At 53.3% G+C, this 57,671-nt stretch carries 44 protein-coding genes (2 of these 44 only partly in view); 19 read left to right on the forward strand and 25 right to left on the reverse strand.

The annotated features are described in order from the left end of the window. Positions 1 to 1,219: the 3' portion of an ATP-dependent protease ATPase subunit HslU gene (gene hslU / locus H8B15_RS07285; RefSeq protein ID WP_187319011.1), read on the forward strand. It extends 200 nt beyond the left edge of the window; the window shows 1,219 of its 1,419 coding nt (coding positions 201-1,419); its start codon lies beyond the left edge, outside the window; it ends in the stop codon at positions 1,217 to 1,219. A gap of 121 nt (positions 1,220 to 1,340) precedes the next feature. Further along, a complete protein-coding gene (locus H8B15_RS07290; protein ID WP_187319012.1) occupies positions 1,341 to 2,066 on the forward strand; it encodes an SDR family NAD(P)-dependent oxidoreductase in 726 nt (241 codons plus the stop codon). 70 nt (positions 2,067 to 2,136) lie between these two features. Here H8B15_RS07290 and H8B15_RS07295 read toward each other — a convergent pair whose 3' ends face one another. Beyond that, positions 2,137 to 3,468, reverse strand: coding sequence for a RagB/SusD family nutrient uptake outer membrane protein (locus H8B15_RS07295; RefSeq protein ID WP_187319013.1), 1,332 nt, complete (start codon positions 3,466 to 3,468; stop codon positions 2,137 to 2,139). A gap of 110 nt (positions 3,469 to 3,578) precedes the next feature. Further along, positions 3,579 to 6,692: a SusC/RagA family TonB-linked outer membrane protein gene (locus H8B15_RS07300; RefSeq protein ID WP_187319014.1), complete on the reverse strand. Its 3,114-nt coding sequence runs from the start codon at positions 6,690 to 6,692 to the stop codon at positions 3,579 to 3,581. A 1,632-nt stretch (positions 6,693 to 8,324) separates the two neighbouring features. Here H8B15_RS07300 and H8B15_RS07305 point away from each other — a divergent pair. Further along, complete coding sequence (locus H8B15_RS07305; protein WP_187319015.1) at positions 8,325 to 11,501, forward strand: SusC/RagA family TonB-linked outer membrane protein; 3,177 nt, start codon at positions 8,325 to 8,327, stop codon at positions 11,499 to 11,501. A gap of 24 nt (positions 11,502 to 11,525) precedes the next feature. Further along, complete coding sequence (locus H8B15_RS07310; protein WP_216859096.1) at positions 11,526 to 13,007, forward strand: SusD/RagB family nutrient-binding outer membrane lipoprotein; 1,482 nt, start codon at positions 11,526 to 11,528, stop codon at positions 13,005 to 13,007. 106 nt (positions 13,008 to 13,113) lie between these two features. Here H8B15_RS07310 and prfB read toward each other — a convergent pair. From prfB to H8B15_RS07350, 8 genes are all read right to left on the reverse strand, one after another. Next, a protein-coding gene (prfB, locus tag H8B15_RS07315) for a peptide chain release factor 2 (RefSeq protein ID WP_187319016.1) occupies positions 13,114 to 14,191 on the reverse strand; the annotation gives its coding sequence in 2 pieces (ribosomal slippage) (positions 13,114 to 14,139 and positions 14,141 to 14,191; 1,077 coding nt in all). A 183-nt stretch (positions 14,192 to 14,374) separates the two neighbouring features. Then, on the reverse strand, positions 14,375 to 15,439 hold the full coding sequence (locus H8B15_RS07320; RefSeq protein ID WP_187319017.1) for a branched-chain amino acid aminotransferase: 1,065 nt from the start codon (positions 15,437 to 15,439) through the stop codon (positions 14,375 to 14,377). 46 nt (positions 15,440 to 15,485) lie between these two features. Beyond that, positions 15,486 to 16,034: a cob(I)yrinic acid a,c-diamide adenosyltransferase gene (locus tag H8B15_RS07325; protein ID WP_187319018.1), complete on the reverse strand. Its 549-nt coding sequence runs from the start codon at positions 16,032 to 16,034 to the stop codon at positions 15,486 to 15,488. Positions 16,035 to 16,097: 63 nt separating this feature from the next. Continuing rightward, a complete protein-coding gene (locus H8B15_RS07330) occupies positions 16,098 to 16,814 on the reverse strand; it encodes an ABC transporter ATP-binding protein (RefSeq protein WP_216859097.1) in 717 nt (238 codons plus the stop codon). An 11-nt stretch (positions 16,815 to 16,825) separates the two neighbouring features. Then, entirely contained in the window at positions 16,826 to 19,861 is a 3,036-nt protein-coding gene (locus tag H8B15_RS07335) for a hypothetical protein (RefSeq protein WP_187319019.1), read from the reverse strand. A 13-nt stretch (positions 19,862 to 19,874) separates the two neighbouring features. Beyond that, entirely contained in the window at positions 19,875 to 20,162 is a 288-nt protein-coding gene (gatC, locus tag H8B15_RS07340) for an Asp-tRNA(Asn)/Glu-tRNA(Gln) amidotransferase subunit GatC (protein WP_187319020.1), read from the reverse strand. Between the two features lie 65 nt (positions 20,163 to 20,227). Continuing rightward, positions 20,228 to 21,085 (reverse strand): lysophospholipid acyltransferase family protein, encoded by an 858-nt coding sequence (locus H8B15_RS07345; protein WP_187319021.1) that lies wholly within the window; start codon positions 21,083 to 21,085, stop codon positions 20,228 to 20,230. Between the two features lie 92 nt (positions 21,086 to 21,177). Beyond that, positions 21,178 to 21,765, reverse strand: coding sequence for an NUDIX domain-containing protein (locus tag H8B15_RS07350; RefSeq protein WP_187319022.1), 588 nt, complete (start codon positions 21,763 to 21,765; stop codon positions 21,178 to 21,180). A 389-nt stretch (positions 21,766 to 22,154) separates the two neighbouring features. Here H8B15_RS07350 and H8B15_RS07355 point away from each other — a divergent pair, with 389 nt between their 5' ends. Beyond that, a complete protein-coding gene (locus H8B15_RS07355; RefSeq protein ID WP_185281042.1) occupies positions 22,155 to 22,418 on the forward strand; it encodes a hypothetical protein in 264 nt (87 codons plus the stop codon). Positions 22,419 to 22,520: 102 nt separating this feature from the next. Next, positions 22,521 to 23,096: a ribonuclease HII gene (locus H8B15_RS07360; protein WP_187319023.1), complete on the forward strand. Its 576-nt coding sequence runs from the start codon at positions 22,521 to 22,523 to the stop codon at positions 23,094 to 23,096. Between the two features lie 165 nt (positions 23,097 to 23,261). On the opposite strand, the gene H8B15_RS07365 is transcribed toward H8B15_RS07360, so the two are convergent. Together H8B15_RS07365 and H8B15_RS07370 are read right to left on the reverse strand one after the other, a co-directional pair. Beyond that, on the reverse strand, positions 23,262 to 23,705 hold the full coding sequence (locus H8B15_RS07365) for a response regulator (protein ID WP_187319024.1): 444 nt from the start codon (positions 23,703 to 23,705) through the stop codon (positions 23,262 to 23,264). A gap of 56 nt (positions 23,706 to 23,761) precedes the next feature. Continuing rightward, positions 23,762 to 25,300 (reverse strand): sensor histidine kinase, encoded by a 1,539-nt coding sequence (locus tag H8B15_RS07370; protein WP_246455344.1) that lies wholly within the window; start codon positions 25,298 to 25,300, stop codon positions 23,762 to 23,764. A 200-nt stretch (positions 25,301 to 25,500) separates the two neighbouring features. Here H8B15_RS07370 and gcvT point away from each other — a divergent pair, with 200 nt between their 5' ends. After that, positions 25,501 to 26,604 carry a glycine cleavage system aminomethyltransferase GcvT gene (gene gcvT / locus H8B15_RS07375; protein ID WP_187319025.1) on the forward strand — a complete coding sequence of 368 codons (1,104 nt, stop codon included), beginning with the start codon at positions 25,501 to 25,503 and terminating at the stop codon, positions 26,602 to 26,604. 129 nt (positions 26,605 to 26,733) lie between these two features. Continuing rightward, a complete protein-coding gene (locus H8B15_RS07380; RefSeq protein WP_187319026.1) occupies positions 26,734 to 27,447 on the forward strand; it encodes a 2-phosphosulfolactate phosphatase in 714 nt (237 codons plus the stop codon). Between the two features lie 178 nt (positions 27,448 to 27,625). Here the strand turns inward: H8B15_RS07380 and H8B15_RS07385 are convergent, their stop codons facing one another. Together H8B15_RS07385 and dtd are read right to left on the reverse strand one after the other, a co-directional pair. Then, positions 27,626 to 27,952 (reverse strand): nucleotide pyrophosphohydrolase, encoded by a 327-nt coding sequence (locus H8B15_RS07385; protein WP_187319027.1) that lies wholly within the window; start codon positions 27,950 to 27,952, stop codon positions 27,626 to 27,628. Between the two features lie 129 nt (positions 27,953 to 28,081). Continuing rightward, positions 28,082 to 28,522 (reverse strand): D-aminoacyl-tRNA deacylase, encoded by a 441-nt coding sequence (gene dtd / locus H8B15_RS07390; RefSeq protein WP_187319028.1) that lies wholly within the window; start codon positions 28,520 to 28,522, stop codon positions 28,082 to 28,084. A gap of 53 nt (positions 28,523 to 28,575) precedes the next feature. On the opposite strand from dtd, the gene H8B15_RS07395 reads away from it, so the two are divergent. Continuing rightward, positions 28,576 to 30,111 carry a hypothetical protein gene (locus H8B15_RS07395; RefSeq protein WP_187319029.1) on the forward strand — a complete coding sequence of 512 codons (1,536 nt, stop codon included), beginning with the start codon at positions 28,576 to 28,578 and terminating at the stop codon, positions 30,109 to 30,111. 176 nt (positions 30,112 to 30,287) lie between these two features. On the opposite strand, the gene mltG is transcribed toward H8B15_RS07395, so the two are convergent. Together mltG and H8B15_RS07405 are read right to left on the reverse strand one after the other, a co-directional pair. Beyond that, positions 30,288 to 31,352, reverse strand: coding sequence for an endolytic transglycosylase MltG (mltG, locus tag H8B15_RS07400; RefSeq protein ID WP_187319030.1), 1,065 nt, complete (start codon positions 31,350 to 31,352; stop codon positions 30,288 to 30,290). A 92-nt stretch (positions 31,353 to 31,444) separates the two neighbouring features. Further along, the gene (locus H8B15_RS07405; protein WP_187319031.1) at positions 31,445 to 32,617 is read right to left on the reverse strand and encodes a ribonuclease D; all 1,173 of its coding nucleotides are present in this window, start codon (positions 32,615 to 32,617) and stop codon (positions 31,445 to 31,447) included. Positions 32,618 to 33,165: 548 nt separating this feature from the next. Here H8B15_RS07405 and H8B15_RS07410 point away from each other — a divergent pair. Both H8B15_RS07410 and H8B15_RS07415 read left to right on the forward strand, forming a co-directional pair. Beyond that, complete coding sequence (locus tag H8B15_RS07410) at positions 33,166 to 36,141, forward strand: SusC/RagA family TonB-linked outer membrane protein (RefSeq protein WP_187319032.1); 2,976 nt, start codon at positions 33,166 to 33,168, stop codon at positions 36,139 to 36,141. 20 nt (positions 36,142 to 36,161) lie between these two features. Further along, positions 36,162 to 37,595: a RagB/SusD family nutrient uptake outer membrane protein gene (locus H8B15_RS07415; RefSeq protein ID WP_187319033.1), complete on the forward strand. Its 1,434-nt coding sequence runs from the start codon at positions 36,162 to 36,164 to the stop codon at positions 37,593 to 37,595. An 80-nt stretch (positions 37,596 to 37,675) separates the two neighbouring features. Here the strand turns inward: H8B15_RS07415 and H8B15_RS07420 are convergent, their stop codons facing one another. Continuing rightward, positions 37,676 to 38,158, reverse strand: a complete 483-nt coding sequence (locus H8B15_RS07420; RefSeq protein WP_187319034.1) for a hypothetical protein — start codon at positions 38,156 to 38,158, stop codon at positions 37,676 to 37,678. Positions 38,159 to 38,331: 173 nt separating this feature from the next. Between H8B15_RS07420 and H8B15_RS07425 the strand changes: the two genes are divergently transcribed. After that, entirely contained in the window at positions 38,332 to 38,607 is a 276-nt protein-coding gene (locus tag H8B15_RS07425) for a hypothetical protein (protein ID WP_187319035.1), read from the forward strand. A gap of 185 nt (positions 38,608 to 38,792) precedes the next feature. Further along, the gene (locus H8B15_RS07430; RefSeq protein ID WP_187319036.1) at positions 38,793 to 41,387 is read left to right on the forward strand and encodes a M14 family metallopeptidase; all 2,595 of its coding nucleotides are present in this window, start codon (positions 38,793 to 38,795) and stop codon (positions 41,385 to 41,387) included. 93 nt (positions 41,388 to 41,480) lie between these two features. Here H8B15_RS07430 and H8B15_RS07435 read toward each other — a convergent pair whose 3' ends face one another. The 3 genes from H8B15_RS07435 to H8B15_RS07445 form a co-directional block, all read right to left on the reverse strand. Beyond that, entirely contained in the window at positions 41,481 to 41,867 is a 387-nt protein-coding gene (locus H8B15_RS07435; RefSeq protein WP_187319037.1) for a hypothetical protein, read from the reverse strand. A 93-nt stretch (positions 41,868 to 41,960) separates the two neighbouring features. Continuing rightward, the gene (locus tag H8B15_RS07440; RefSeq protein WP_187319038.1) at positions 41,961 to 43,205 is read right to left on the reverse strand and encodes an S-adenosylmethionine:tRNA ribosyltransferase-isomerase; all 1,245 of its coding nucleotides are present in this window, start codon (positions 43,203 to 43,205) and stop codon (positions 41,961 to 41,963) included. 88 nt (positions 43,206 to 43,293) lie between these two features. After that, positions 43,294 to 44,082 carry a class I SAM-dependent methyltransferase gene (locus tag H8B15_RS07445; protein WP_187319039.1) on the reverse strand — a complete coding sequence of 263 codons (789 nt, stop codon included), beginning with the start codon at positions 44,080 to 44,082 and terminating at the stop codon, positions 43,294 to 43,296. Positions 44,083 to 44,447: 365 nt separating this feature from the next. Between H8B15_RS07445 and H8B15_RS07450 the strand changes: the two genes are divergently transcribed. Then, positions 44,448 to 45,008, forward strand: a complete 561-nt coding sequence (locus H8B15_RS07450; protein WP_187319040.1) for a hypothetical protein — start codon at positions 44,448 to 44,450, stop codon at positions 45,006 to 45,008. A 123-nt stretch (positions 45,009 to 45,131) separates the two neighbouring features. Continuing rightward, positions 45,132 to 45,731: a hypothetical protein gene (locus H8B15_RS07455; protein ID WP_187319041.1), complete on the forward strand. Its 600-nt coding sequence runs from the start codon at positions 45,132 to 45,134 to the stop codon at positions 45,729 to 45,731. 7 nt (positions 45,732 to 45,738) lie between these two features. On the opposite strand, the gene priA is transcribed toward H8B15_RS07455, so the two are convergent. Continuing rightward, positions 45,739 to 48,279, reverse strand: coding sequence for a replication restart helicase PriA (priA, locus tag H8B15_RS07460; RefSeq protein ID WP_187319042.1), 2,541 nt, complete (start codon positions 48,277 to 48,279; stop codon positions 45,739 to 45,741). A gap of 360 nt (positions 48,280 to 48,639) precedes the next feature. Here priA and H8B15_RS07465 point away from each other — a divergent pair, with 360 nt between their 5' ends. Both H8B15_RS07465 and H8B15_RS07470 read left to right on the forward strand, forming a co-directional pair. Beyond that, positions 48,640 to 49,401, forward strand: coding sequence for a ferritin-like domain-containing protein (locus tag H8B15_RS07465; protein WP_246455345.1), 762 nt, complete (start codon positions 48,640 to 48,642; stop codon positions 49,399 to 49,401). A 48-nt stretch (positions 49,402 to 49,449) separates the two neighbouring features. Then, positions 49,450 to 50,328, forward strand: coding sequence for a ferritin-like domain-containing protein (locus H8B15_RS07470; protein WP_187319043.1), 879 nt, complete (start codon positions 49,450 to 49,452; stop codon positions 50,326 to 50,328). 65 nt (positions 50,329 to 50,393) lie between these two features. Here H8B15_RS07470 and H8B15_RS07475 read toward each other — a convergent pair whose 3' ends face one another. The 4 genes from H8B15_RS07475 to rpsF all read right to left on the reverse strand — a co-directional run bounded on the left by H8B15_RS07475 (position 50,394) and on the right by rpsF (position 53,986). Further along, the gene (locus H8B15_RS07475) at positions 50,394 to 52,559 is read right to left on the reverse strand and encodes a GSCFA domain-containing protein (RefSeq protein ID WP_187319044.1); all 2,166 of its coding nucleotides are present in this window, start codon (positions 52,557 to 52,559) and stop codon (positions 50,394 to 50,396) included. A 241-nt stretch (positions 52,560 to 52,800) separates the two neighbouring features. Continuing rightward, positions 52,801 to 53,244, reverse strand: coding sequence for a 50S ribosomal protein L9 (rplI, locus tag H8B15_RS07480; protein WP_187319045.1), 444 nt, complete (start codon positions 53,242 to 53,244; stop codon positions 52,801 to 52,803). 111 nt (positions 53,245 to 53,355) lie between these two features. Next, on the reverse strand, positions 53,356 to 53,607 hold the full coding sequence (gene rpsR / locus H8B15_RS07485) for a 30S ribosomal protein S18 (protein ID WP_185281021.1): 252 nt from the start codon (positions 53,605 to 53,607) through the stop codon (positions 53,356 to 53,358). A 4-nt stretch (positions 53,608 to 53,611) separates the two neighbouring features. After that, positions 53,612 to 53,986 carry a 30S ribosomal protein S6 gene (gene rpsF / locus H8B15_RS07490; RefSeq protein WP_185281020.1) on the reverse strand — a complete coding sequence of 125 codons (375 nt, stop codon included), beginning with the start codon at positions 53,984 to 53,986 and terminating at the stop codon, positions 53,612 to 53,614. A gap of 384 nt (positions 53,987 to 54,370) precedes the next feature. Between rpsF and H8B15_RS07495 the strand changes: the two genes are divergently transcribed. Then, positions 54,371 to 55,723 carry a cytochrome c3 family protein gene (locus tag H8B15_RS07495; protein WP_187319046.1) on the forward strand — a complete coding sequence of 451 codons (1,353 nt, stop codon included), beginning with the start codon at positions 54,371 to 54,373 and terminating at the stop codon, positions 55,721 to 55,723. A 143-nt stretch (positions 55,724 to 55,866) separates the two neighbouring features. Next, positions 55,867 to 57,671 carry the 5' portion of a TAT-variant-translocated molybdopterin oxidoreductase gene (locus H8B15_RS07500; RefSeq protein ID WP_187319047.1) on the forward strand. It continues 1,231 nt past the right edge of the window, so only the first 1,805 of its 3,036 coding nucleotides appear in the window; its start codon is at positions 55,867 to 55,869; the stop codon falls past the right edge of the window.

Raw genomic sequence — 57,671 nt, forward strand, 5'->3', positions numbered from 1 at the left:
AACCGAAATTGCCCGCCGCCTCGCCAGCATCGCCGATGCGCCCTTCACGAAAGTGGAAGCTTCCAAGTTCACGGAGGTAGGCTACGTAGGCCGTGATGTAGAAAGCATGGTACGCGACTTGGCTGAGCAGTCGGTGAACATGGTGAAGCTGCGCCGCAAAGAAGCCGTGAAAACCCAGGCTGCACAGGTGGTGGAGGACATTATCCTGGATGCTTTAATCCCGCCGGTGTCTGGTACTGCTACCCCTGCCACGCGCCAAGGGGTAGGCTTTGGCACTGCTGCCGATGGTAACCAAATGCCTACCTCAGACCAAGAGCTAAACGAGCGCACCCGCGACAAATTCCGTGAGAAAATCCGGAGCGGTGAGTTGGACGAGCGTAAGATTGAGATTAAGGTGGAGCAAAGTAGTACCTCCGGCATTGGCATCCTGGGCGGCCAAACGGGCATGGACGAGGCTTCATTGTCGGGCTTGCAGGATATGCTGGGCAACATGCTGCCCAAGAAAACCCGCAAGCGTCGCGTGACCATTGCCGAAGCCCGTCGCATCCTGTTAGACGAGGAAGCGGCCAAGCTCATCGATATGGAGGAGGTGAAGGAAGAAGCCCTACGCCACGCCGAAAACTCCGGCATTATCTTCATCGACGAAATTGACAAGGTAGCCAGCCGCAGTGGCAAAGGCGGCGGCGGACCCGACGTGAGCCGTGAGGGCGTGCAGCGCGACCTCCTACCCATTGTAGAAGGCTCGGCGGTGAGCACTAAGTACGGCATCCTTAACACCGACCACATTCTATTTATTGCCGCCGGCGCCTTCCACGTCGCCAAACCCTCCGACCTGATTCCGGAGCTGCAAGGTCGTTTCCCCATTCGAGTAGAATTGCAAAGCCTGTCAAAAGACGATTTCTACCGCATTCTCAAAGATCCTAAGAATGCTCTCACCAAGCAGTACGAGGCATTGCTGCAAGCTGAGGAGGTAGAGCTAACCTTTGACGACGCCGCGTTGGAACGTTTGGCCGAAATTGCGTTTGAGGTGAACAGCGAAGTCGAAAATATTGGAGCTCGTCGCCTGCACACCGTTATGAGCCGCCTGCTCAACGACATTTTGTTCGATGTTCCGGATAAGATTGGCGCCAACGCTCGCATTCAAATCACGCGCGAGCTGGTTGATGAACGCTTGAGAGACATGGTGCGCAACCGCGACCTGACGCAGTACATTCTGTGAGGTAAAAGCAAGCTGAAAAACGTGTGGGCCGATCAACGGCGCACTGCTCTTCCGCGTAGTATCGCAGAGGCAGGGCGGCGCTGGTTGGCCCGCACGTTTTTCAGATTTACCCACTTACCCTATGCATTACTACATCATCACCGGCGCCAGCCGTGGCTTAGGCAAAGCGCTGGCAGAAGCTGTTCTTTCCTATCCCGACACCAGAGTACTTGGCGTATCGCGCCACGCCACCATTGAGCACGACCGGTACCAGCATCAGCCCCTGGACCTTTCAGATATGGAAGCGCTTCAAAACAACATCACAAAAATATTCCCGCTTTGGTTAGATGCCGACAGCATCACACTGATTAATAATGCTGGGGTACTAGGTGAAATCGCCTATGTAGGCGAACAGACCAACGAACACTACAATTTCGTGTTTGATGTGAACCTGGTAGCGCCCGCCATGCTAATGAATACCTTCCTAAGCGCATATTCTGGCCTGCATGTACCCCGTACTATTCTCAATATCAGCAGCGGCGCCGCCCAGCGCCCCGTTGATGGCTGGGGTGCCTACTGTGCCTCCAAAGCAGCGCTAGAAATGTTAAGCCAAGTTGCACAGAAGGAACAGGACCTCCGCGGCTCTGGCGTCCGCATCCGCGCCCTAGCCCCAGGGGTAGTGGATACGGGGATGCAAGAGCAGATTCGTGGGGCGGATGGAAAACAGTTTAGTGAAGTAGAGCGGTTTCAAGGATTATACGAAAATGATAAGTTGGCTGCGTCAGAAGAGGTAGCTAATAAAATTGTGAAGTGGATAAAGCGTGGTGATTTAAGTCAAGAAGTTGTGCTACGTATAGATACTATCTAGTAGAAGAATGGTATGAATAAAAAAGGCTTCGTCATACGACGAAGCCTTTTTAGTGAGGAGATAACTCCGATTAATAACCTGGGTTTTGCACTAGGTTGGGGTTACGCAAAACATCGGCATTGGGGATAGGGAATATCAACCGGTTGTCACCGTACGGAATAGCTGGTACGATACCGTGGGCTGGTACACCTTGCTTATAACGGAGCAAATCGTAGAGTCGGAAGCCTTCGAAGGCTAACTCAACACGACGCTCATTGCGAATAGCAGTGAGTAAATCTGCTGCTGTTGCGAACGAGCCTACTGTATATGAAGCAGTACCAGCAGCTTTAGAACGGTCACGAACAAGGTTTAGATCTGCTACAGCCGCTGGTGTCACCGAGTTATTCTGTAAAGTCAGCGCTTCAGCATGTGTGAGCAATACCTCAGGGTAGCGTATCATTGGTACCCAAGTATCAACGGTAGTAAACTTACTCGTGAAGGGAATATTGCTATCCGTAAGCTCCACCATGGTACGACGCTTATCGCCAGCTGGGAAGATAGAAGTTGGAAGAGCCAGATATGCAGAAATTGGAATATCCGCTCTTCTATCACGGCCATAGTGCTGCCCAATAGCATTGTTAGTATTCGGGTTGTCCTGAATATTCATTGCTACCGAGAAAATGGACTCCTTTGTCGTATAAGTGTCAAAGGGTGTCTGAGGGTCAGCATCTAAGCTGTAGAGGCCAGAACTAATAACTGCTTGAGCAGCTGTACCAGCTTTTTCATAGTCTCCCTTAAACAGGTACACACGGGCAAGCAATGCCTGGGCAGCACCACGTGTCATGCGTGCAACCCGAGCAAAGTCGTCTGAGTTAGTAGTAGGCAGTGCTGGAATAGACTCAGTCAGATCCTTGATAATTTGATCATAAACCTCGTTTACAGTAGCACGAGCTGGTAACGATTCAAATGCTTCAGTAGCGCCAGTAGCAGCAGTTAGCTGTAGTGGTACACCTAAATGCGAACCGTTAGCAGTGAAGCTGTAAGGTTGTGCAAATAGGTTCACTAAGTGAAAGTAAGTGAGGGCACGAACCGCACGAGCTTCCGCAGTATACTGTGCAGCTTGCGCAGGTGTTACTTTAGAAGCATTTGCAGCGAGGTTTTGGATAAAGGAGTTTGCTGCAAAAACAGTCTGATAACCCCCGGTCCAGGCTCCTGAGGCATAAGCATCAGTGGAAAGCATTTGGAAGAGTGGTACGTTCCCAAAATATTGGGTTGGTACGTCTGTATCACCACCCCGAATATCGGAATAGATCAATGCCCTGCCACCAAGAAACTCTGCGTTTTGCAGCCCATCATACACGCCATACAGCGAGCTTTGAATACGAGTTGCATCGGCGAAAGTATCATCGATGGTAAAATTCATGGGCGGATCCTGGTTGAGCACGTCGCAACTTGCTAGCATTGTCGTAAAGACAAGGCCTAGTGCTAAACGTCGAAAAGGAAGACGCAACATATTGGTAGGTAGTTAAATTTTTACAGAGTGAAGTTGATACCGAGCGTATAAGCACGCGTTTGAGGAACCGAACGGTTATCAATACCATAAGCAATATTGCTGCTGTTTCGGTTCGAGTTTACTTCCGGATCACCAACTTTATATTTCGTGATAACAAAAGCGTTTTGTACTTGCCCGTAAATACGAGCACGAGCTACACCAATGCGCTGTGAGAGATTCTCAGGCAAATTATAACCTAAGTTGATCTGACGAGCGCGAAGGAAATCACCTTTTTCCAGCCAGCGAGTCGAAGCTTGTGTCGAAACAGCATCTAAGTATACCAACTTAGGAATATCCGTTTGCTGACCAGGTTGGGTCCAACGGTCCTTCACTTCAGCTAAATTGTTGCTGAATGAGTTGGTTAATAAACCAGCACGGGTAGCATTGTAGATTTCGTTACCACCACTGTATTGTAAGAAGATGCCTAACTCAATGCCTTTGAATGAGAATAGGTTATCAAAACCACCATAGTAAGTAGGATAGCCACTCTTGTTTGTATACACTGCATCAGCTTGGGTAATAGCAGTCGTAGTTTCACCAGTAGCAGTCAACCAACGCTGTGCAGCTGCATCATACTGCTTCACATTACCATTAGCGTCCAAGAACTGAGCATTACCATTTTCAGGGTTCACACCAGCCCAACGAACTAATTGGTATACACCCAGGCGACGACCAATGCTAGCACGGTTGTTTCCTGAAACTAAGTCTGTTGGTGTTACCAACTCTTGGACTTTGTTTTTGAGGGTAGTGAAGTTCAAAGTAGAAGTCCAACGGAAACCGCTCTCTGTAGTGATATTCGTTGTATTTACATTGAACTCGAAACCTTGGTTACGCATGCTACCTACGTTGCGTGCAATAATACCAGAAGGAATACCAGCTGTGCTAGGAGTAGGTGCGTTCAACAATAGACCATCGATATCATTACGGAAGTAATCAACAGTCAAATTGATACGCTCTTTCACTAGCGCAGCGTCTAAACCAACGTCCAACTTTTTAGAGGTTTCCCATTGTAGAGCGTCGTTGCCAATTTGAGTAATTGCAAAACCGTTAGCAGAAGCATATTGGCCGCCACCAGCCAATGTACGGGCAGCATAAGAACCAATACCATTAGAGTTGCCTACTCGGCCATAGCTTGCACGAAGCTTCAAATCAGATAGAACAGGACGAATGCTTTCCATGAAGCTTTCCTCCGAAATACGCCAGCCTACAGATCCTGCTGGGAAATAACCCGTTTGATTTTGTGCACCAAAACGAGAATCGGCATCAGCACGCACCGTACCAGTTACGTAGTACTTGTTACCATAAACATAGCTGGCAGTTCCGTAATACGAGCGGAAACCGTTACCCAGTTGCACACCACCTGCTAGAGCATCACCCGAGAACAAACCATCTAGTATAGCATTGAATTTGGGGTCAGCAATACCAGAAGCACCAGTGTAAAGCTCAGTACGATTTAGCTGCTGATATTCTAAACCAACTGTAGCATTGAGTTCGTGCTTTTCGCCAATAATAGTGCTATAGTTAGCGAAGTTCTGCCAGTTATACTGGAAAACATCTAAGCGGTTGTTCTGTACTAGACCATCAAAAGAGCGGCCTAGTCCAGAGATACGAGCATCGCTATACTGGTCTTCGAAGTTGTCCAGGTAGTCGAGACCTAATTTTGACGTGACACGTAAACCTTGCAATGGCTCAACAGTTACGTAGCCATTCGTCAATAAACGACGAGCTGTGTTAGCGTTACGCTGCAGATCAAGTACAGCAGTAGGATTCGAAATCGCGAAAACGTAGTTCGAAGTTGTGTTAGCACCTGTACCTAGATTACCTGCACCGTTGAGGTAGTAGAAGCCATCTGCACCATAAACAGGTACGTTTGGTGGAGCAGCATAGCCAGATACTGTAGCACCAGCTAGGTAACGGTCAGTTAAGACCCCTTGGTTTTCAGTTTGCGAGTAGTTTACGCTGATACCAGCTTTCAACCACTTTTTAGGCGTTAGGTCTAAGTTAAGCCGGGTAGAACCACGACGTAGGCGGTTTTGGTAGAGTATACCTTTTTGGTCTGAGTAATCAGCTGAACCGTAATAAGTCGCTTTGTCATTACCACCTGATAATGAAACTTGATAGTTTTGGGCAAAACCATCACGGAAAATCTCATCCATCCAATTTGTGCGATCAGGCTGACCATCACCATTCACGTCTACATTGCTAGCAATCGTTTTGTTCGTGATGCGAGGGTTATTCTGCGCCTTCTCATTCATGATGGTAATGAAGTCATCACCATTCAACAGCTTTGGTTTGCGAGTAGCTTGATAAACACCAACGAACGAGTTGATCGATAATTGGCTTTGACCTGAGCGTCCACGCTTCGTATTAATCAAAATAACGCCATTTGCAGCGCGTGAACCGTAGATAGCAGAGGCAGAAGCGTCCTTCAACACCTGTACCGACTCAATATCATTCGGGTTAATGGTAGCTAGCGGATTGAAACGCGTACCATCACCACCATTGAATACGTTGGCATTATCTACTGTGCTCAGCGGTACGCCGTCTACTACGTAAAGCGGCTGTGAGCTACCCGAGATAGAGTTAGCCCCCCGGATACGCACAGCGGCTTGGTCGCCTAGCGCACCACCAGAGTTAGTCACTTGCACACCTGACATGCGACCAGTAAGAGCTTGATCTACGCTTTGTACAGGTTGCGTAAGCAACGCACGCTCTTCTACTTGTGCCACCGAACCAGTCAGGTCCTTCACTTCCTGCCGTATACCGTAACCAGAAACTACTACCTCATTTAAGGTTTTTGTATCTGGTGACAGACCAATATTAATCTGTGCTTCATCGCCAACAGGTTTTTCTTGTGAAACATATCCAATTGAGCTGAATACCAATACGTTGCCAGAAGTCGCAGAGATAGTATAGTTACCATCCGAATTAGTAGATACCCCGTTAGTTGTTCCTTTGATTAGAACAGTCACGCCAGGTAGTCCAGTACCTGTTTGCCGATCGGTTACACGACCAGACAAACTCCGGGTTTGGGCCGATACCTGCTGAAGCAGAGTTATCATGAGCAATACGCTCATGAGTAAAATTTTTTTCATGCAGAAAAAGGTTTAATAAAAATGAAAAGCCTTGCAGTACGAATACTCCAAGGCTAAAAGTAAAGATAAATCTACTAATTCTACAGTTTTAGGAAGTTTTTTCTAGTGTTTATCAAAAGAGCCTAATGTTATTGTAATATTATTAAATAATTATGATTATATTGACTAATATACAATGCATACTGAATTTATATTGTCATTTTCTCATATTATTAGGTCAAGCTATGGTTAGATAGTCGAGCATTTGTTACGCTTTGAAAATAGGAGGCACATGTGCTAAAGTAGACTCAATTAGTCGAAGCTCAGATCATGCTTACGATGCGCTAAACGGACATCGGCGTAGATGTTATAAAGGTGCTCCAGAAAATCTGCATCAGCGAGGTGACATATCACAGTTGATAGAAGAAATACGGTGGGCTAGGCGTACTTGAGTTATGCTAACTGAAGCAATCAGAAAAAGGGAATCTGTACCTTAAGCAACTTGTCGACGACTTGAGTCTGGTCAAGAGGAAACTGCAGGATGTACTTGAGCCCATGAAGTGTCTCTATGCGGCTCAGCATTAAATCGATGCCTACCGCATTCCTGCTCGTCGTACTTGGGTAGTATTGCACTTTATGGTTGTTTCTGAAGCTCACCGCCGCGACGACACCATGCTGCGCCAGCGGTTACAGGAACTGTAAATGTGTAATTGCTACGGTTGTCAGCGCCTTTTTACACTGCTGCGGTGCGAAGGCCGGGTAGACAACCATAAGCGCGTCCATCTGCTTTATTATCCAGAACGCTCGAATTACCGTAGTAAATGGCCTAACTGTAATCGGGCCGCTGCTCACTGTTTACAGTAGGTCGCACTACAGCATCACATTAAAGTTGAACCATGAATTTTATGGTTGACAATTTGTTTGATGGGCGGAAAATTCGGCCTTTAACCATAGTTGATAATTTCAGCTGCCAATGCTTGGCCATTCATGTAGGGCAGTTACTGAAAGGTAGGATGTAGTGGCTGTGATAAGTCGCCTGCAGCAGACCTTGGACATGGTATTCAATCGCATCCAGGTCTACAACGGCAGCAAGTTCATTAGCAAAGCGCTGGCCGAGTGGGCGTATGAGTAGCAGGTCACCTTAGATTTCTCACGACCGAGTAAACTGGCTGATAATCCGTGTATTGAATTATTCGAATGTTAAATTTTGAGGCGAATGCTTGAATGTGCATTGGTTTCTGCCGTTGCCTGATGCTTAAGAGAAAATTTAGCAGTGGCACTAGGAATATAACGGCTTACGGCGGCATAGCTCACTACAGAATTTAACATCCCGTCAGATCATGGCGACCACCGTTACTATCTGGCTTCGAACAGCCTGATTCTCTACCTCAGGCCGGTCCAGTAATTGGGAGGAGGCCACTATTATATATTTATGTATATATAATAGTATTTTATTATTTAATTATTTGATAGATAAGCTTTTAGTGTATGATTGGAAATAGGATTAAATGTATTTATATAGAATCATGTAAGATCGTGAAATTAATATGAAATTAAAAAACTGCTAACCTCGGTGCTTTTTTTACCTATACTTGCTATGTTAAGTCAATCTGTTTACACCTCTTTTTCAATCCATTCACCAAATCTAACAACATGAAAAAAGGCTTACTTATAGTCTTGCTTCTGGTTACTTGCTTGTTGCAGCAAGCAGTAGCCCAGAACCGAGCTATTTCAGGACGTGTTACCGATGCCTCTAATAATCAGGGATTACCTGGCGTAACCGTGATAGTTAAGGGTACTACTATCGGCGCCTCAACAGGCGCTGATGGCGGATACACCTTGAATGTACCAAGCTCCGCTACTACACTTACATTCAGCTCTATTGGGTATGTAAGTATTGACCGCCCTATTAGTGGGAATACTATTGATGTCGCTCTATCAGCAGATACAAAGCAGTTAGGAGAAGTAGTAGTCACTGCCTTAGGACGCGAAGAAGAAAAACGCTCATTAGGGTATGCAGTACAGGATATAAAGGGCTCAGAGCTTACCCAAGCTCGTGAAACTAACGTGGTGAACTCTCTTGCTGGTAAAGTTGCTGGTGTACAGATCTCAAATAGCACGGGGGCAGTAGGAAGCTCGTCACGTATTATCATCAGAGGTACCAAGTCTATTGCAGGTAATAACCAACCCCTGTTTGTGATTGACGGTCAGCCTATTGATAACTCGAGCTTTTCGAACTCTGGTTCAGGGGGAGGTATTGATTATGGCAATGCTGCATCGGATATCAACCCAGATGATATTGAAAGCATGACCGTACTGAAAGGAGCTACTGCTTCAGCTCTATATGGTACCCGTGGCGCCAATGGTGTTGTTGTGATTACAACTAAATCGGGCCGTAAATCCCGTGGAATAGGTATCAGTGTAAACAGCACTACTTCCTTTGAGACACCATTGAAAGTGCCTGATATTCAGGACCAGTATGGCCAGGGTAGCGGAGGAAGATTCTCGTATGTTGATGGTGCTGGTGCTGGTATTGCTGATGGCGTTGACGAAAGCTGGGGCCCGCGGTTGGATGGTCGTCTTATCCCCCAGTATAACTCTCCAGTTGTAAATGGCGTGCGTGAAGCAACTCCCTGGGTAAGCCCCGGTAAAGACAATATAAAGAAACACTTCTTTGAAACGGGCCGCACTTTAACAAATAACGTTGCTCTGTCGGGTGGCAACGATAAGGCAGGTGTCCGGGTATCGTACACCAACCTTGATAATAAGGGTATTCTATACAATACTTTCCTGCGGCGCAATACTGTGAATGTCAACGGTGGTGTTGACATCACAAGCAAGTTTAAACTGAGCACAAACATCAACTACTCCGAAACTCGGGGGCGTCGTCCAGGTCAAGGTTACGATGAGTTGAACGTTATGCAGCAGATGTATAGCTGGTACGGCCGCCAAGTTGATGTTCGCGACTTGAAGTCTCTTTACGAGAGAACAGGCGGTAACGAAAACTGGAATAACAACTACCACAGTAATCCCTACTACATTCTAGGCCAAGCCACCAACGACGATCAACGAGACAGGGTAATTGGTAATCTGACTTTGACTTACGCGCTGACAAACTGGTTGAATCTTACTGCTCGGACGACTAACGATATTTACAATCAGTTCAACCAGCGTCGTGTGCCAGCTGATACGCGCAACAACGCAGAACAAGACGATTATACTGAAGAAAGAATTAGAGTATTGGAGCGCAATACCGAATTCTTAGCTACTGCTAACCGGAACTTGAATGAGGATTTTAATCTGGATGTGTTAGTTGGTGCTAACCGTCGGGATAACAAACTGAATAGAAGCCAAGTTGCTGCTCCTGACTTGGCTGTGCCTGGCCTTTTTACTCTTGGAAATGCAGCTGGAAGCTTAGTAACCGGCAACAACTTTGGCGTTGCAAACTCTAATAACAGCTCTATTCTGAACCCTATTCAAAATAGACGTATCAACAGCGTATATGGCTCAGCCAAAATAGGCTATAAGAACTTCGCTTTCTTGGGAGGTACTGTTCGCAACGACTGGTCTTCTACTCTCCCTGCCGCTAATCGTTCGTTCTTCTACCCCTCTATTGATGCTTCTGTAGTACTAACAGATGCCTTTAACGTAACAGACTCTTTCTTGTCTTTTGCTAAAATTCGGGGTGGATATGCCGAGGTAGGTAATGATACAGATCCGTATCGTTTGCAAGACATCTATACCGGTGCTACTGCTTTTGGCACCCGGCCTGTGCAGACCGTATACAACGTACGTTACAATCCTAATTTGAAGCCTGAGCGTACCCGCTCGTCGGAAATAGGTGCTGAAGTGCGTTTCCTTGAGAACCGTATTGGCCTTGACGTAACGGCATATCAAGCAACCAGCTCTGACCAGATTTTGACGGTATTAACTTCGGCTACTACCGGCTATACGGCTAGCGTATTGAATGCAGGTACGCTTACAAACCGAGGCATTGAAGCAATTCTGACGGTAGCTCCCCTATCTGCTAGCAATCCTTTTCAGTGGAATCTAACGGCTAATTTTGCTGCCAACCGCAACCGGGTAAAGGAATTTGATAAAGAAGGACAGATCAAAAACTATGTGATTGGTTCATCTGGGTTTGGCGTGAACGTAGAAGCTCGCGTAGGAGAGCGATATGGCGCTCTGTTTGGTGATGCTTTCTTGCGAGTTCCAGATGGAGAATATGCTGGGCAGATTGTAAATGGCGCTAACGGCCGGCCCCTAGTAGATCCTACCCGGCGTGTTCTTGGCTACTATACCCCTGATTGGATTGGAGGCATAACGAACCAGTTTAGCTTCAAAGGACTTAACCTAAGCTTCACTATAGACACCCGTCAGGGTGGATCATTGCAGAGTGAGACTTACATGTGGGGTACGTACTCTGGCGCACTCACGAATACATTAGTAGGACGTGAAGATGGTATCATTGGGCCAGGCGTGATACAGAACGCAGATGGTTCTTACCGTCCGAACGACGTTCGTAATACTGCCGAAAACTACTACCACGACTACTCTTATACAGCCCGTGAGAGCAGCGTATTTGATGCTTCTTTCGTCAAGCTGCGTGAGGTGCGATTGGGTTATCAGCTACCGAAATCTGTTATCGATGGAACATTCATCAAGGGAGTTGGCTTTTCATTCGTAGGTCGTAACCTGTGGTTGATTAGCTCAAAAGCTCCGGGCATTGATCCAGAAACGTCGTTCAATAACGGCAACGTTCAGGGGTTGGAGTCCACTCAGATACCTTCGGTTCGGAGCTACGGCTTCAATATCAACTTCACGCTGTAATTCCTACGTCGCTAGCTAAGCGGTGTGCTTACTTCTAATACAGGCAATATGCTTTCTAAATACCATAAACTTGCATTTGCACTACCTATCGCGTTGAGTCTTAGTGCTTGCGAAAAGGATTTCGATTCACTTAATACGAATCCTAACAATGCCACTGTAGGCAATCCGGCTTACATCCTCACAAACGCAGAGCAGTCTAATATCTACCGTCTTTTTGATGTTCCTGCAAACCAAGACGGAGGTCTGCTAGTCATTCAGCACTGGGCTAAAATTCAGTATACTGAAGAAGACCGTTATGCTTTCCGTCCAGGTTCTTATCAGAGTGTTTGGGATGGGTTTTATGCTAATGGCTTGCAAGATTTTGACGAGTTAATTAAGCAGGGTAAGGCAACTAATAATGAAAATCTTCAGGCCGTCGGTCTGATTATGCGTTCGTACTTCTTCTCCGTCTTGACGGATTTGTATGGCGACATTCCGTACTCACAGGCCTTACAGCTTTCTGAGAATATTCTGACACCTAAGTACGACGCTCAAAAAGACGTATATGCAGGCTTGCTAAACGACTTGAAAACTGCCAATGACTTAATAAAGGTTGGCGGTTCTGAGGTTGACGGTGATGTGATTTATGATGGGGATATGGCGAAATGGCAGAAGTTTGGCAATTCGCTACACCTCCGCCTCGCAATGCGAATCATCGATGCTGAACCGGAATTAGCGAAGACAGAAGTTGCCGCGCTTTTGAGTGGCAACACACCTCTGATAAGCTCTATTCAAGAGAATGCAGAATTCGATTTTCTGAGCGGAGCCTCCAATACCAATCCTATTTATTTTAATAGACTAACACGAGATGACCACCGGGTTAGTCGTTCGATAACTTCACGCCTAAGCCAATTGAACGACCCACGTTTGGGAGTGTATGCTAATCATCCTGAAACTGGTGATTCGACTGCCTTCTACCGTGGTGTTCCTAATGGTTTGACTAATGTAGAGGCGGCAGATCTTGGCCCACTGTCCTCTACCTCCAAAGTAGGATCTGCATTTACAGCTGCTACTGCCCCTGGAGTGCTAATGACGTATGCGGAAGTACTGTTCTTCAAAGCAGAAGCAATTGCACGGGGTATAATCGGAGGAGATGCGGCAGTTGAGTACAACAATGCTATTCGGGCTTCAATGGCACAGTACGGCTTCACTGGTACTGCGGTAGATACTTACCTAGCTCAACCCGCCGTGAAGTATGACGCAAGTAATTATAAGCAGAGTATTGGCGTCCAAAAATGGATTGCGTTATATGGCCAAGGTGTAGAAGCCTGGTCAGAATGGCGCCGTCTAGATTATCCAAAGCTGCCAGTTGCTAAAAATCCTGCGGCGGCTGCGATGGGAAAAATTCCTGTACGTTTCCGTTATCCAGCTAACGAGCAGACCACTAATGCTACCAGCAGAGCAGCAGCAGTAGAACGCCAGGGACCAGACCTAATTACCACTAAGCTGTGGTGGGATAAGTTTTAATTTATCTATTGCCACCTAACTATAAGGTCCGCTAGAGTATCATCTAGCGGACCTTTTTATTTGAATTATACCGAGATAGAAGGTAATATAGATTAGGGATACTGTTTTACCCTTGCATCAAATATGCCTTGATATACTCATCCAAATCCCCATCCAACACAGCTTGGACATCGGTGCGCTCCACGCTGGTGCGTAGGTCTTTGATGAGTTTATATGGGTGCAACACGTAATTGCGGATTTGAGAGCCAAAATCAATGCGTTTCTTGCCAGCTTCGATCTTGGCGCGTTCCTCGTTGCGCTTGTCTAACTCCTGCTGGTAGAGGCGGGATTTGAGCATACGTAACGCATGTTCCTTATTCATAAGCTGGCTGCGCTCAATCTGTACGGCGATGATGATACCGGAGGGGGCGTGTGTGAGGCGCACGGCGGTTTCTACTTTGTTCACGTTCTGCCCACCGGCGCCACCGGCCCGGAACGTGTCCCAGGTGATATCTGCCGGGTTGATCTGGATATCGATGGTATCATCTACCACTGGGTAAGCGTAGATGGAGGCAAACGACGTGTGGCGGCGGCCGCTGCTGTCGAATGGAGAAATGCGTACGAGGCGGTGCACACCACTTTCACCTTTTAGGTAGCCGTAGGCAAAGTCTCCGGTGATTTCCAGAGAAGCAGACTTGATGCCAGCACCTTCGCCGGGCTGGTAGCTGAGTTGCTTCACCGTGAAACCATGCTTTTCGCCCCACATGATGTACATGCGCATCAGCATCTCGGCCCAGTCCTGGCTTTCGGTGCCGCCGGCGCCGGGGTTGATTTCTACGATGGCCGAGAGTTGGTCTTCCTCTTCGGACAGCATGCGCTTGAACTCTAGGTCCTCTACAGCTTTTTGGGCCACTGCGAATTCCTGTTGTAGCTCGGCCTCAGTAGCTTCGCCTTCGCGGTAGAAATCAAACAGTACTTCTACATCGGCAATGCGTTGCTCTACGGTTTCGTAGTCGTCGGTCCAGAACTTCTGGCTCTTGATTTCCTTGAGCGTGAGCTCTGCCTGTTTGGAGTCGTCCCAAAAGTCGGGGGCGAGGGTGCGCTGTTCGGTTTCTTCTATCTGGGCTTTGCGGGCATCGTAGTCAAAGATACCTCCTCAGGGCCTCAGCGCGGCCCTTCAATTCCTTCACCTGATCTTGCGTCATTACGTGGGAATGTTAAATGATGAATACACAAAGGTCGGTAGGATTACCGACTGTTATGGGGTAGGAAACAGAATAAGCACAAATGCAAAGCTCGGCTTCGCAGAGAGCAGCGAAAGTCAGTAAGTGACTTAGCTGCTCTCTGCGAAGCCGAGCTTGCTGCTGATCTACTTATACGCTTACCATTTATACGCTTACCATCCAGCCATGCTCATCGGGGGCAGCTCCTACCCGAATATCGGTGAGAGCAGCGCTAACCCGACGAGCGAAGGAGGCATCGGTGAGTTCGGGCAGTTCGTAATCCTGACCGCGGTAGCCAATGACGGCAATGGGCGCAATGGTAACGGCCGTGCCTACCCCAAACGCCTCTTGAAGCGTGCCGTTGGCCTGCGCCTCTAGAATCTCTACAGAAGATACTTTGCGTTCCTCTACGGGCATCCCCCAGTCGCGGGCGAGCTGCAATACGCTTTTACGTGTGATGCCATCCAGAATAGACGAACTCACGGCAGGCGTAATCAGACGGCCATCGACCACAAACATCACGTTCATGGTGCCAGATTCTTCAATGAAACGGTGTTCCGAAGCATCGGTCCAGAGCAGCTGGTTGTAACCATCCTGTTGCGCTAGCTTAGTAGGGTACATAGCTGCGCCGTAGTTGCCGGCGTTTTTGGCGAAGCCTGCGCCGCCTTCGGCCGAGCGCACATATTTCTCTTCGAAGCGTACGCGCAGCGGCTTATTGAAGAAGGCTGCTACCGGGCAGGTGATGATAATGAATCGATAGGTGCTAGAAGGCCGAACGCCCAGCATACCATCGGTGGCAAACATGAAGGGGCGAATGTAGAGGGAGGTGCCAGGAGCGCTGGGTACCCACTCCCCGTCTAACCGAACCAACTGGAGCAGGCCCTGCATAAATAGCTCCTCGGGCACAGCCGGCATGCACATACGCTCGGCCGATAGGTTGAGGCGGCGCAGGTTATCGAGTGGGCGGAACAGCGTAATGTTGCCTTCAGTGTTTTTGTAGGCCTTCATCCCTTCAAAAATGGCCTGTCCGTAGTGTAGGGCCGAGTTGGCGGGGCTTACCTCAATGGGACCGTAGGGCATGATGCGTGGCTGCTGCCAGCTGCCGTCGCGGTAGTCTACCACCAGCATGTGGTCGGAAAAGGTCTGGCCGAATTCGAGGCGGCTCAGGTCTAATTGCGGGAGGGTAGAGGTCGTTGTACGTTGGGTGGGAATGTCGAGCGTGAGAGACATAAGCAAAACTAAAAAGGGGAAATAGAGGGTGGGTGGGAGAAGTGTGCTACAGGCGGGGTTTCCAGGTCACTTCCTCAGCACCGAGGTCGTGGGCCATCTGGCGGCCCAGTACAAACAGGTAGTCAGACAGACGGTTCAGATAGATGATGACCAACTCGGCCACAAAAGACTCCTCACGCAAATGAATAACCAAGCGCTCGGCGCGGCGGCACACGCAGCGCGCCACGTGCGCCACCGACACCGACGGGTGCCCGCCGGGTAGGATGAACTCGCGCAACTCGGGCAAATCGGCATTCATGCGGTCCATTTCCTGCTCCAGTAGTGCTACATCCTCGGCGTGTAGATCCGGAATTTTCATCTTTGATTTCTCGGGGTCAGAAGCAAGGGAAGAACCCATGGTGAACAGCCGATCCTGAATTTCCTTGAGCAAGCCGCGGCGGCTGCCGTTCACGTCCTGGTCGCGGAGCAGGCCGATGTAGGCGTTCAGCTCATCCACCGTCCCGTAGCAATCAATGCGAAGGCTGGACTTGGGTACGCGTGTACCGCCAATGAGAGAAGTCAGGCCCTGGTCGCCGGTTTTGGTGTATATTTTCATGAGGTAGGGGTGAATGGGTAAATGAGTGAATGAGGCGAAACAGCTACTCACTCATTTGCTTATTTACCCGTTCACTACGTGCGTCGTCACGTGCTCGTTGATAATGTCGGATTCAATCAGGCCGTCGCGGAGGCGGACTACACGGTGGGCATAGTTGGCAATGTCTTCCTCGTGGGTTACCATGATGATGGTATTGCCTTTCGCGTACAGCGCCTCAAACAAATCCATAATCTCGTGGCTGGTTTTGGAGTCGAGGGCACCGGTGGGTTCATCGGCCAGGATGATGCTGGGGTCGTTGACGAGGGCGCGGGCAATGGCCACGCGCTGGCGCTGGCCACCACTCAGCTCATTGGGGCGGTGCAGAGCGCGTTCGGCCAGGCCCACGCTGCGCAGCGCCTCGCGGGCACGCTCTTGCCGCTCACTCTTGCCATAGCCGGCGTAGATGAGGGGGAGGGCTACATTATCGAGGGCCGTGGCGCGGGGCAACAGGTTGAACGACTGGAAGACAAACCCGATTTCGCGGTTGCGTACATCAGCCAGCTGGTTGTCCGACATATGGCTGACATCGTGATTATTCAGCACGTACCGCCCGCCAGATGGGGTATCCAGGCAGCCCACAATGTTCATAAGGGTAGACTTGCCGGAGCCCGACGGTCCCATAAACGCCACATACTCGCCCCGGTTGATGCTGATGGATACAGACTGCAGCGCATGAATCTCCTCCATGCCCATGCGGTAGACTTTGGATATGTTGGTGGTTTCGATGATGGGCTGCTGCATGACCAGATAGGTTAGTTCCAGGATTCCGTGGCAGCGGTTAGCGCCGACCGGCGGGCTTCGTACTGCGCAAGAAAGGTAGCGTATTCGGGGGGGGAAAGCAACGCACGCAACTGGTTGAGCGGATCGGTAGCATAGGTGGTCAGCCCCACGGGAATAGTGGCCAATACATAGGCCCGCAGTAGTGGGGTTGAATTGGGAGCGTATTCCAGGCCGCGCACCAGCGCATCGTAGGCCTGCTGATACTGCTTCCGGTTGGTGTAGAAGTCGGCGGCGGCCAGGACTGCTTCCGGCTCAAACGGCGCTTCTCGCAGCAAGGCCGAGAATTGCTTGCCAGCAGTGGCCGGTTGCGTGTGCGCAGCTAGTAGCGCCTGATAGGTTAGGTACTTGGGCTGATCTGTTGCCGTGAAATAGCCGGTAGTTACCAACTTTTGCAAGTCGGACCACCGTTGCTCGGCCAGGCACAGCGCGCCACGTACCACGTTCCAGCGCGAAGCAATGCGGGTTTTGGTGGCAGAGGGTGGGGCAAACTGCTCCGTCACTTGTCGGGCTGCTGCCAGTTGTCGGGCCTCTATGGCGCGGGGCACCTGAGCGAGCAGGGCCTCTGGGCGCACGGAGGCAGGTAGGGCTACGGCAGCCGGCAGCCACTGATCAGGCGGCAGCGTATTGCCTTGTACGGCCAAGAACTGGGCTTTCACAGAATCGGGGGCGGTAGCGTAGCCGGTAGGGTAGGAGAGTGTGAGCACCTGGCGTAGCAGACGCCCAGCGTAGTCGATGCTGTCTGTTGGGGGGAGGGCGGTGCGAGCCCAATCGGATTCTCCATTCAGCACAAAAGCATAGGCGCGCCCTACCCGTGCATCGGGGTAGCCATTCACCAATGCAGATGTAAACAGCTGCTCGGCGCGGGTATATAACTGCTGCTGTAGCAGCCAGATACCCATCAGGTTTTGGTAGTAGGCGGCGCTGGCATTGGTGCCAAGTGTGAGTGGTTGCAGGGTAGTTTGTGCCGCGGCAAGTCGGCCACCGTAGTGCTGCGTCAGGGCCAACAGGAAAGTCAGCTGCTCGTGGTAGGCACTATCAATGGGCTGCTGGCGAAGCTGCCGCAGGGTAGGGAGCAAACTGGTGTCGCGGGCCGTAACGTGGGCCAGCGCCAGGTGGTAGAGCCGCGCAAATGTCGGTAGCGACAAGCCTCCGCCTGCCTCCGTTTGTGGTACAGCAGGCGCGGGCCTACCCACCAGCCGCGCCAGTAGCAGCTCATTGCTCTGTAAAGCAGGTTGTTCGTTGGTGGCTGCGTGGTCGGCAGACCACTGCTGGGCAGCATCCAGATCTTGCTGCTGAATCAGGAAGGCGAGACGGTTGGTGCGTATGGCCTCATTAGCGGGCGCATTTGCCTCTGCCCTATCCAAGTAGTAATCTACGGAGTCAGCAAGGGTAGAGCGGGAATAAAGCTGGGCCATATCACTGGCCAGGAGCGCATTGTTCGGCGTGGCATGCAACCCATCGCGCAGGACCTGTTGGCGGTCGAAGAAGTCGGCAGGCTCGTTGTAGAGTGCCGCCAGCCGCAACGACAGGCGTGGTGAGGGCGCCCGGCTCAGGGCACGCCGCAGAGCATTGATTTCGTTCTGACGCTGAAACCGGAAGCGGTAGAGTGCCGCCCGCCCCCAGCTGGCCTTGTGGTTGAAGCGGTCCAGCACGTCGCTCTCGGCGTAGTAGCGCTCGGCCAACAGGGCAATGGGCGTTACCTCGGGCTGCTGCTCGCTCTGGAGGCGGGTCACATCACCCAGGTTATTGTAGAAACCTGCTTCCACCTGATCCAGCACAAAGAAATGCGTGCGCAATCCGGTAATCAGCAGCAGGCCTAGGCCCATGATGTAGACCACGTAGAACGGCAGGCGGCGGGGCTGGTACACCACCCGGTACACCGGTAGTCGCTGCTTGATGAGCGGCCCAAAGTTGAAGATCAGATACAGCAGAAAGCCCCCGCCACAGCCTAGGAAAGCTAGCGCCGTAAATTGTCGGGCGGCTTCCAGTAGCGGGTCGTTGAGGGTAGCCAGGGCATAGCCCAGCGTGGCCGCGGCAACAGCCAACAGCGTGAGGTAGAGCGGAGCCATGCCCGTGGCGTAGGGTAGCCACTCGTTGTAGGTAGGGGCACGGCGGCGCAGTCCCAACCAGCCCACCAGCGCGGCGGGTAGCAAAAACACCAGTGGATCAAGCCTGAGACTAGCAGACAGCTGCACGGTGCCGTTGCGCCAGTAATACAGGAAAAGCAGCGAAAGGTATATGATGCTGAGCGCTAACAGCGGCAAGCGCCCAAGACGGTAGCGTGGCTGCTCGCTCATCGTCCCTACCCATAGCAGGCCGTGCACATTCTCAAAGCCCAGCCAGAGCACCACCAAGGCCACGGCTACGGCACCGCCACGGGTGGCATAGGTAGCCAACTGCAACGCCGTGATATCAGTAGGGTAGGCGCTGCGCACAAACAGCAGCGCACTCAGCCCTACTACCAGCACCATAAACGCAGCCAACCGCTGCCAGCGCGGCACATGGGGCCAAAAGGCGTGAAACGCATAGGCAGGTAACCCCAGCGCTACCAACGCCAGTACCAAAAAATACTGCCGTTGCGCATCGAAAACACCCAGCAAATCGGGGCTCAGCGACATCAGCAGGAAGAACACCAGAGCCATGCCGGCTACAAAAGCCGGCCGGCTGAGCGCCGTGATAGCAGCCAGGAAATAGACGAGGCTACCCGCCAGCACGGCCAGAAAGGCTATAGCCGCTGTCGGTCGCACGAAGGGACCTGCCACATCGTGGGTTTGCGTGAGTAGGTAGGCATTGGCCTGCACTGGAAGGCCCGCCAGCCCTACCCGCACCGTATCGAGGGTGAGGGGGAGGGGCTTTAGTTGCGTAACGGGCTGAAGCGGTAGCGTATACTGCGCCCCCGTGAAATAGTGAAACAGAGCCAGCCCGACGGCCAGTGTAGCAAGCAGCGCCGGACCCAGCAGCCAGAGGCTCCAACGATGCGGCGGGACAGAAGGAGCAGAAGTCGGCACTACTAGGTAGAGGTTAATCCAGAACTTTGGGCACGCGGAAATAGTCCGAGTCTTTGCGCGGGGCGTTGCGCAGACCGTCTTGGTGGCTCACGGTGTTGTGCGCCTCATCGGGACGCAGAACGTTGATTTCCTGCGACAAATGCACCAACGGGGCCACGTTGCTGGTATCGAGTTGGCGGAGCTGGTCTACCCAATCCAGAATCTCGTTGAGGGCACCCAGCATTTCCTGTTCTTTGGTAGCGTCGAATTCGAGGCGGGAAAGGTGGGCCAGTTGGCGCAGGGTATTGATATCGGTGCTCAAAGCAAAGCAGAGTTAGGGTAGGGAAAGCGTCAGGAGCCAACGGTGGTGGCTCCTGCCCTTCAAAATTACGAATTTGGCAGACTTAGTTCTGCCTGGTCGTTGGTGCGTTGCTCGGGTTGCGGCTCTGTGGCCTGGGTAGTGGGTGGGGTAGGGCGCCAGCTAAAGGCAGGCGGCAGCCCGGCCGCTTCAGGTTGAAACTCGTTGGCAATGAGGTCGTGCGCGCGTTGTTTCAGGGTAGGCACGTCAGCCATGGTGAGGCCTTGCGTTGGGATAGGCTCGTGCAGTACGATGCGCAAGGGCGTGTAGCGAATGCGCAAACCACCCACATCGGGCATGAAACGGTGGTTCAGGGGCATCGATACGGGCACCAGCGGCACGCCGGCGGCAATAGCCAGTTGGAAGGCGCCGTCTTTAAAAGGCATCATCTGCTCGCCGGGCTTCTCGGAAATAGTGCCTTCCGGAAAAATGACGACGGAGCGCCCGGCCGCCAGGCTCTGCTTGGCCAGCACCATTGAGCGGCCCCGGCTCACGGCACTGTTGCGGTTCACGGTGATGTAGGCGCTGCCGAAAATAGGTCCCCAAAGCGGCGTCTTCGCCAGGGTGTCTTTGCCAATGATATTCAGAAAGCCCGGAATGGTGCGGAACAGCAGCGGAATATCAATGTAAGAGCTGTGGTTGGCCACATACACGCAGGGCTGGCCCGCAGGCAACTGGTTTTTGCGCACGATGCGCACAGGCATCCCCCACATGAAAATAGCCGACGACGACCAGAACCGGTTGATTTTGTGCAGCCACGGATGCCGGCTGGGCTTGCGCGCCAGTACCCATTGCAGGGGGTAGGTGTAGAAAAACGGCGACACAAACCAAAACGTGCACCAAGTAGTATAGAGTCGTTGACCAATAAAACGCAGTAGCTGACGCATAACAAGCAAACTGGAAAGCGAAAGAAGTGCAGCACCAAGGAGGCACTGCAAGCATACGCAGAGATTTCTAAAGCAACGATGAAGCCAGAGCCCTACCCTGGCTGCTGCCGACTGGCTAAGACCCGCTCAGCTTTCAATAAACCAGCCACGCTAATGGCGTCGGTAATGCGGTTTTGCATCACCATTTCCACCGCCTCTGTTAGGGGCAGGTGCCACAGGCGCAGCTCTTCGGTTTCTTCGGGCTCTACCTCACCGGGCACCAGGTCCTCGGCCAGAAAGACGAAGCCTTCTTCATCGGTGACGGAGTTGGAGGTGTGCAGGCGGGCAATGTTGGTCCAGCGGCGCGCCGTGAAACCCGTTTCCTCGCGCAACTCCCGCTGCGCCGATTCCAGAATGTCCAGCTCCACGGGGCCACCGCCCATCGGGATTTCCCAGCTGTACTCGTTCAGGGTATAGCGGTACTGCCCTACCAGCCAGGTGTAGCCCTGCGCATCGACGGGCACAATGCCTAGGGCTTTATTTTTCATCGATACTACCCCGTAGATTCCGGGCTTGCCGGCCGGGTTCAGTACCTGATCTTCACGCACCCTGATCCAGGGATTCTGGTACTGTACGGCTGTGCTTAGCACTTGCCAGGGGTTGCGGGTTTCGTCAAAATCAGCGGCCGGAACAGAGGTCATAGCAAGAATAAGTGAAGAGATGACCCGACAAAAATACGATTACCCAGCTACTGAAAGGGCAACTACTGGTCGGTCAGAAGCCTCCATTGGTCGACAGAAGCAAGCAAGTAGTCCAGTTTAAGTAGCATAATTCACCGCAATATGGTAGCTTTGTCTTAATAAAATTAAATAACACAGGACAGGATAGTGGAAAGGAAGGTTCTGCCTGTGTGCGTTGTTCGGCGAAAGGAATAGGGTGGATGATTTTAACCCCGAACAACGTTCGGAAAGGCCATTGCGATACGCAATGGCCTTTTTTCGTGTGCAGTGGTTGCTAACCTCCGGCGCGTAGCTGCCGTATCAAGTAGGAGCAGGTAGCCGTTCACACCCCGGCTACCCCTTTTCGCTCTATGGCTAACGACCCTAAAAAGAACAATCAAGCTAAAACTGATCTGCCCAAGGAAGGTGACCCACTGTTCAACCTGCACCACGCACAAGCGGAGGCTGAATTAGCTAAGAAAAACGGTGGCCTCGGCCCAACTACCAACGAATACATGACCGAAGACGAGCAGGACAACGTGGACGCTTCCATTGCGCCGCGCGATAGTCAGGGCTTTGTTCGTGGTCAGGACGACTCCGATGTGATTGGCAGCAATGCCGGTGACCATAAATAGGTCACATCTTATGTAATAGGATGCTAAACCGCCCGGCTGGCAGCACACAGGCTGTCAGCTGGGCGGTTTTATGCATGTGTGTTGCGTACGTTTGCACCCAGTATGCTGCTTACTTCCTTCACTACGCATCCACACGAGGCCGGCCTCGACGAAGCGGGCCGGGGCTGTTTGGCCGGGCCGGTATTTGCCGCCGCTGTGATATTACCCCCCGATTTTCACGCGCCCTACCTCAACGACTCCAAGCAGATGACTGCCCGTCGTCGCGAGCAGGTACGCGCCGATATCTGCCGCGAGGCCATTGCCTGGGCTGTGGCCGAGGCTTCATCTACTGAAATAAGCGAAATAAACATTGCCCAGGCCAGCTATCTGGCCATGCACCGCGCCGTGCAGCAGCTGCCCATCACCCCCGATTTTTTACTGGTCGACGGCAACCGTTTCCGTCCCTACCCTGGCCTGGAGCATGCCTGCATCATTGGCGGCGACGCGCTGTACCAGAGCATTGCCGCAGCATCGGTATTGGCCAAAACGTTTCGGGATGAGCGCATGCGCGCTCTGGCGGAGGCGTATCCGTACTATGGCTGGGAGCAAAATGCGGGTTATCCTACCCCGAAGCATCGAGAGGCCATTCGAGCGCACGGTCCCTGTGAGCATCACCGGCTTGGTTTCCGGCTATTGTAATCGGTATCAGTGTTAGTGAAATGCGCTTGTCATCCTGAGCTTACGAAGGACCTTATGTCAGTTGAACGAGTCGTTGGTGCGATGGTCGTTCTGACGTGATAAGGTCCTTCGCAAGCTCAGGATGACAAGCGCATTTCACTAACACTAATATTAACGATTAACCGCCTACTGATCTTTCAGGCGTAGCAAATCGAGGAACAAACTGAAACCGTCGATAGTAGTGGCGCCTTCGCCAAACTTGTCGAAGCTGAGAGGCTTGATGATGTAGCCGCTGACGGCCAGATTCTGGGCCTTCAAACGGTCCGTTTCCAGGTCGGAGGTGGTGGTGATGAACACGTTGAGGCCTACGAATTCGGGGTCGGAGCGAAGCTCTTGCAGTAGTTCCAGCCCGTTCATGCGGGGCATGTTGATATCTAGAATTACAACGCTGGGCTTATCAATGCGGGATTCGCCACTTTCGCCGCGCAGCATATTGAGGGCCTCGCGGCCATTGCGGGCAATGTGCAGCGGCACGGCCACATTGTGTTTGCGCAGTTCGCGCTGGACATTCATAATATCCAGTTGGTCATCTTCAACCAATAGGATACTGGGGGTAGGATCGGCAGACATAAGAAACAAAGTGCTGAGCAATAGAGCCGGTGGGTAACTACATTTAATACGGGAGGTCAGGCGTTTGGATTAGCTAAATTGGTGGGCAGTGCCGGCAGGTCGGCGGTGAGCGTCTGCTTGGCCCAGCTGAAAATGAAGGTAGCACCCGCGCCCTCTGCCGATTCTACCCGGATGGTGCCACCGTGGCGCTCCACAATCTTTTTCACAATAGCCAGCCCCACGCCGGTACTTTCCAGCGTATCGCGCTCCGTGAGGGTCTGAAATATGACGAAAATCCGCTCGTGGTATTCCGGTGCAATGCCAGGGCCATCGTCGGCTATAGCAAAAACATACTGTTTACGATTTTCCTGTATGCTGATGCGGACGTGGCCCGTAGCCGGATGGTCGTGGTACTTTAGGGCATTGCTGATCAGGTTGGTGAACACCTGCTGGAGCGGCACGCGGCTGGTGACGAAGGTGGGTAGGAAAGCCGGCAGCTCCACCTGAAAGCCCGCGGGGGGAGCCAGTGAGTCCACAATTTCCATGAGTAGCTCCCGCACATCTACCCACTCCTCGGGCTGCTGCACCCGACCTATGCGCGCCAAGTCCAGGATGCCGGTAATGAGGTGCTCCATGCGGTGCACGCGGGTACGCATCAGCGCCAGAAACTCGCGGATGTGGGTAGGGAGCTCCTCGGCCATGTCTTCCTCAATCCAGCGCGAGGCGCTTTCAATGCCGCGCAAGGGCGCTTTTAAGTCGTGCGATACCACATACGCAAACTGGTCCAGCTCCTCGTTGCGGCGGGCCAGCTGCGTGATGTTGGTGTCGATGGTGCGGGCCATGCGGTTCAGCGACTGCGCCAGCTCGCTTAGCTCGTCGCGCTGGGTATCGCGCAAGCCAGTACCATAGTCGCCGCTGGCAATCCGGCGGGCCAGCTGCACCATGCTGCCAATGCGCCCCGAAATCTGCCGCACAATATAAGAGGCCCACAGCAGGCTCAGCACGCCCGCCAGCACCGAAATGGCGATGGATAAGATGCGAGCCTGCTGGATGCTGTCCGCGAGCTTCACGCGCTGCTTGGCACGGCTGTCAAATTCCTGTTCGTCGAATTTTTCGAAGAGCACCCTGATCTGATCCACCAACTGTTTGCCCGTTAGGTTGGTCATAAGATTACCGTGGGGCATTTCAAGCAAAAGCCGCTGATCCGCGTTGCGGCGGTGCGCCTCGCGCTTCTCGCTCACCAGCATGTGCGAGTAGTCGGCCCATTGCTGGTACAGGTGCTGCGCCCGCTCGATGCGCCCTTGCTGGGACGAGCCGTTTTCGAGCTGGCTCCGCAGGCGCAGAAACCGGCCCAGCAAATCCCGCTCGCCTTTGTAGTAGGACTCCAGCATTCTCTCGTTGCCAACCAGCAGGTAGCCTCGGAAGCCCGATTCCATATCCACAATACTGCGCAGCAGCAGGGTAGCCTCGGCTGTGATGCGTTGCGACTTTTCGACGCGTTGGGAGTTGCGCAGCACATTGCGCGAGAGCTGGTAGTTGACGGCCACGACCACCGCAAACAGCAGCATCACCACAATAAAACCAGCGAAGAGCTTAGTGGAAAGTTTCAGCTTCATGAATACCACGAACAATCGGACCGCTGGAGCAGCTAAAAAATCGAGCCGTTATTTCTTTGGCGGCGCGCTGCTGGCGGGGGAGCTTCAAAGATAGCAGGATACAAACAGGTGCGGCCCACCGGCCGGAATTGGCTACTTTTGCCCGCGCCTGGCCCCGGCCGGCCCTGGTTTGTCTTTCCATCCTTCTTCTTGTTTTCTCCATGAGCGAAGCTCTCAAGACCGTTGCCCTAAACGATGTGCACCAGCAGCTGGGCGCTAAAATGGTGCCCTTCGCGGGCTTCAACATGCCCGTGCGCTACTCCTCCGACCTCGAAGAACACCGGACCGTGCGCCGGGGCGTGGGCATTTTCGACGTGTCGCACATGGGTGAATTTCGGGTGCGTGGCCCGCAGGCTCTCGACCTCATTCAGCGCGTAACCACCAACGACGCCAGCAAGCTCCAGGACGGCAAAGCGCAGTACTCCTGCCTACCCAACGAGGAAGGCGGCATTGTAGACGACCTATTGGTGTATAAGCTGGCCGACGAAGATTACCTGCTGGTGGTAAACGCCGGCAACATCGACAAGGACTGGGCCTGGATTTCGGCGCGCAATACGGAAGGCGCCGAGCTGGAAAACCAGTCGGAGCAGTGGAGCCTGTTTGCCGTGCAGGGCCCGAAGGCCGCTGCCGCGCTCCAGTCGCTCACCGAAACTGACCTGGCCAGCATTCCTTACTACTCCTTCGTGCAGGGCACGTTGGCAGGTGCGCCCGGCGTCATCATCTCGGCCACCGGCTACACGGGGGCGGGCGGCTTCGAGCTGTATGTGCCCAACGAGTACGCTCAACAGGTATGGGAAGCGGTGATGGAAGCTGGCCAGGAATACGGCATCAAACCCATCGGCCTGGGCGCCCGCGACACGCTGCGCCTGGAAATGGGCTACTGCCTCTACGGCAACGACATCACCGACGAAACCTCGCCCCTGGAAGCCGGCTTGGGCTGGATTACCAAGTTCACTAAAGATTTCACCAACGCCGACGCCCTGAAACAGCAGAAAGCCGAAGGTGTGACGCGCAAGCTGGTAGGCTTTGTGATGGACGGCCCCGGCATTCCGCGCAGTCACTACGAGCTAGTGAACGAGGCCGGTGAGAAAATCGGGGAGGTGACTTCCGGCACTCAGTCGCCCTCGCTCAGCAAAGGGGTAGGGCTGGGCTACGTGCAAACGGCTTACAGCCAGCCCGGTAGCCAGGTTTTTGTGCTGGTGCGCGGCAAGCAATTGCCAGCTACCGTCACCAAGTTGCCCTTTGTATCGGGCACGGAAGCGTAACGAATATTGAACGGACGAGGGTAGGGGCGCCTTGCAGGCGCCCTCTGCTGCTTGCAGGTACTGTGTAATACCGCTGCTTCGCCTCGTCGATACCGGGCGCCAGCAAGGTGCCCCTACGAATGCCAACGTATGCCAAATCTGGATATTTGTTTTTCGCCCGACCTGCTGCCGCTCTATGACCTGCGTGGTCGGATAGCAGTGGTGGTAGATATTTTGCGGGCTACTTCCAGCATCGTTACGGCGCTGGCACAGGGCGTCGCCCACTTGGTGCCCGTTGAGACGCTGGAAGAATGCAGGGCGCTGGCCACACAGGGCTACCTCACGGCCGCCGAGCGCGACGGCGTGCAGGCAGAAGGAGTTGATCTGGGCAACTCACCCTTCGGCTACCTCGACGGGGTAGTGCCGGTGCAAGGCCGCTGTGTGGCCATCACTACCACCAATGGCACCCGCGCCATGCACCTGTCGCGCGCAGCCGACGAGGTAGTAGTAGGGGCCTTCCTGAATGTGGGAGCCGTGGCTGATTTCCTGCGCCAGCAGGGTAAGGATGTGGTAGTGGTATGCGCCGGCTGGAAAGGCCAGTTTTGCCTTGAAGACACGCTGTTTGGCGGCGCCCTGGCCGCCCGCCTCGCCCAGGACTTTGACGTAACCAGCTCCGACGCTACCCTGGCCGCTCTCGATTTGTGGGAAAAAGCCAGCCCCAACGTAGCCGCCTACCTCCTGAAATCGGCCCACGTGCGCCGTCTTAATCGCCTCGAAGCCCACAAAGACATGGAGTTCTGCGTGCGCCAGGATGAATATGACTTAGTGCCCGTGTGGCGAAATGGTGAAATTGTGAGCTTGTGAAGTTGTGAAGTTGAAGTAAGCTTGTGAGTTGTGCGTAAAGAGAGCAGCTGTCATCCTGAGCCTGCGAAGGACCTTATGCCAGTTGAACGAGTCGTTGGTACGTCTATCGTTCTGGTATGAGAAGGTCCTTCGCTCTGCTCAGGATGACAGCCGCTCTCTTTACGCACAACTCACAAGCTTACTTCAATTTCTCATTCTCCTTGTGACGCGTTGCGTCGCGCTTCGTTTTTTTGTCGAGGTTCTGTTGTAGGGCTTCGGTTAGGTTGACGCCCGTTTGGTTGGCCAGGCAGATAACCACGAACAGCACATCGGCCAGCTCATCTGCCAGCACTTTGTCTTTGTCGGATTCTTTGAACGACTGCTCGCCGTACTGCCGGGCAATAATGCGAGCCACTTCGCCTACCTCTTCCGTCAGCATCGCCATATTGGTCAGCTCGTTGAAATAGCGTACACCAGTGGTCTGAATCCATTGGTCGACGGTTTGCTGGGCTTCTTCGATGGTCATAGGCGGTAAGTGGTGAGATAGTGAAATGGTGAGTGGTGAGTGGTGAGTTTGACGTTCTGTCGGCGCAAGTTGCGCAAACTGTTTGTCAGAACGTAAAACTCACCACTCACCATTTCACCTCTCACCATCTCACCGCTCCAGCACAATGGTAACGGGGCCGTCATTCACCAAGGCTACCTGCATATCGGCGCCGAACTCGCCGGTAGGTACAGGCTGACCCAGCAGGGTAGTGAGTAGCTGCACAAATTGCTCGTAGAGCGGCACGGCCACGGCTGGTGGCGCGGCACCTATATAGCTGGGGCGCGTGCCTTTGCTGGCGTCGGCCAGCAGCGTAAACTGGCTGACTACCAACACCTGCCCGCCCACATCCTGCACCGAGCGGTTCATTTTGCCTTCTTCGTCGGAGAAAATGCGCAGTTGCACCAGCTTGCGAGCCACCCAGTCGAGGGTAGCGGCCGAGTCGGTGGGGGCGAAGCCTGCCAGTACCAGCAGGCCGGGGCCAATCTCGCCGGTCAGGCGGCCTTCTACGGTCACACGAGCCTCGCGGACCCGCTGTACTACTACGCGCATAAGCAGAAGAAACAAGGAAAGATATGCCGTACTTCGCGGGGCATCCTTCCGGCATGGCTGATTTTACCCCCGCGAAATACGACAATCCATCCCGAACAGCTACGCTGGCGTGGCTGCTGCCTACGTGGCTCTTGGTGCTGGCCGTGCGTCTGCCCGGCCTAGCCGGCATGGCCCTACCCGACTACGACTCGGTGCGCAACTGGCAGATTGTGCAGGAGCTAACCCGCGGCGACCTGCATCATTTATTCTACCACGCCAGCCCCGGCTTCTACCTGCTCTTTGCGCCCGTGGCGGCGTTCCACCCCGATTTTCATTACTATCTGTATCTGAATGCGCTACTGTCGACGGTGGCGGTAGGTATGTTGGCTGTGGTGGTAGGGCAGATGGTGCAGTTGCGCCCACCCGAAATGGCGCTGCTCACGCTGCTTATTGGCACTAGTACCTTCCTTACCTTTGCCGCCCGCGACTTCACCATGAACTCGGTGATGCTGTTGACTTTCGTGGGCCTACTGCACGCCTATTACCGGCGGCTGCAACGCCCCTCGCGCCAAACCTTGCTAACGGCTGCCGTGTGGCTGGCCTTGGGGCTGTGTTTCAACTACAAATTTCTGTTTTGCCTACCCATTCTGGCTGTGCTGGAATGGCGGGCAGCCGACGGCCTGCTGCGCCAGCCGGGCCACATTGGCCGGGTGCTGCTGGTACTGGCGGCACCCTACCTGCTGTTTGGGGTAGTTGGCTGGGTAGGAGGCCTGCCGTGGTGGCGCTGGCCAGCTACATATTATGGTATCTTGTTTCCATCGGCCAGTAATTCAGCGGGCCGGGCCGGCAATTTTCGCCTCGATTTGCTGTACTATCCCCATTATCTGGTAACGTTTGAGTCGCCGGTGCAATGGTTGGGTCTGCTGGCGTTTCCGGTGGTGTTCTGGCGGGTGCTGCGCGCTGGCTGGCAGCATCCCAACGCGCTTTTCTACTTGGCTGTGTGGGCGTACTGCTTCCTTGGTGGCTTCTCGTTGCTATTGAAAGCGCCGCGGGGCCTGCTCTTTGCCTACGGCCTGTTTGCGGCGTTGGGCTTCTTGGTCCTGCGTCACTTGCTGCGCCAGCGCTTGGGTTGGCTGACGGCGGCTGTAGGCGTGGCCGTGTTAGGCAATATGATCCAGATTCAACAAGAAATCTATGCCTACACTGCTACCAGCTACCCGGCAGCGGCGCAATGGCTCCGGGCGCACCACAGCCATAAAACCGTGAGCACCGTAGGGCTTTCCCTGGCGCCCTACCTCGCTCCCGATTCCCTGAAGATTATCACCGACGAAAAACAGCTGCCTACCCTACGCAAGCGCCGTTACCAGTACGTCGTGCTCGATGCCTATTGGCGCGTCACCGGTATTGCGCATTTCGATTCGTTGCGGCGCCAGCGGCCGTTGGCGACGTGGCGCGAGCCGTTGCTCACGTCGCCCCTGCTTTTTCTGGAGCACTCCGAGTTCAGCGGCATCGACTACCCCGAAACCATGCGCCGTCAACAAGCTGCCGCCCGCGACACGGCACAGCTGGCGGTGTTTGAAATGAGTGAGGGTAGGAGGGTAGGAGGGTAGGGCCGTCACACTCGCTCGGCTATACCGAGTGAGCTCTATGCTTGAAGGGCTTTGCCCCGAACCCGTTCGTGACTCTTGAACGAACCGGACGCCAGGCAGACGCACGCAGCAGAGCTGCTTGGGCGTAGGCCTCACTCGGCATAGCCGAGCGAGTGCGGCGTTACCCAGTCACTCTTTTACCGCATTATCTTCAAGCTATCCAGCGTGTGCTGGTAGCGGCGAGCATTCTGTTTGTGCTCTGCGAAGGTTTCGGCAAAATCAGAATAGCCGCTTCGGTCGGGGCGGGCGCAAAAGAACAGGTACTGGTGAGCCGCTGGGCGCAGTACCGCATCCAGGCTCTGGCGGTTGGCGGAGGTGATGGGGCCGGGCGGCAAGCCCGCGTGCTTGTAGGTGTTGTAGGGCGAGTCAACCAGCTTATCCTTATTCAGCACCCGCTTCACCCCAAAGTTACCAATAGCCCAAAGCAGGGTAGGGTCGGCTTGCAAGCGCATACGTCTGCGCAGGCGGTTGAGGTACACCCCGGCAATGACGGGTTTGTCCTGTGGCATGGCGGTTTCGCGTTGCACAATGCTGGCCAGCACATGCACCTGGGTAGGCGAAAGGCCCAGCGAGTCGGCCTGCCGGCGCCGTTGGGCATTCCAGAACCGCCGGTGCGTGGCCGCCGCTGAGTCCAGAAACTGCCGTGCCGAGGTGTTCCAAACCAGCCGGTAGGGGCCGGGTAGGAATAGCGTCAGCACGGTGGTGGTGTCGAGCTGATATCGTTGTTGTAACCACCCATTGTCCTGCAAAAGTCGCCGGAGCGCCGTGGAATCAGCTTCCAACTGCCTGGCTATTTGCCGGACTAGCTGGGGCTTATACTTGAAGGCATTCAACTGGAAATCAACGGTGTCCTGCTCACCCCGTAGGAGTTTATCGAGTAAAGCGTTGTTGCCGAGACCAAAATCGAGGCGGTAGCGGCCGGGGCGGATGTGGGCCGGGTAGCCGCGCCGCTGGGCCAGCCAGGCAAAGGTACCGGGCTCGTGCAGCAGCTCCTGCCGCCGCAGCGTATCCAACACCGCCTCAAACGGCGCCCCCGTGTGGATATACAGGTAGGCCGGCCCCAACGGCGAAGCCACCACGTTGGGCTTGCGCCACACCCGCCACCAGGCGTAACCACCGGCCAGCGCCAGCAGTATTCCTACGCCAAGCAACGCAAATACCACCCGCCAGCGCAAGCGGGCAGAAGCAGAAGTTTCTGTCATCAACACAAAGATAAAACACAAAAAAGCCCGGCGCGAACCGGGCTTTATGGGGAGTGGCTGTAGCCTTCGAAGGTCTACAATTACGACTACACCTATTGAAAAGGGGTAGCAATACTGTCGTACGGCAACTGATGTTGCGCCGCCGTATCGCGCAGAATGGCTCGTTGCCAAGGTCGCAGAGCCTGTTCGGCGCCCTGCTCAATGATGTCGGATATTAATCGGTTCGATAGCACAAGATTGGCCACGTAGCTGTTGATGTCTTCCATAATAAACGTTTTTAGCTGCAATAGCAGTTGCTCACGGGTATCGGCACGGGCAGCTTTCTCCCCACTCAAGCGCCGCCGAAACGGGAAGCGGCGCTGTTCGGGGGGGAGCGTGGGCTCGGGCACTGGCACAAACACATCGGGTAGGAAGCCGGCCAGCTGGTCGAGGTAGGGCGTGCGCTTCAGCTCGGGGTGCAGGCCACGGGCAGCTTTCCACTCCTCCAGCGTGCGGGGCGTATCGCGGGCCAGCTCGGCCAGCCGGTCATTGGCAAATACCATATACGGCGGCCGATCAATCTGCCGGGCAACTTGGTCGCGCAACAAGTATAAGTCGCGGAACAAAGGCATTTCAGGGGGGAGGATGCGGTACTTGCCGGCCATGCGCAGGTAGGGCCGCTCGTCGCGGGTGTAGCGCACGTCCTCCAGGGCAGCGTTTTCCTCGTCGGCCCAGTGCGTGCGGTCTAGCGCTGCCAGCTTGTCGCGTAGGCGGTCGGCCAGCTCAAACAGATAGAGCACGTCGTTGGCGGCATACTGCTTCTGAGCGTCGGTAAGGGGGCGCTTCAACCAGTTCGACTTCTGCTCACCTTTGTCTACCTCAATACCCAACTCGCTCTGGATCAAACGGCCCAGGGAGATATTGTTGTCTGCCTCGGCGAGTAGCGTATACTGCACGCTGGTGTCGGTGATGTGGCGTACGTGCACACCGTACAGCTCATCAAGCAGCAAAATGTCCGACTTACAGCTGTGAAACACCTTTTCTATGGCCGGGTCACGCAACAGCTCCCAAATCGGTTCTAACTCATGCGCAGGGTTGGTAAGCGGCAACGGGTCGATGAGGTAGACGGTGTGGCCATCAAAAAGCTGGATCAGCGCCAGATTGCGACCATAGCGGTGGCGCATGTCGTCAAACTCCAAGTCGATGGCAATGCGAGGCTGGTTGTGGAGGGCGGCGGCGCATTGTTGCACCTCGGTAGCCGTAGTGAGGTATTGAATGGAGGACATTGGGTAAGCTAAACTAGCGCAATAGACACCAACTGTAGCGGAAAGGGCTACCGGGTAAAGGTAGGAAGCACAACTGGCAATGTCAGTAAATTGTGAAATACCTTCAAGCAGATCAGCCGAAAGGAAGAAAGAACTTTCTAGGGAAGGGGATTAGCTAACTATTTATTTGTTAAAGTAAGTGCTTGATTTAAAAAGAGCTGGTACTATACTCTGAACGATTTGTAACAATTACATAGTAGTGAAAATTAGCTTAAAGTATAAAAAATAATTTTTGGCTTATAGATTTGTATTCCCCACCCTATTACTCTGCCCCCCTTGCTATTATATTAGTAGTAGAGGAAAGCACTGAATTTATAATTCAGCGAAAGAAAGAACACAGGAGAATAGCTATGCGCAGCTGAGTAACAGTTGTGTATAGTATGTGATGCTATCCACTGAATCAGAGCGCTACAGGGATTCAAACTGAAAGCTTTTGTAACGACAGCATAGCTGGTTGTATGCTGTCGCGTTGATGTACATTTTATTTAACCAACTCTTAGGGACACTACATGAGACAGAAACTTTTACTAACTCTGGTATGGGCCTTGTTGCTGACTACGGCAGCCTGGGCACAGACACGTGCCGTGAGTGGCCGTGTAGTAGGGCCGGATGGCGCCGGTATACCGGGCGTTACGGTGCTGGAGCAAGGCACAACAAATGGCGTCAGCACGGGCGGTGAGGGCAACTATACTCTTACCGTGCAACCCAATGCCATCTTGGTATTCAGCTCCATTGGCTACATAGGCCAAACGATACCCGTGGGTGCCCAGTCCATTATCAATGTGACCTTGAGCAACAACGAAACGTTGCTGAGCGAGGCGGTAGTGGTAGGCTACGGCAGCCAAACCAAAGCTGACTTGACTGGTGCCGTAACGCAGCTGACAGCCAAAGACGTGGAAAACACGCCGGTAGTAAGCTTCGAGCAGGCCATCCAGGGCCGCACGCCGGGCGTTACTATCAACCAAACGTCGGGTAAGCTGGGCGCAGGTCCACAAATTCGGGTGCGGGGCTCCTCGTCGGTAACAGCTTCCAATCAGCCGCTCTATGTAATCGACGGTATTCCAGTAACGTCGCAGGACGTTAGCTCGGATACGGAGCCGCTGAACCCGCTGGCTGATCTGAACCCAAATGATATTGAGTCGATTACTATCCTGAAAGATGCTTCGGCATCCGCCATCTATGGTTCGCGCGCGTCCAATGGGGTGATATTAGTGACTACGAAGAAGGGACGCGAAGGGCAGACAAAGGTGAATGTGGGCTATTATGTGGGCACCAGCACTGCCACACACAAACGTAAGTTCCTGAACGCTGCTCAGTATAAGGAGCTGTTTGCGGAAGCTGCCACCAACGTGGGGTATACCAATCCGGCCGATGCATTTACTGAAAACGGTCTGGACTATAACTCACCCTATGATGAAAACTGGGTGAATGCCGGGCTACAACGGGGTAGAGTATCGCAGTACGATTTCAACGTAAGCGGTGGCGATGCCAAAACACGCTTCTACTTAAGTGCTACTTACAATGATCAGAAAGGTATCATTATCTCAAACCGCTACCGCCGGGGTAGTGCCCGCCTGAATCTGGATCATAGCATCAGCGATAAGCTAAAAGTTGGATTGAATTTATCGTTAACCCGCTCATATAACAATCGGGTGCCAGAAGATAATGCTTTCTCCAACCCTATCCAGTTGAATGCTCTGCCTCCCATACAGCCTAAGTATGATCCGGTCACGAATCTTTTGAACCCGGCTACGTTGTATTATAACAACTTGCAGGATCTGGAGTATGGTCGTAACACAGCTGGTACTTATCGTTCTTTCAGCACCGCTTACCTCACGTATCAGCCCGTGAAAGGCTTGTCGCTTCGGACTGAAACAGGCGCTGACTTCCTTAACCTAAACGAAGAATTGTATCGGGCAGCAGGTACGCAAGATGGCGGCAACTCAGGCTACGGCTATAGCAACCAAGTGCAGGTGGTGAATTATACCACCAACAACACAGCAACGTACAACAAGGTCCTCAATGAGGATCATAGCATTGAAGCTTTGGTTGGTTTCTCCTTCCAAAAGTCGAATACGCAGCAGACCTCAGCCGAGGGCCGGGGTTTCCCGAATGCCGAGTTTCAGAAGGTAGCTAGCGCCGCTATCAAAACTGCTGGTAGCATTTCGTCGGCAAATGACTTCTCCTTTATTTCATATTTCGGCCGTCTCAACTATTCCTTCCGGAATAAATATCTGTTGTCGGGTAGCGTACGGCGCGACGGCTCCTCTCGCTTCGGTAACAATAATCGGTACGGCACTTTTGGAGCCGGCTCCGTAGGCTGGTTGATTACGGAGGAGAGCTTCTTGCAAGACAATTCCGTTGTAAATTTCCTGAAGCTGCGTGCTAGCTACGGCATCACGGGTAATGCTGAAATTGGTAACTACGCTTCCCGGCGCCTGTTCTCAGCTATTTTCTACGCCGACCAAGCGGGCATTCAGCCGGGTACTACAGTTGGCAACCCCAACCTATCGTGGGAAACAACGGGTCAGGTAGATGTAGGCCTGGAGTTTGGCTTCCTGAACAATCGTATTTCGGGTGAGGTAGACGTATACCAGAAAGACACGCGCGATTTGCTGCTCAATCGTCAACTGCCTTACATCAATGGCTATTCAGTGATAACAGAAAACGTTGGTAACCTGCGTAACCGTGGTTTGGAAATTGCCCTGAATGGCTTGGTGATTGATAAAGAGGTGAAATGGAATGTAGGGGGTAACATCTCGTTCAACCGCAATAAAATCACCGACCTGGTAGACCCCATTATTGCAGGTGGCAACACGCTGGCACAGGTTCGTGAGGGCCAACCTATCGGGGTGTTCTGGGGCGTGAAATACGCCGGAGTAGATCCGGATAATGGCGATGCATTGTACTATACGTCGGAGGGAACGACAACCAACGTTTACTCGCAGGCATCGCAGCAGAAGCTGGGTAATCCTAATCCAAAGTTCACAGGCGGTATTACCAGCTCCGTTACATGGAAAGGCTTCGATTTTAGCCTGTTAGGACAGTTTGTGTACGGCAACGACATCTACAACACGGCTGGTGTGTATCAGTCTGTGAATGCCAACTATTTTGATAATCAAACAGTTGACCAATTGCGGCGCTGGCAGAATCCTGGCGATGTGACGAACGTGCCCCAGGCCCGCTTGTATGAGCCCAATGGTACGCAAGTGTCGTCGCGTTGGGTGACGAGTGGCTCGTTCCTGCGCGGTAAGAACTTCACCTTAGGCTACACTCTCCCGGACTATCTGATGAACAAAGGGTTTGCCCGAACGGCCCGTATCTACGTATCGGCGCAGAATTTATTCACCATCACCAATTACGATGGGTATGACCCAGAGGTGAATACGGCCACGTTTGGTGGTGCCAATTACATACTAGGCCACGATTTCTACACCCCACCACTGGCTAAAACGCTGCTGATAGGTGTGAATGTGGGCTTTTAATCACTGTAGTCTTTTGAAGAATGAAAACGATATTATCACGTTCAGTTATAGCCTTAACGTTGGGCGTAGCTTTTACCCTAAGCTCCTGCGAGAAGCAGCTCGACCTGGAGCCACCGCAATCCGTGGATGCTGCTACTGCCCTCGACTCAGAGTCGAAGGTAGGCAGCGCCGTATTGGGCTTATACGCCAAGTTTGATGACCCAAGCCTGTATGGAACGCAATTGATTCTCATACCGGATATCTTGGGTGGCAACGGTGTTGTGGCATGGCAGGGTTCTTTCACCACGTACCGCGACCTGCTGAATCGGACGACAACTAATCTAAATGGGCTAGCAGAATCCACTTGGCGCGGTGCGTACCAAGCCATTAACCAGGCTAACTTGGTGATTAATGCTCTGGGTGTGGTAGAAAGCCGCCAGCTAAAAGCGCAATACGAGGGCGAAGCACGCTTTGTGCGGGCCGATATGCTGTTTGAGTTAGTACGCTTGTACGGCAAACAGTACAACGCAAGCACTGCCTCCTCCGATCTGGGGGTACCAATCAGCCTTACAGCCAATCAAACCCAGGAAGAAGCCGCCACCGATCTGCCACGTGCTACGGTAGCAGAGGTTTACGCGCAGGTAATAACTGATTTACAAGCAGCCATTACGCTGTTGCCGGAAGACAACGGATTTCGGGCTTCTAGCTATACAGCCAAGGCCTTATTGGCGCGGGTGTACTTGCAGCAAGGCAATAGGGACGCAGCTGGCGCTCAGGCCGATGAGGTAATCAAGAATAGCGGCAAAGCACTTTCTCCTACCCTTGTAGCCGTATTCAGAAACCGAAATTCAGCCGAATCGCTTTTCGAAATTCAGCAAAACGACCAGAACAACGCGGGAACAGCCAACAACGGTTTAGCAACTCTCTACGCAAACATCGATCAGTTAGGGAGGGGTGACGTGCGTGTTACAGAAGACTTTGCAGCGCAGTACGAGGATAGCGACGTACGAGGCACTGATTTTGAAACGTTCAATCTAACCCGGAAGCTCATCTATGTTGGTACTGGCCCAACACGAGCGCCTGATCTATTGCGCTCTGGGAAATGGGTCTCGTACGGTCAAAACATCCCCGTTATACGACTGGCTGAGATGTACTTGATTCGTGCAGAAGCCGCTTTTTATGCTGGTAACCAGTCTGCGGCGCTAGCTGATGTAAATACGATTCGCGCGCGCTCAGGAGCTACTCCATTGACCACCATCACCGCAGAAGATATTCTGCGTGAGCGGCAGCTCGAACTTGCCTTCGAAGGCGTTCGTTTACACGATCTGAAGCGCACAGGCACCAGTATAGTCTACACCAATGCCAGCAATGGTGCTACTGTTACCGTAGCAAGTGATAGTCCACGCTTGGTGTTGCCGATTCCACAACGGGAAATCAACGTGAATCCATTATTGGTGCAAAACCCTAGCTACTAAATGTAGGGAGTTGTTTTAAGCAAAGAAGGGGCCGTTGCAACTCACGCAATGGCCCCTTTTCTATATAAAATAGTTGCTTGTTATTCGGTTTCCTCCTCCTCGTCTTCCTCCTGCGTGAAGTCCAGTTCCCGAGCTAGCTCTAGCGCCTCCGCCATCAGTTCGTCCATACCGGCGATGGAGTCTGCTTCCAGTGTTTCGCCGAAGAGGTTGAGCAACTGCTCGCCCTGCTCGTTCACGTAGAGGTTGGAGTAGAGGCGGTCGAATAGCTTGCCTTCCTTGGTAACAATAGCGTCTATTTCTTTGGTGGAGCCGGCGCGTAGGGCGCGGTGCATCAGGTCCAGTACGGCGCGGCTGTCGGCGTGGTCGCCCAGGTCAGCCAGCAGCTTCATGAGGGCCATGGCTACAGCTAAGCGCACCCGTTCGAAGCGAAAGGAAAGCTCGGGCCGGCTAGCGCGCTCCAAGTCTTGGTAAGCAGCTAAGGTAGGCTTGCTGAGGTAGCGGGTGGCATCGGCCGAATCGGGAAAGGCCTGATGCAGAAGCTGGTTGTAGGTGGTAGCACTCATAGGGAGGGTAGGGGTAAACTAAAGAATGAAGCTGAACAGGCAGCGGCTAAAATGGCGCGATCATGTAACCCCAGTGCCCAAAGATACGATTGCTACTAGGTTGCTGGCCGCAGCAGGTTGTCTGTGTTATGCAATAGCGGCTGGCTTTTAGTACACTCATACATCCTACGCACATGACGCACAAACAGAAATGGTTGCTTTTCGCTCCGGCTGGATTACTAGTGGTTGGCTTCGGCAGCTGTCTGATACAATGGGCCGCTAAAATGAAAGAGGATGAGGCTCCTACCACGCAATGGCTGGGGGCTGGTACAGTGGCCCTCGGAGTATTCAACGCTGGGTTGAGCCTGTTGGGGCGTGGCATCGTGGAAAACGCGCTCTACGAGATTCGGGAAAAAGGACCCTCTGCCGTAGCAGTTGACAGTATTGCACCGGCCATGTTCGTGGAATAGCCGATACGTTTCGTCATACTAGCATACCCTGTAGACAAGCCGATTTCCTACCCTATGATCGGGTAGGAAATCGGCTTGTTTGCTTGTACAAAGCACAGCTGTTTGCAGACCTGATACCGAAAGAGTGCCGTCAACGCTATATTCGATTCTCCGAACCGTTTTACCCGCCTACCTATTCTCTTTCAATGACAAAATTCTTCTCACCGCTTAGCTGGCTGTTGGGTTTTCTACTGCTAACCAGCGCTGTCGGCTATGCTCAACTGCCTGCTGCTCCGGCCGAGGGGCCACTACTCACGCCCGCGCAGTTTCTAGGGTATCCATTGGGCTCGCACTTCACGCCGCATGCGCAGCTATTGCGCTATGTAGCGCACGTGGTGGCGCATACACCCAACGGGATGCGCCTGCAACAATATGGTAGCACCTACGAGCGTCGCCCGCTGGAAGTGGTGCAAGTGGCTTCATCTGCCAATCTACAACGCCTAGATGCCATTCGGCAGAGCAATCTGCGCCGGGCTGGTTTGGCAGAGGGCACAACCGATGCCGCGCAGCCGGGCATTGTGTGGCTGAGCTACAACGTGCATGGTAACGAGGCGGTATCATCGGAAGCGGTGATGCAGGTGCTCTACGACCTGGCCAACCCCCAGGACCAGCAGATGCAGCAGTGGCTGCAAAACACAGTGGTGCTGGTTGACCCCTGCGTGAATCCCGATGGCCACGACCGGTATGTGGAGTGGTACAACCGCGTGGCTGGGCAGCCCACTAACGCCTCGCCCTACGCCTGGGAGCACCGGGAGCCGTGGCCGGGTGGCCGGCCTAATCACTATTACTTCGACCTGAACCGCGACTGGGCCTGGCAAACTCAGCAGGAAAGCCGCCAGCGTATTGCGCTCTACACCCAGTGGCTACCCCAGGTGCACGCCGATTTTCACGAGATGGGCGTCGACAATCCGTACTACTTCTCGCCGGCGGCTAAGCCGTTTCACGAGGATATTACCGAGTGGCAGCGGCAAATGCAGGATGCCATTGGCGACTACAACCGCCAGGTGTTCGACAAAAATAACTGGCTCTACTTCACCCGCGAGGTGTACGACCTATTTGCGCCTACCTACGGCGACACGTGGCCGAGCTTCAACGGTGCCATCGGCATGACCTACGAGCAAGGCGGCTCGGGTAGGGCTGGTGTGCGCATTGCCCGCACCGAGGGCGACACACTCACGCTCACGCAGCGCATCAGCCACCACCACGCAGCCAGCCGTGCTACTATTCAGGCCACGGCCGAGCGCCACGATAAGCTGCTCAGCGAGTTTCAACAATACTTTACGAACGGTCGCACCAAGCCCCGGGGTATGTACAAAACCTTCGTGATGGCGGGTTCCTCCGACCCCGCTCAGCTTCGCGCCCTCATGGAGTACCTGGAGCGCCAACAGATCCAATATGGCTATGCCAGTCGCCGGGCGCGGGTACGCGGCTACAGCTACGATACGGGCAAAGAAGAGGTAATGGAAGTGCAACCGCGGGACGTGGTTATTAGCATGTATCAGCCCAAATCGACGCTGGTGAAAGTGCTGTTTGAGCCTCAGCCAGTACTGGAAGACTCGCTTACGTACGACATCACGGCCTGGGCCTTGCCCTATTCGTTTGGCTTGAAAAGCTATGCATTGAAGGAGCGCCTGTCAGATGTCAGTAATCAGTTGTCAGGGAGAAATAACCCCACAAATCAGCAACTCACACCTGGCACTTCACAACCCACAACGGATAAACCTTACGCCTACCTCAGTCGCTGGACCAACCAGCACGACGTGCAGTTTCTGAGTCAGTTGCTGCAAGCCAAGGTGAAGGTGCGGGTAGCCGAAAAGGCATTTGAGGCGGGCGGGCAGCAATACGCGCCTGGCACGCTGGTGATTACCCGAGCCGGTAATGAGGCCATGGGTTCCAAGCTCGACCAAGTGGTACGTGCACAGGCAGACTCGGCGCGGGTAACCGTGCAGGCTGTGCAAACCGGCTTCTCTACCACCGGCAGCGACTTAGGTTCCAGTTCGGTGCGCTTCATAGGGCAGCCTACCGTGGGCGTGCTGGCTGGCGAGGGTATCAACCCCGGCGCGTTTGGAGAGGTATGGCATTTCTTCGAACAGCAAATTCACTACCCCCTTACGGTGCTAGGTACCAGCTACATCAACAGTGTACCCCTGCAGAAATTCGACGTGCTGATCTTGCCGGATGGTAACTACGCCGATGTGTATTCTGATCGTGGCCTGGAAGCATTAAAAACCTGGGTACGGGCCGGCGGCAAGCTCATTGCACTGGAAGGTGCCGCCCACTTCTTGGCCGATAAAAAAGACTTCCTGCTGAAAACTAAGGCTGCCGACAGTGCTGCCGCCAAAAAAGGCAACCCCTACCAACAGCTCCGTCGCTACGCCGATGCCGAGCGCACGCAGTTGCAGGAGCAGGTGCAGGGCAGCGTCTACCGTGTGCAATTGGATAATACGCATCCGCTAGCGTTCGGCTATGGTTCTTCGTATTTCGCCCTGGTGCGCAACCCACTCAATTATCATTTCCTGGGCGATGGAGGCTGGAACGTTGGCGTGCTCAAAAAAAATAGTTACGCAGCTGGTTTTACGGGTGTGCAGGCCCGCCGGCAGTTGGTCGATACCTTCGTGCTGGGCACGCAGGAGATGGGTAGGGGCCAAGTGGTGTACATGGCTGATAACCCGCTGTTCAGGGCTTTCTGGCAAGGCGGTAAGCTACTGTTCAGCAACGCCGTATTTCTGGTAGGGCAGTAGAAGGCCGAGCCATATAGGTAAAACAAAAAATCCCCGCCGAGTCCGGCGGGGATTTTTATTCTGCACCTAGTGGGGTGCTACGTACAATTCAGATTAGAAGGTCTTGTCGGCTTGTTTCTCAACAGCGTTAGCGCCCTTTTTAACACCACGCTTGGTTTTGCGGGCAGCCTTCTTGGCGAAGTCGCCGGTGGCTTCAGCGCCTTCTTTCACGCCGTGTTTGGTTTTGCGACCAGCTTTTTTGGCAAAATCACCAGTGGCTTCGGCGCCAGTTTCTACGGCATTAGCCGTTTTTTTAGCGCCTTTTTTCACTACATGACCAGTTTTCTCAGCGCCGGTTTCCACACCTTCCTTAGCGTCGTGGATGACCTCACCCGCTCTGGAGCGTTCTTCTGTGGTGGTAGTGGTAGTTTGTGTGGTAGTCTGGGCAAAAGCGGCCGATGAAAGGGCCACGGTAGCTATGAGCAAAAGAAACTTTTTCATGATGTCAGAGGGAAAATAGATGTCTTTCCTCTATACGATTCGTGTGAAAATGGTTGCCTTTGCGTGCAATCTTCTGGCCACCGCACGGCCAACTCAGGCATTTGGAAGCAGCAGCGAGCTGTCGCCGTAGCTGAGAAAACGGTAGTCGTGGGCTAAGGCATGGTCGTAGACGCGTCGCCAGTCGGAGCCCAACAAAGCGGCTACCAACAGCAGCAAGGTGCTTTCGGGTTGATGAAAATTGGTGACGAGGCCCTGTGCCAACCGGAAGGTATAGCCTGGTGCAATCAACAACTGGGTGGTAGCGTGCAAGGTATCTGTCTGGTGCTGGTCGAGGTAGGCGAGCAAAGCACGCAGGGCTTCTTCCAGGGTAGGGGTAGGCGCGGGCTGATACGGCTCCCATTGGGTAAGGTGCAATGCTGCCAAAGCCACCTCGGGCTGGCGCACTAGCTGCGCCCCCAGCCAGAACAGGCTTTCCAAAGTGCGCAAGCTAGTAGTACCCACTGCAATAACCGGCCGCGGTGCGTGCGCGAGCAGCTGGTGAAGAAAGTCGCGCTCCACGCTGATAGGCTCGGCGTGCATGGGATGGTCGGCCATGTGGTCGGCCTTCACCGGCTGGAAGGTGCCCGCGCCCACATGCAGCGTTACGGTAGCCCGCTGAATGCCGCGGGCATCCAGTTCAGCCAGCACTGCATCAGAGAAATGCAGGCCCGCGGTGGGGGCCGCTACAGCCCCTTCGTGGGCCGCGTACACGGTCTGGTAGCGCACGGCATCCAGGTCCGTATCGGCGCGGTTGAGGTAGGGCGGCAACGGTAGGTGGCCGGCCGCACGCAGCACCTCGGCAAAGGGTAGGGTAGGGGGCGTCCAGTGGAAGGCAATCAGCGAGTAGCCATCGGCTACCTCTCGCCGCTCCGCCGTGAGCAACGCTGTTTCACCATCTACCTGAAACTCCACCTGTACCGGTCCGGATTTCCAGCGTTTGCCGTTGCCTACCAGGCATTTCCAAACGCAGCTGCCGGTTTGCTGCATAGCAGGCTCAATAGCGCGGTGCGGAGCCACCGGTTCCAGACAAAACAGCTCTACCACGCCGCCCGTGGGCTTGTGTGCAAACAGACGTGCCCGCACTACCTTGGTATCGTTAAACACCAGCAGCGCATCGGCCGGTAGCTCGGCGGGTAGGGTGTGAAAGCGTTGGTCGGTGATGCGGCCCTGGCGATATATCAGCAGGCGCGACTGGTCGCGGTGCGCGAGAGGCTCCGGCGCAATGCGCTCCGGTGGCAGCTGATAGGTGAAATCCTGAATGGAAAGCTGGCGCGGGTCGGGGGTAGAGGCAGCGGACATTCTGCAAAGGTCTGCAATCAAGGGGCTATGAGCAATGCTCCGCAACTGGCTACTACCACGCATGCAGCTACAGGCGCTTGCGCGTCAACTACTTTGCTCTCCGAAAAAACATTAAGTGCTGTTGAGGTAGGGCTTCTATACTTTCCACAAACTCTAGCCCTACCGCCGCCATTTCTTTGCGGGCCTGGTCGATGCTAAGCTTATGCAAGCGTTTAATAGGTACGCTTGGGTCTTCGGCGCGGTACTCCACCAAAGCCACCCTACCCGTTGGGGTAAGCGAGGCGCGCACGGCACGCATCATCTCACGCGGATAGTCAAACTCGTGGTAGGCATCCACAAGCAGCACCAGATCAACCTGATTGGTAGGGAGGTTGGGGTTTTGCGTGGTGCCCTTTACGGCCTCCACATTGGTGACGTGCTGCTTAGCTTTATTCTGCTGAATAGCGGTCAACATTTCGGGCTGAATATCCACGGCCAGCACTTTGCCCTGTGGCACCAGTGGTGCCATTCGAAAGGTGAAGTAGCCCGTGCCAGCTCCTAAGTCGGCCACTACGTCGGTGGGCTTTAGTTGTAGCTCGCGCAGCAAAATATCCGTTCCTTCTTCCTGGCTGCGGTCGGGGCGCTCCAACCAGTCGGCGCCCTCGTGGCCCATTACGTGGGCAATTTGCCGGCCCTGGTAATACTTGCTGATGCCGTTAGGGTCGGCTGCTGGCCGAAACTCGTAGCCCGTGGTATCGGGCGCCGTCAACGTGTGCCGCTCCGCAGCGAGGCTCGTAGTATTAACACTTTCAGCGGGTAGCTGCGTGCAGGCTCCAAACAAAAGAGCACCGCTACCTATAGCCAGCAACCACCGCGTAGGAAGAGCAGATAAAGACATGAAGTCAGGTAAATTGGTGGGAATAGCCTCTAAAACGACTGGCAGTTGAGAAGCGTTCTGCCGAGGCAATGTATTACTTGAATTACGCTGAAAAGGCTGATTTACCGACCATATCAGCTCAACAATTGCTTCTCCTCTGGTACGTATTATATACTTCGGATCTGTGCATAAAGCAGCTACGTGGATAGTAGACTAACGAAGGCAAGTAGAAAAAAATATAAGAACAATTGCGAAAAGAGCCAGCTTCGTCTGTCAAGTTGTAGCCAACTACGTCCGCTCTAACCGCTTTAAAATTTAAATCAGTCAAAATTCACCCTTGACAAGGCTTTATTCGTATAGGCCGATATTCATTTTACATTTGCCGTATGAAAAAACACTTCCTCTCTCTGCAACGTGGCTTTGTTGCCTTGCTGGTAACTGCTACTGCTCTCACAAGCTGCAACCGCGCTGAGTACGCTATGTTGCCCAAAACGTCGGCCTACCACGGCACGCAGTACACCGTAACGGCGCCCAAGCCAGCTGCTGAAGCTCCAGTGGCCGTTGCTACCACGCCCGAAGTGGCAGCCGAAGCTCCTGTTGCTGCATCTGCTCCAGTAGCAGTTGTTGCGCCGGCCCCAGTAGCGCAGCCTGCACCGGCTGCCAAGGCAGCTAAAGCGCCTAAGTTGAACCTGATGCAGAAGGCATTGGTGAACAAGGTAACGAAGCAGGCGAACAAGGTAGCCAGCAAAATGCAAGTGAAGCAGAAGAGTGAAACGGCTGAAACCAACCGTCTGGACGGTAATATCCGCACAGGTATTATCCTAGTGCTGGTTGGTTTGCTCGTAAGCTTGCTCTCCTTTGTTAGCGGCATCTTCGGCGTGCTGGGTGGTATTATTGCCATCGTAGGTATTGTCTTTATCATTCTGGGCTTGCTGGATATGGCGTAAGAGTATTCTTACAGCACCATACATAAAAGCGCCCGGCTATCTAGTTGATAGTCGGGCGCTTTGTCTATATTGAAGATTGATAAATTACCTACCTAAAGTATTTACTATACTCCTATATACCCTATGAAGAATCTATTGCTTTGCTATAGGTTGTTATTGAGTTTATCACTTATTAGTTGTCAAAACACTCGGGTTATCACCCTATTACCAAAAACGAGTGCTGTTGCTAGCTCACTGCCAAAAGCGTCGGCTTCTGCGCCAATACTGCGTGACTATGTGCTTTCAGGAGACAATACACTCCATCGAGAGTCGATAGAAGCAACTTATGCAGGTGCTTCAGCAAAGGCCAAGTCAGTATCAAATGCTGGCTTCATACTGCCGCAAAGAGCTTCACATCACAAGATGATGCAGCCAAAGCTCCAGTTGATATTACCTGATACAAGTAGTGCTCAACAAGCTATTGAGCCTACACCACAACAGATTCGGGATGCCGATATATTGAATAGGGCTTTACGAGTAATCGGAGTGCTTTTTTTACTTCTGGGAGTCGTTTTTGTCATTGCGGCCTTTGCTTTCGGCACTACAATCCTTTCACCTGTATATGTTGTATACGGATTGTTCTCAATACTATTGAGTGTTCCGTTTCTACTTTTCGTAAGTAGAAACAGCACCCGAGGACTGATGCTACAGAAAGCACGAGCAGCCCGCCGAGCAGCCGAATAGAGGTAAACTACATCGGGTCCACATCGGCTGCAATGCGAGCCTGCTTGAACTCCTTCTGGTCCTTCACAATGTTGATAGCGTCGCGGATGTCATTTTTGGCTGATTTAAGGACTGTATGCTCTCGGCTGAGCTTAATGGTGATTTCCTGCAAGTAGAAGTTGCGAATTCGGAAGATATACGGCGCTTCCGGCCCCAATACGGCCTCGCGTCCCAAGCGGTCCACTAATTCCTGCGTGAGTAAAATAGCGGCCTGCTCGGCCAGCAGCTGATCTACATGCTTCACCGTGAGGCGAATGACGCGCATAAACGGCGGGTAGCCATGCTCGCGCCGCTGCGTGATTTCGTACTCGTAGAACTGCAGGTAATCGTTGCGAATTACCTTATCGAAAATCACCTGCAACGGGTCGCCGGTCTGAATAATCACCTTACCCTTCTTGCCTTTACGCCCCGCCCGACCACTCACCTGCACAAACATCTGGTAAGCCCGCTCGTGCGCCCGGAAGTCGGGGTAATGGATAATGCTGTCGGCATTGATGATGCCTACTAGGCTCACGTTGGCAAAGTCCAGCCCTTTGGTCACCATCTGGGTGCCCACCAAAACATTAGTCTTTTGCTGCTCGAAGTCGCTGATAATCTGCTGATAGGCGTTTTTGGCGCGGGTCGTGTCTAAGTCCATGCGCTGCACCTGGGCTTCGGGTAGCATGATTTTGAGGTCGTCTTCCAGCTTTTCGGTGCCGAAGCCTACGGTTTTGAGGTTGCGCGAGCCGCAGGCCGGACACTCTACTGGCATCCGCTCGTGGTAGCCACAGTAGTGGCACCGTAACTCATGCACATGCTTGTGGTAGCTTAGGCTCACGGCGCAGCTCTTGCACTTGGGTATCCAGCCGCAGTCGAGGCAATTGATAAAGGGCGAGTAGCCGCGCCGATTCTGAAACAGAATTACCTGCTCCTGCGCGCCCAGCTTGCGCTCCATCTCCTGCATCAGCTCCGGCGTGAAATGGTTGAGCATGGTTTTCTGCTCCCGGCTCTTGCGGGTATCCACCAGCTCAATCTCGGGTAGGCCGGCCTCGCCGTAACGCTTCGTCAGCTCTACTAGGCCATAGCGGCCAGCGCGCGTCTGGTAGTAAGTTTCTACGGCGGGTGTAGCCGAGCCTAGAAGCGTTTTGGCACCCTGGAAGTTGGCCATCATCAAGGCCACCTCGCGGGCGTTGTAGCGCGGCGCCGGGTCGTACTGTTTGTAGCTCGACTCATGTTCCTCATCCACAATCACCAGGGCCAAGTTGTCGAAGGGTAGGAAAACAGCCGAGCGCACCCCTACCACCACCTGAAACCGCCCCGATAGCACACCGTTCCACACTTCTACCCGCTCGTTGTCCGAAAACTTAGAGTGGTACACGCCTAGGCGTGTACCAAATACTCGCATCAAGCGCGTTACAATCTGCGCTGTAAGGGCAATTTCGGGCAGCAAGTAAAGCACCTGCCCGCCACCCTGCATAGCCTGCTGAATGAGGTCGATGTAAATCTCCGTTTTGCCCGCGCCCGTCACGCCGTGCAGCAGCACAATGTCCTTCTCGGCAAACTGTTGCAGAATCTCCGCACGGGCCGTGCTTTGCGCTTCGCTGAGGGTGAAGTTCAGACGGGTTTCGGCCGTGTGGTCCAGCGGAAAGCGCGACACAATCACGTCGAATTGCTCCAGGATACCGTTCTTAATCAGCGTATTCACGGCCGAAGCCGAGAGGTGCGGAGCGCTGCTGAGGTAGGCTTTTTCGATGCCTTGATGATTGGCGTGCTCGTTCTGGTAGATGGGTACTTTCTGCAAAAAGCGCATCAGCACATCCAGTTGCTTGGGCTTGATAGCCAGCCGCTGAAACAGCTCTTCCAGCGCCGCCTCGGCCACAAACATGTGGGCCAGCCGTACCTTCTTCACCACCTTCGGCGAGTACTTGTCGCTCAGGTGCTCAAACAGAAAGATAACCTCTTTCTGCATCAACGACTTGATGACGCGGTGGAACGAGCTGATTCCCAGTAGTTCACCTACCTCCGTAAACGTCATGGATTTGCCTTCCTCACCCGTGCGCAAGGCTTCCACTATCCGTTCTTCCTGCTCACTGAGGGGGTAGGGATTTTCCTCGACCCCAAAAGCAGGGTGCAGCTGAATGCGGCTCTCGGAGCTGAGCTTGAGCGCGGCGGGTAGGGCAGCATTAATCACCTCGCCCAACGTGCACATGTAGTAGTCGGCCATCCAGCGAAATAGCTTCAGCTGTGGCTGCGTCACCACCGGCGCATCGTCGATAAACTCCAGAATGTATTTGGCTTGGTAGTCTTTAGGCGGCGTTTCATGCACGGCAGCCACAATACAGCTCAGCGTCTTTTTGGCACCGAACTGCACAATCACGCGCCCACCAATAACCACGTGGTCATTCAGCTCATAGGGTACACGGTAGGTATATAGTTTGGGCAGGGGTAGGGGCAAAATCACGTCCGCGAATAGCGTGACGCGGTCGGTGGCCACCGGCTCCGGCTGCACAAAATCAAACGAAAGGCTCAAAAGAAGAAAGCTATCAGGCGAAAGGCAAAAAACGGACTACAAAGATAACCGTTTCGCGGGCGCGTGGTTGCCGGGGCGCCGAGTTTAGCGCAGCAATGGAGTGTAGATAATGGGTATAATAACTCAGCTTAAGAAGCTCCACAACGTGTTTGCTTTATCATCTTGAGTGTAAAGAATTTTCTTTTAAGACGAGGCTCGTGAGAAGCACTCATTTACCTTGTAAAAATGCTGTCAACTTGTTATAGTCCTGTTGTTTGTGTGCATAATTCGGGTATTATAGATGGTTGGGAAAAGAGGGTAAATCCAGGGCCGCAATGGTTTGCGTAGATTCTGTATTCTCACCTTTTAACCCAAAATAATATGTCTAAAGTGATGCATGATGCCACTGAAGCCAAAGGCCTTAGTGAGGAGCTACAGACGCCGTTGGAGCGGCGCACCTTCCTGCGCTACACTGGCCTTGGTTTGGCAGTGGGTGGCCTGGCTTTGGCGGGCTGCAACGATGTGATGGAGGATATGTCGCAGACGCAAAGCGCCAGCGCTACTGCCGCCGACATGGCCAATATGGTGGATGTGGGCAGCGGCGACGTAGGCGTGTTGAATTACGCGTATGCGCTAGAGCAGCTAGAAGCCGCTTTCTACGCGCAAGTGCTGCAAACGCAGTACTACAATAGCACATCGGCTCCACAGCGGGTAGCTCTGCGCGACATTGAGGCGCACGAGCGTATCCACCGCGAGTTTTTCAAGCAGGCTATTACTGCTGCCGGTGCTACCCCTATCAAAGATCTGGAGGTAGATTTTTCGAGTATTGATTTCCGCACGAAGCAAGGTGTACTGAGCGTGGCCAAAGCGTTCGAAGACCTAGGCGTAGCCGCCTATAATGGAGCCGGCAAACTCATCAAGTCGGCTGCCTACCTAACAATTGCTGGCAAAATCGTGTCGGTAGAAGCACGTCATGCCGCTATAATCCGCGACTTTTTGGAATACAATACGTTCGTGGGACCCGATGTGGTAGACCAGAATGGGTTAGAGAAATCGATGACGCCTGCTCAGGTAGTGGCTGTAGCCAACAATTTTCTGAAAGAGGGCTCGAAGCTGAACGTGAGCAACTTGCCTACTGAATAATCGCCGCTTAAAATCCTCACATCCTTCTGTTCTGTAAACCATTACTCCATGAATATTCTCAACATACTCGCCGAAATCGAGAAGGTAGACCCAGAAGTCTATGAGCGACTCGACCAGCGTCGTCAGGTTTTCAAGCACTTTGCTGGCTTTGGTAAAAAGCTAGCTGCAGCGGCCGTACCATTGGCTATGGGTTCCATGTTCCAGAAAGCCTACGGGCAATCATCGAGCCTGGGCAAGCAGATAACGGACGTTCTGAACTTTGCCCTAACGCTGGAATACCTGGAATACTACTTCTACGACATGGGCGTGAAGACGCGCAATCTGTTTGTGCAGGCCGATCTGGCCGCCATCACGATTATCCGCGACGACGAACTCAAGCACGTAAACTTTCTGAAAGCTGTATTGGGTAGCAGCGCCATTGCGCCGCTCACCGCCAACGATTTCGATTTCACCGGCTCGAAGGGTGGTACGCGCGCTCCCTTGATTTCAGAGGTGTTCCGCTACCGGCAGAACTTCCTGGCGCTGGCGCAAGCTTTCGAAGACACCGGTGTGCGCGCTTACAAAGGTGGTGCTCCATTGCTGATCGAAAATAATACAGTACTCGAAGCTGCTCTGAACATTCACTCCGTGGAGGCCCGCCACGCCTCGCACATTCGCACCATGCGTCGCGGAGGTACGCAGGCCAACGGCCTACCCAAGAGCTGGATTACCGGCAACGAAGGTGGTGGCCCTTTGCCGAGCGTCACGGCTCCTGTGTATGGCCCTGGCATGCCCGCCGACATGTTCCCTTCTGAAGCGAACGTTACGCAAGCCGGTGTCAATCTCACGTCTATTCCCAATGTAACGGCCGATCAGGCTTCCGAGGCATTCGACGAGCCCCTGGACATGGCCACGGTACTCACCATTGCGAGCAACTTCCTCAAATAGCTTTCAAGCATAGGAAAACAAAAGAGGGGCAGCCTTATTGGCTGCCCCTCTTTTGTTTTCCTATGCTATGTCGTTGGTGTATCGTCAGGTTTTGACGGTTTCTTGCGCGGTGGTCTAGCGCGGCGTTTTGGCGCAGAGGGGGAAGTTTCTGCCACAGGCGCAGATGCATTGGTCGGTTCTACAGTAGACTGCGGTGCCGTTTCAGAAGCTGGTGGAGAAGAAGCTTTGACAGCTTTCTTTCGGGGTGCCCTCGGCTTGGGTGCAGTAGGGGTAGGCGCGTCAGCTGGTTCTGGTGCAGTCGTATCAACCGGCGCAGGTGCAACGGTCGTTTTCTTGCTGCGAGAAGCCCGGGGCTTGGCTGGTGCTTTAGGTTTAGGAGCTTTGCGGGTAGGCGTTGCTTCCGTCTCAGCCGGTAGGGCAGGAGCAGTTTCAGCGTCGGCTACGAGTGGGGCTTCTGAAAGCTCTACTGGTTGCGCAGATGGTTCAGGCGCTGTTACTGTCAGCTCTGGCTCAACGGTAGCAGGAGCCGCTGAGACGATAGCAACAGGTGCTTCCTCTTCTGCGGGTGGCAGGGTAGGGGAGGAGGTAGGGAGTGTCTCTGCAACCACCGGTACTGTGGTTTCGCTTTGAAACAACTCAGGAGCCGTCTGAGGAGGTTCTATAGATTGTTCTGTAGAAACGTTTTCCGGCGTAGCATAAAGAGGCGCCAGTTGACGGCCGCGGTTCTTACCCGAGCGCCGCGCCTTTTTCTTGTCAGCCAATATCTGGCCGGCCGTACGGCCCTTGCGGGGTTTTGGTGCAGTATCGGTATCTTCTACATCGGCTGGCTCATCCACGGTTTCTTCTACAACCTGCTCCCCTATAGCAGGCTGCTCGTCAGCTACCTCAATGGAAGGGAGCAGGTCAGCTTCAATAGCCATTTCGGTCTCCTCATTGGGTTCCGAAGCTGCTTCCTGGGCTGCCAAAGCCTCCAGCGCGGCACGCTTGCGCGCTGTGCGCTTGGCTCCGCCTCGGCTTCGACGTTTTTTCTTGGGAAGTTGGGTAACAGCTTCGTCTACAACTTGCTCAGCCTCTTCCACCACAGGCGTAGCAGGTAGGTCAGCCAGTGCTTCCTCTGAGTAAACAACATCTTCTTCCGCTGGTGCCGATGCCGCTGGCGTAGCAGCTACGGGAGCTGGCTCAGCATACTCGCCAATATCAATTCGTTCTTCATCGTCATCTGGCTCCGATTCCGGTTCAGGCACAGGAGGGAAAGGTAGCGCTGCTAATTGCTGCTCTAAGGCATCTATTTCCGTAGCTACATCTACCTGCTGGCCCAGACGCCGCAAGCGTTCTAGCGTACTTTCCAGAAACTGGCGATGCTCAGGTGCACCTGCATACAACGGCCGATGATATAGCGCCTGTTGTATTGAATGCCATTCCTTTTTGAAGCGACCAAACGCTGCATCGAAATACGTACGCGTAAATCGCTCCCAAATGTAGTCTTGCGCCACCATAGAAGGGTGCAGCATATCATCGGCATAGAAACGGTAGTCGCGTAAATCGTCTAGCAGCAGTTCGTAGGCCGGAAAATACGATACATCGGGTAGCAACTCGCTCAGGTAATGGCAAGCCAGCCGGAGAGTCGACTTACTCACAGCATTCAGGGGAAGCGTATCCTTCAGGTGACGTACGGGACTCACCGTCAGGATAAACCGTAGCTTCGGATTATGACGCCGTAGGTAGGCGTGGGTTTCCGCCACGGCGTTGATAATTTCGTCCGGTGTCAGTAGTTCCTTTTCAAACTGATTTGCCGGAACCTTGTGGCAATTACTCACCAACTCGCCGGTAGCGCGCAGCCGGTATACAAATGCAGTACCCAGCGTCAGCATCACCACGTCGGCAGTGCGCAGAAAATCACCGGTTTGCTGTACCAGCTCCTGAATTTGCTGCAACAGCATAACCGGTGAATCGGCCCCAAGGGTAGCGTGCAGGTCATAGCTTTGCCAGCGGCCGCGGGCTTCCACCAAGTGCTGTTGCCAATCCATATCCTCACCAGCCGCTGCGCGTAGCAACTGGCAAGCCGTGAGCGGATTAAACACGGTGCCAAAGGGATTCACAACGGCCGCGACCTTATTTTCGGTTAGGCGCGCGCCAATTGTCTCCGCGAAGCAAGAACCTACCGTCAGCACTCGTGCTGTGTGTGGCAGCTGCTGCGGATAAGGAATAAGAGGAATTTCAGTACGAAACATGCAAAGAAGCTAGGGCCGATAGCCGACCAACAAATACGCCGCGCCGCCCCTAAATCGCGCGCCACCGAAGCGCGGCAACTTCAGAAACAAAGCACTCATGGACAAAGATGAGAGTAAATTGCTTATATAAACCAGTTAGCTAATACGAAGGGCAACATATGTTGGCCAGGAAACCATTCTATCCGCAACGAAAAAGCCCGACTACCAAAGCAGTCGGGCTTTCTTAGCAAAGAGTAGTTGCCTACTCAGCTACTACGTTGAAGCGAACCTGATGCTTCACTTCTTTGTGCAGGTTCAGAGTAGCGGTGTACTCACCGGCCGTCGAAGGCTCTTGGTCAAACGAAATACGCTTGCGCTCTACCTCAATGCCTTTGTTGGCCAAGGCATCGGCTAGCTGCAGCGTAGTTACGCGGCCGAAGATCTTACCGGTTTCGCCCACTTTAGCCGGAATTTCCAGCACCATATCACCGATTTTGTCGGCAATAGCTTGAGCGTCACCCTGAATTTTATCGGCTTTGTGCGCAGCCTGACGTACGTTCTCAGCTACGATTTTCTTGTTCGATTTGTCGGCCAGAATAGCCAGACCCTGGGGCAGCAGGTAGTTACGACCGTAGCCGGGCTTCACCGTTACGATGTCGTTCTTCTCGCCCAGACCCTTTACGTGGTCTTTCAGAATTACTTCCATGACTTTGTTGGTTTCTGGTTGTTGGTTTTTGGTGTCCCGGCAGTAGCCTCAATGTCTAGTGAACAGAGGAAACGGTCAAGTAACCAAAAACAAAAAACCAATAACTAGAAACTATTTTAGCGAATCGGTTACATACGGCATCAGCGCCAAGTGACGAGCTTTGGCTACTGCCTGAGCTACTTTGCGCTGAAACTTCAGGCTGGTGCCTGTGATGCGGCGGGGCAACACGCGGCCCTGCTCGTTCACAAACTTCAGCAGGAAGTTTGGGTCTTTGTAATCGACATACTTGATGCCGTTTTTCTTGAAGCGGCAGTATTTCTTACGCTGCTCCTGCTTGTGGATTCTTTCGTTGGCTAGGCTCATGATACTAGGCGGCGGCTTCCGATTGTTGTTTGGCTTTCTGCTGATTCATCTCGCCATTGCGGCGGCGCTGGTTATAAGACACGGCGTGCTTATCCAGCACAGTGGTCAGGAACCGGATGATGCGCTCGTCACGACGGAACGCCAGCTCCAGCGTATCCACGATGTTGCCCTCGCCAGTAAACTCAACCAGGAAATAATATCCGGTTGATTTTTTCTGGATTGGGTAAGCCAGCTTACGCAGGCCCCAGCTTTCTTGATTGATAATGTCGGCGCTATTTTCCTTAAGCACCTGAGTGAACTTCTCGACCGTCTCTTGCACTTGGCTCTCGTTCAATACGGGAGTCAAAATGAAGACCGTCTCGTAATTTCTTACTTCCATTACGACGGGGTGAAAATTGTGTGTGAAAACTAAATGAGGCGGCAAAGATACGCTTTTTCTTGCCCGATGCCTATAACCAGATTATAATTTTAATTATAGCCTGATACGGTCTAACTAACTGTGCGTCAGAATTTGTCTTGCCTTTTGAAACATTTCTTAAGTATATTATATGAATCAATATAACTCTGCTAAGTAACAGCTACTTAGTAGTGTATATACTATTATATAAGTATAACTACTAGAATGTGAGGTAGTTTAGAATCTTTCTAACCAAGACGGTAAGGGCTAATTTTCGCCTCTTCTGGTTTGTTGTCTGCGATTCCCAACCTACATTTGTGGCCTTGATGCACGCCTGCGTTTCTTTCTTCCCAGTCAATTTGTGCTATGGATAGCATCCGATTTCGTACTCTTCCTAAACTGCTTCTTGCTCTTTTCCTGACGGTTGCCACCGTTGGCCAGTCATTGGCTCAGGAGGTTGGTTCTGCGCCAGCCGTTAGCAAAGAAGGTGTAACTCCCGGCGCCACTGCCGGTGCCGATGGTGCCCCTGCTGCTGCGCAGGGTGCTGCTCCTGCCGCTGGCGGAGGCGATGCTGCTGCCATTGCAGCCGGCGACGCATTGTTTAAAGGCAACTGTGCCCAGTGCCACGCTGTCAACGAGAAAGTGGTAGGCCCTGCTCTTGCTGGCATCACCAAGCGTCGTCCGATGTCCTGGATCATTCCATGGATTAAAAACTCCAGCAAAGTAGTTGCCAGCGGCGACGCTTATGCTGTGAAGCTTTTTAACGAGTACGGCAAGCAGCAGATGCCTAGCTTCGCTTTGTCGGACGATGAAATTAAGTCGATTATCGCTTATACCACCTCACAGGAAGGTAGCGCGAACCCTACCCCACCAGCAGGCGGAGCAACAGCTGGAGCCGATGGCGCAGCTCCAACCAATGCAAATGGTAGCACTGAAGCCGGTCAATATATCGACCTATTGATGATAGTGTTGGTAGTAGTGCTGATTGTACTAGTAGTAACGCTGGTTATCATCGCTAACCTGATGAAAGACGTGTTGCGTGGTCGTAAAGACCTGAGCGGCCGCGACGTAGAGCAACTCAACCAGCGCTACGACTTCTCAAAGATTTACAAGTCGGGTGCCGTACGTGGCATTGCCATCACGGTATTCATCTTAGTAGTACTCTATGAATCAGTGCAGGCAGCCATGGGTATTGGTCTGACGCAAGGCTACCAGCCTACGCAGCCGATCGCATTCTCGCACAAACTGCACGCCGGCGAAAATCAGATCAACTGCGCTTACTGCCATACGTCAGTGTACAAGAGCAAGTCAGCCAACATTCCGTCGCCAAACATCTGTATGAACTGCCACTCGCAGATCAAAACAGAATCGCCAGAAATCAAGAAAATCTATCGTGCTATTGAGCGCAAGCAGCCTATTCAATGGGTGCGCATTCACAACCTGCCAGACTTGGCTTACTTCAACCACTCACAGCACACCCAAGTGGGCGGTCTAGAGTGCCAGACCTGCCACGGTCCGATTCAGAATATGGACGTAGTGTACCAGTACTCTGCTCTAACGATGGGCTGGTGCATCAACTGCCACCGCGAAACGCCACTCAACACGAAGGGCAACGCATACTACGATAACCTAGTGAAATTGCACGACAGCAAGAACAGTGCTGTGCCTTTCACAGTGTCGTCGAATGGTGGTACCGAGTGCTCGAAGTGCCACTACTAAATTGTACGTCTTAGCAAGGACCTTACAACTAATAGGTTCTTGCTAAGACAACCAATAAAAGATATTAAACAAGCCTTACTTGGAGATTATGCGGAGTCAGGATTATGACCCCAGTCCCCAAGACCCTAAGTCCCCATACACAAATGCAAGAGTCGCCTAAGTACTGGAAGGGAATTGAGGAACTGGAGAACTCGCCGGAGTTTGTGAAGAACGCGCTGACAGAATTCGCGGACTTCCTGCCGGTGAAAGAAACCTATGGCTCTTCCGACGCTGCGGTAGCCCCGCGCCGCGACTTCCTCAAACTGATGGGTTTCGGTATTGCTGCCGCTACCCTCGCCAGCTGCGAAACTCCGGTTCGCAAGGCTATTCCCTACCTGAATAAGCCACAGGAGGTAGACCCTGGTATTGCTAACTTCTACGCTTCTACCTACTTCACGGGCCAGGACTATAACAGCGTATTGGTAAAGACCCGCGATGGTCGACCAATTAAGCTGGAAGGCAACCCCGAGTCGCCGCTCACGCGTGGTGGCCTATCGGCTCGCGCTCAGGCGTCGGTGTTGAGTCTGTACGACGGTGCTCGTCTACAGCATTTCACCATCGACCGTAAGAAAGCCGATAAGAGCCGGGTAGATAATGAAATCCGCACGAAGCTGGCACAAGCTAGTCGTATTGCCATCGTGTCGCCTACCATTATCAGCCCTTCTACCAAAAAGGTTATTGCTGAATTTGCATCGCGCTACCCCAACACGGAGCACGTGCAGTATGACGTAGTTTCGGCTAGCGGCTTGCTACAAGCTAATGGTGGAGTATTGCCGAGCTATAATTTCAGCCAGGCGAATGTTATCGTAAGCCTTGGCGCTGATTTCCTCGGCACTTGGTTATCGCCAGTAGAATTTGCCAAGCAGTACGCCACTACGCGCAAAGTATCGAGCGAGAAGAAAACGATGTCGCGGCACTACCAGTTTGAAACGACAATGTCGTTGACGGGTGCCAATGCCGACACGCGCGTGCCAGTGAAGCCTTCTGAAATGGGTGCCGTGGCGCTAGCTCTGTACAATGCAGTAGTAGGCGGTGGCGGCGGTTCCTATAAGAATGCTACCCTAACCAAAGCTGCTAACGAGCTTAAGGCAAACCGCGGCCGTAGCCTTGTTGTATCGGGTTCCAATGATGCGAACGTACAGGCACTAGTAGCAGCCATCAACCAGTCGCTAGGTAACGTAGGTACAACAGTTGATTTAGCTAATCCTTCACTGGTTCGTCAGGGCAACGATGCTCGCATGACGCAACTGGTAAACGATATCAAAAACAAGAGCGTTGGCGCTGTTATTTTCTACAACGCTAACCCAGTATATGATCACCCCATGGGGGCAGATATTGCTGCGGCACTGCCCGGTTTACCTCTCACAATCTCGCTCAACGACCGGCTCGACGAAACCGGTTCTCTGTGCAAATATGCTGCTCCCGATCACCACTATCTGGAATCGTGGAATGACTACGAGCCGAAGCGTGGGTATCTAAGCTTAGCGCAGCCTGCTATTTCGCCGCTATTTGCTACCCGCCAAGCGCAAGAAAGCTTGCTGACTTGGGCTAGTAACAACACAAGCTATTACGATTACCTACGTGCCCAGTGGCGCGGGGTATTAGGTGCCAGCGGCTTCCAGGCTGCTTGGGATAAAGCGGTACATGACGGGGTAGTAATGGGTACTGCTTTACCCGCGACTGCTCCTACCACAGCTATGGATGCTGCTTCTGCCGCTACTGCGCTGAGTGCACCAGCAAAATCAGGTGACGTAGAGCTGGTACTATACGAAAAAGTAGGTATCGGTAATGGATCTGAGGCCAACAACCCATGGTTGCAAGAATTACCCGACCCAGTTTCTAAAGCGACTTGGGGTAACTATGTATGCGTGCCCTATGACATGGCAAAGGCCAATGACTGGGAGCAAGG

This window comes from Hymenobacter citatus, assembly GCF_014333615.1.
GTDB lineage: Bacteria > Bacteroidota > Bacteroidia > Cytophagales > Hymenobacteraceae > Hymenobacter > Hymenobacter citatus.

Coding starts and splice junctions, on each gene's coding strand:
- H8B15_RS07495 (WP_187319046.1), top strand. CDS start 54,371: ATGGATAGCATCCGATTTCGTACTCTTCCTAAACTGCTTCTTGCTCTT.
- H8B15_RS07330 (WP_216859097.1), bottom strand. CDS start 16,814: ATGCAGCAGCCCATCATCGAAACCACCAACATATCCAAAGTCTACCGC.
- H8B15_RS07385 (WP_187319027.1), bottom strand. CDS start 27,952: ATGACCATCGAAGAAGCCCAGCAAACCGTCGACCAATGGATTCAGACC.
- H8B15_RS07395 (WP_187319029.1), top strand. CDS start 28,576: ATGGCTGATTTTACCCCCGCGAAATACGACAATCCATCCCGAACAGCT.
- H8B15_RS07360 (WP_187319023.1), top strand. CDS start 22,521: ATGCTGCTTACTTCCTTCACTACGCATCCACACGAGGCCGGCCTCGAC.
- H8B15_RS07430 (WP_187319036.1), top strand. CDS start 38,793: ATGACAAAATTCTTCTCACCGCTTAGCTGGCTGTTGGGTTTTCTACTG.
- H8B15_RS07365 (WP_187319024.1), bottom strand. CDS start 23,705: ATGTCTGCCGATCCTACCCCCAGTATCCTATTGGTTGAAGATGACCAA.
- H8B15_RS07345 (WP_187319021.1), bottom strand. CDS start 21,085: ATGCGTCAGCTACTGCGTTTTATTGGTCAACGACTCTATACTACTTGG.
- rpsR (WP_185281021.1), bottom strand. CDS start 53,607: ATGAGCCTAGCCAACGAAAGAATCCACAAGCAGGAGCAGCGTAAGAAA.
- H8B15_RS07380 (WP_187319026.1), top strand. CDS start 26,734: ATGCCAAATCTGGATATTTGTTTTTCGCCCGACCTGCTGCCGCTCTAT.
- H8B15_RS07300 (WP_187319014.1), bottom strand. CDS start 6,692: ATGAAAAAAATTTTACTCATGAGCGTATTGCTCATGATAACTCTGCTT.
- H8B15_RS07455 (WP_187319041.1), top strand. CDS start 45,132: ATGAAGAATCTATTGCTTTGCTATAGGTTGTTATTGAGTTTATCACTT.
- H8B15_RS07405 (WP_187319031.1), bottom strand. CDS start 32,617: ATGTCCTCCATTCAATACCTCACTACGGCTACCGAGGTGCAACAATGC.
- H8B15_RS07420 (WP_187319034.1), bottom strand. CDS start 38,158: ATGAGTGCTACCACCTACAACCAGCTTCTGCATCAGGCCTTTCCCGAT.
- mltG (WP_187319030.1), bottom strand. CDS start 31,352: ATGACAGAAACTTCTGCTTCTGCCCGCTTGCGCTGGCGGGTGGTATTT.
- H8B15_RS07305 (WP_187319015.1), top strand. CDS start 8,325: ATGAAAAAAGGCTTACTTATAGTCTTGCTTCTGGTTACTTGCTTGTTG.
- H8B15_RS07435 (WP_187319037.1), bottom strand. CDS start 41,867: ATGAAAAAGTTTCTTTTGCTCATAGCTACCGTGGCCCTTTCATCGGCC.
- H8B15_RS07355 (WP_185281042.1), top strand. CDS start 22,155: ATGGCTAACGACCCTAAAAAGAACAATCAAGCTAAAACTGATCTGCCC.
- H8B15_RS07290 (WP_187319012.1), top strand. CDS start 1,341: ATGCATTACTACATCATCACCGGCGCCAGCCGTGGCTTAGGCAAAGCG.
- rplI (WP_187319045.1), bottom strand. CDS start 53,244: ATGGAAGTAATTCTGAAAGACCACGTAAAGGGTCTGGGCGAGAAGAAC.
- H8B15_RS07370 (WP_246455344.1), bottom strand. CDS start 25,300: ATGAAGCTGAAACTTTCCACTAAGCTCTTCGCTGGTTTTATTGTGGTG.
- H8B15_RS07475 (WP_187319044.1), bottom strand. CDS start 52,559: ATGTTTCGTACTGAAATTCCTCTTATTCCTTATCCGCAGCAGCTGCCA.
- H8B15_RS07410 (WP_187319032.1), top strand. CDS start 33,166: ATGAGACAGAAACTTTTACTAACTCTGGTATGGGCCTTGTTGCTGACT.
- H8B15_RS07425 (WP_187319035.1), top strand. CDS start 38,332: ATGACGCACAAACAGAAATGGTTGCTTTTCGCTCCGGCTGGATTACTA.
- H8B15_RS07470 (WP_187319043.1), top strand. CDS start 49,450: ATGAATATTCTCAACATACTCGCCGAAATCGAGAAGGTAGACCCAGAA.
- H8B15_RS07320 (WP_187319017.1), bottom strand. CDS start 15,439: ATGTCTCTCACGCTCGACATTCCCACCCAACGTACAACGACCTCTACC.
- H8B15_RS07440 (WP_187319038.1), bottom strand. CDS start 43,205: ATGTCCGCTGCCTCTACCCCCGACCCGCGCCAGCTTTCCATTCAGGAT.
- H8B15_RS07465 (WP_246455345.1), top strand. CDS start 48,640: ATGTCTAAAGTGATGCATGATGCCACTGAAGCCAAAGGCCTTAGTGAG.
- H8B15_RS07295 (WP_187319013.1), bottom strand. CDS start 3,468: ATGAATTTTACCATCGATGATACTTTCGCCGATGCAACTCGTATTCAA.
- gcvT (WP_187319025.1), top strand. CDS start 25,501: ATGAGCGAAGCTCTCAAGACCGTTGCCCTAAACGATGTGCACCAGCAG.
- dtd (WP_187319028.1), bottom strand. CDS start 28,522: ATGCGCGTAGTAGTACAGCGGGTCCGCGAGGCTCGTGTGACCGTAGAA.
- H8B15_RS07445 (WP_187319039.1), bottom strand. CDS start 44,082: ATGTCTTTATCTGCTCTTCCTACGCGGTGGTTGCTGGCTATAGGTAGC.
- H8B15_RS07350 (WP_187319022.1), bottom strand. CDS start 21,765: ATGACCTCTGTTCCGGCCGCTGATTTTGACGAAACCCGCAACCCCTGG.
- rpsF (WP_185281020.1), bottom strand. CDS start 53,986: ATGGAAGTAAGAAATTACGAGACGGTCTTCATTTTGACTCCCGTATTG.
- H8B15_RS07325 (WP_187319018.1), bottom strand. CDS start 16,034: ATGAAAATATACACCAAAACCGGCGACCAGGGCCTGACTTCTCTCATT.
- H8B15_RS07450 (WP_187319040.1), top strand. CDS start 44,448: ATGAAAAAACACTTCCTCTCTCTGCAACGTGGCTTTGTTGCCTTGCTG.
- H8B15_RS07415 (WP_187319033.1), top strand. CDS start 36,162: ATGAAAACGATATTATCACGTTCAGTTATAGCCTTAACGTTGGGCGTA.